The 45,677-nt window shown below is 54.4% G+C and carries 38 protein-coding genes, 10 tRNA genes, 2 rRNA genes and 1 pseudogene (2 of these 51 running past the window's edge); 7 read left to right on the forward strand and 44 right to left on the reverse strand.

What is annotated here, in order from left to right; genetic code table 11:
• On the forward strand, nt 1-964 hold the 3' portion of the coding sequence (locus NYE48_RS20205; protein WP_340999798.1) for an ABC transporter ATP-binding protein. 815 nt of this gene lie to the left of the window's left edge; 964 of the gene's 1,779 nt are visible here — the last part of the coding sequence; its start codon lies beyond the left edge, outside the window; the stop codon is at nt 962-964.
• Nucleotides 958-1,797: an energy-coupling factor transporter transmembrane component T family protein gene (locus NYE48_RS20210; protein WP_212951781.1), complete on the forward strand. Its 840-nt coding sequence runs from the start codon at nt 958-960 to the stop codon at nt 1,795-1,797. Before NYE48_RS20205 ends, NYE48_RS20210 begins: the two co-directional genes overlap by 7 nt.
• Before the next feature lie 143 nt (nt 1,798-1,940).
• On the opposite strand, the gene NYE48_RS20215 is transcribed toward NYE48_RS20210, so the two are convergent.
• The 12 genes and pseudogenes from NYE48_RS20215 to NYE48_RS20270 form a co-directional block, all read right to left on the reverse strand.
• The gene (locus tag NYE48_RS20215; RefSeq protein WP_212951783.1) at nt 1,941-3,476 is read right to left on the reverse strand and encodes an ABC-F family ATP-binding cassette domain-containing protein; all 1,536 of its coding nucleotides are present in this window, start codon (nt 3,474-3,476) and stop codon (nt 1,941-1,943) included.
• 483 nt (nt 3,477-3,959) lie between these two features.
• Entirely contained in the window at nt 3,960-4,790 is an 831-nt protein-coding gene (gene rpoD, locus NYE48_RS20220) for an RNA polymerase sigma factor RpoD (RefSeq protein WP_246537120.1), read from the reverse strand.
• A gap of 362 nt (nt 4,791-5,152) precedes the next feature.
• A complete protein-coding gene (locus NYE48_RS20225; RefSeq protein ID WP_340999800.1) occupies nt 5,153-5,950 on the reverse strand; it encodes an endonuclease/exonuclease/phosphatase family protein in 798 nt (265 codons plus the stop codon).
• Between the two features lie 17 nt (nt 5,951-5,967).
• The gene (locus NYE48_RS20230) at nt 5,968-6,930 is read right to left on the reverse strand and encodes a 3'-5' exoribonuclease YhaM family protein (protein WP_036711221.1); all 963 of its coding nucleotides are present in this window, start codon (nt 6,928-6,930) and stop codon (nt 5,968-5,970) included.
• Between the two features lie 95 nt (nt 6,931-7,025).
• A pseudogene (locus NYE48_RS20235) lies at nt 7,026-7,859 on the reverse strand (solute carrier family 23 protein); the annotation flags it as partial.
• Between the two features lie 137 nt (nt 7,860-7,996).
• A complete protein-coding gene (locus NYE48_RS20240) occupies nt 7,997-8,752 on the reverse strand; it encodes a tRNA threonylcarbamoyladenosine dehydratase (protein ID WP_036711218.1) in 756 nt (251 codons plus the stop codon).
• A 23-nt stretch (nt 8,753-8,775) separates the two neighbouring features.
• Complete coding sequence (gene aspS / locus NYE48_RS20245) at nt 8,776-10,560, reverse strand: aspartate--tRNA ligase (RefSeq protein WP_212951788.1); 1,785 nt, start codon at nt 10,558-10,560, stop codon at nt 8,776-8,778.
• Nucleotides 10,561-10,591: 31 nt separating this feature from the next.
• Complete coding sequence (hisS, locus tag NYE48_RS20250) at nt 10,592-11,848, reverse strand: histidine--tRNA ligase (RefSeq protein ID WP_036711216.1); 1,257 nt, start codon at nt 11,846-11,848, stop codon at nt 10,592-10,594.
• A 640-nt stretch (nt 11,849-12,488) separates the two neighbouring features.
• Nucleotides 12,489-12,962: a hypothetical protein gene (locus tag NYE48_RS20255; protein WP_340999801.1), complete on the reverse strand. Its 474-nt coding sequence runs from the start codon at nt 12,960-12,962 to the stop codon at nt 12,489-12,491.
• A 144-nt stretch (nt 12,963-13,106) separates the two neighbouring features.
• Nucleotides 13,107-13,268, reverse strand: a complete 162-nt coding sequence (locus tag NYE48_RS20260) for a hypothetical protein (protein ID WP_339323914.1) — start codon at nt 13,266-13,268, stop codon at nt 13,107-13,109.
• A gap of 67 nt (nt 13,269-13,335) precedes the next feature.
• Nucleotides 13,336-13,785, reverse strand: a complete 450-nt coding sequence (dtd, locus tag NYE48_RS20265) for a D-aminoacyl-tRNA deacylase (RefSeq protein WP_340999802.1) — start codon at nt 13,783-13,785, stop codon at nt 13,336-13,338.
• A gap of 34 nt (nt 13,786-13,819) precedes the next feature.
• A complete protein-coding gene (locus tag NYE48_RS20270; RefSeq protein WP_036711209.1) occupies nt 13,820-16,000 on the reverse strand; it encodes a RelA/SpoT family protein in 2,181 nt (726 codons plus the stop codon).
• Nucleotides 16,001-16,307: 307 nt separating this feature from the next.
• Here NYE48_RS20270 and uraA point away from each other — a divergent pair, with 307 nt between their 5' ends.
• Nucleotides 16,308-17,612 (forward strand): uracil permease, encoded by a 1,305-nt coding sequence (uraA, locus tag NYE48_RS20275; protein WP_340999803.1) that lies wholly within the window; start codon nt 16,308-16,310, stop codon nt 17,610-17,612.
• 111 nt (nt 17,613-17,723) lie between these two features.
• Here the strand turns inward: uraA and NYE48_RS20280 are convergent, their stop codons facing one another.
• The 10 genes from NYE48_RS20280 to NYE48_RS20325 all read right to left on the reverse strand — a co-directional run bounded on the left by NYE48_RS20280 (nt 17,724) and on the right by NYE48_RS20325 (nt 29,486).
• On the reverse strand, nt 17,724-19,265 hold the full coding sequence (locus tag NYE48_RS20280; RefSeq protein WP_340999804.1) for a DUF4127 family protein: 1,542 nt from the start codon (nt 19,263-19,265) through the stop codon (nt 17,724-17,726).
• A 46-nt stretch (nt 19,266-19,311) separates the two neighbouring features.
• The gene (locus NYE48_RS20285) at nt 19,312-20,157 is read right to left on the reverse strand and encodes a carbohydrate ABC transporter permease (RefSeq protein ID WP_212951813.1); all 846 of its coding nucleotides are present in this window, start codon (nt 20,155-20,157) and stop codon (nt 19,312-19,314) included.
• Nucleotides 20,157-21,038, reverse strand: a complete 882-nt coding sequence (locus tag NYE48_RS20290) for a carbohydrate ABC transporter permease (protein ID WP_340999805.1) — start codon at nt 21,036-21,038, stop codon at nt 20,157-20,159. The genes NYE48_RS20285 and NYE48_RS20290 overlap by 1 nt, the downstream gene beginning before the upstream one ends.
• Nucleotides 21,039-21,057: 19 nt before the next feature.
• Nucleotides 21,058-22,383, reverse strand: a complete 1,326-nt coding sequence (locus tag NYE48_RS20295) for an ABC transporter substrate-binding protein (protein WP_340999806.1) — start codon at nt 22,381-22,383, stop codon at nt 21,058-21,060.
• A gap of 375 nt (nt 22,384-22,758) precedes the next feature.
• Nucleotides 22,759-23,277, reverse strand: a complete 519-nt coding sequence (locus NYE48_RS20300; protein ID WP_036711201.1) for an adenine phosphoribosyltransferase — start codon at nt 23,275-23,277, stop codon at nt 22,759-22,761.
• A gap of 39 nt (nt 23,278-23,316) precedes the next feature.
• The gene (gene recJ / locus NYE48_RS20305) at nt 23,317-25,719 is read right to left on the reverse strand and encodes a single-stranded-DNA-specific exonuclease RecJ (RefSeq protein ID WP_340999807.1); all 2,403 of its coding nucleotides are present in this window, start codon (nt 25,717-25,719) and stop codon (nt 23,317-23,319) included.
• Between the two features lie 56 nt (nt 25,720-25,775).
• Nucleotides 25,776-26,732 (reverse strand): cation diffusion facilitator family transporter, encoded by a 957-nt coding sequence (locus NYE48_RS20310; RefSeq protein WP_036711304.1) that lies wholly within the window; start codon nt 26,730-26,732, stop codon nt 25,776-25,778.
• Between the two features lie 178 nt (nt 26,733-26,910).
• Nucleotides 26,911-27,819: a protein translocase subunit SecF gene (gene secF / locus NYE48_RS20315; RefSeq protein WP_036711197.1), complete on the reverse strand. Its 909-nt coding sequence runs from the start codon at nt 27,817-27,819 to the stop codon at nt 26,911-26,913.
• Entirely contained in the window at nt 27,809-29,080 is a 1,272-nt protein-coding gene (gene secD, locus NYE48_RS20320; RefSeq protein WP_212951805.1) for a protein translocase subunit SecD, read from the reverse strand. Before secD ends, secF begins: the two co-directional genes overlap by 11 nt.
• Before the next feature lie 163 nt (nt 29,081-29,243).
• A complete protein-coding gene (locus NYE48_RS20325; RefSeq protein ID WP_341000698.1) occupies nt 29,244-29,486 on the reverse strand; it encodes a post-transcriptional regulator in 243 nt (80 codons plus the stop codon).
• 319 nt (nt 29,487-29,805) lie between these two features.
• Here NYE48_RS20325 and spoVB point away from each other — a divergent pair, with 319 nt between their 5' ends.
• Nucleotides 29,806-31,359 (forward strand): stage V sporulation protein B, encoded by a 1,554-nt coding sequence (gene spoVB, locus NYE48_RS20330; protein ID WP_445324075.1) that lies wholly within the window; start codon nt 29,806-29,808, stop codon nt 31,357-31,359.
• A 3-nt stretch (nt 31,360-31,362) separates the two neighbouring features.
• Here spoVB and NYE48_RS20335 read toward each other — a convergent pair whose 3' ends face one another.
• Complete coding sequence (locus NYE48_RS20335; protein WP_341000699.1) at nt 31,363-32,142, reverse strand: DUF421 domain-containing protein; 780 nt, start codon at nt 32,140-32,142, stop codon at nt 31,363-31,365.
• Nucleotides 32,143-32,389: 247 nt separating this feature from the next.
• Here NYE48_RS20335 and NYE48_RS20340 point away from each other — a divergent pair, with 247 nt between their 5' ends.
• Together NYE48_RS20340 and NYE48_RS20345 are read left to right on the forward strand one after the other, a co-directional pair.
• A complete protein-coding gene (locus NYE48_RS20340) occupies nt 32,390-32,782 on the forward strand; it encodes a TIGR04086 family membrane protein (RefSeq protein ID WP_339323902.1) in 393 nt (130 codons plus the stop codon).
• A gap of 75 nt (nt 32,783-32,857) precedes the next feature.
• Nucleotides 32,858-33,700 carry a phosphatase PAP2 family protein gene (locus NYE48_RS20345; RefSeq protein ID WP_246537119.1) on the forward strand — a complete coding sequence of 281 codons (843 nt, stop codon included), beginning with the start codon at nt 32,858-32,860 and terminating at the stop codon, nt 33,698-33,700.
• Nucleotides 33,701-33,938: 238 nt separating this feature from the next.
• Here the strand turns inward: NYE48_RS20345 and yajC are convergent, their stop codons facing one another.
• From yajC to NYE48_RS20385, 8 genes are all read right to left on the reverse strand, one after another.
• Nucleotides 33,939-34,280 (reverse strand): preprotein translocase subunit YajC, encoded by a 342-nt coding sequence (yajC, locus tag NYE48_RS20350; RefSeq protein ID WP_036711185.1) that lies wholly within the window; start codon nt 34,278-34,280, stop codon nt 33,939-33,941.
• 67 nt (nt 34,281-34,347) lie between these two features.
• Complete coding sequence (gene tgt, locus NYE48_RS20355; protein ID WP_340999809.1) at nt 34,348-35,487, reverse strand: tRNA guanosine(34) transglycosylase Tgt; 1,140 nt, start codon at nt 35,485-35,487, stop codon at nt 34,348-34,350.
• Nucleotides 35,488-35,523: 36 nt separating this feature from the next.
• Nucleotides 35,524-36,552 (reverse strand): tRNA preQ1(34) S-adenosylmethionine ribosyltransferase-isomerase QueA, encoded by a 1,029-nt coding sequence (queA, locus tag NYE48_RS20360; protein WP_212951808.1) that lies wholly within the window; start codon nt 36,550-36,552, stop codon nt 35,524-35,526.
• Nucleotides 36,553-36,558: 6 nt separating this feature from the next.
• Nucleotides 36,559-38,661 (reverse strand): SpoIID/LytB domain-containing protein, encoded by a 2,103-nt coding sequence (locus NYE48_RS20365; protein ID WP_340999810.1) that lies wholly within the window; start codon nt 38,659-38,661, stop codon nt 36,559-36,561.
• A gap of 65 nt (nt 38,662-38,726) precedes the next feature.
• Complete coding sequence (gene ruvB / locus NYE48_RS20370) at nt 38,727-39,731, reverse strand: Holliday junction branch migration DNA helicase RuvB (RefSeq protein WP_212951810.1); 1,005 nt, start codon at nt 39,729-39,731, stop codon at nt 38,727-38,729.
• 36 nt (nt 39,732-39,767) lie between these two features.
• Nucleotides 39,768-40,382 carry a Holliday junction branch migration protein RuvA gene (ruvA, locus tag NYE48_RS20375; RefSeq protein WP_036711183.1) on the reverse strand — a complete coding sequence of 205 codons (615 nt, stop codon included), beginning with the start codon at nt 40,380-40,382 and terminating at the stop codon, nt 39,768-39,770.
• Nucleotides 40,379-40,882, reverse strand: coding sequence for a crossover junction endodeoxyribonuclease RuvC (gene ruvC, locus NYE48_RS20380; RefSeq protein ID WP_340999811.1), 504 nt, complete (start codon nt 40,880-40,882; stop codon nt 40,379-40,381). The genes ruvA and ruvC overlap by 4 nt, the downstream gene beginning before the upstream one ends.
• Nucleotides 40,883-41,100: 218 nt before the next feature.
• Nucleotides 41,101-41,997, reverse strand: a complete 897-nt coding sequence (locus NYE48_RS20385; protein WP_036711178.1) for a LysR family transcriptional regulator — start codon at nt 41,995-41,997, stop codon at nt 41,101-41,103.
• A gap of 119 nt (nt 41,998-42,116) precedes the next feature.
• Here NYE48_RS20385 and NYE48_RS20390 point away from each other — a divergent pair, with 119 nt between their 5' ends.
• Nucleotides 42,117-43,184, forward strand: a complete 1,068-nt coding sequence (locus tag NYE48_RS20390) for a branched-chain amino acid aminotransferase (protein ID WP_212951811.1) — start codon at nt 42,117-42,119, stop codon at nt 43,182-43,184.
• Nucleotides 43,185-43,259: 75 nt separating this feature from the next.
• On the opposite strand, the gene NYE48_RS20395 is transcribed toward NYE48_RS20390, so the two are convergent.
• The 13 genes from NYE48_RS20395 to NYE48_RS20455 form a co-directional block, all read right to left on the reverse strand.
• A complete protein-coding gene (locus NYE48_RS20395; protein ID WP_246537350.1) occupies nt 43,260-43,925 on the reverse strand; it encodes a BofC C-terminal domain-containing protein in 666 nt (221 codons plus the stop codon).
• A gap of 101 nt (nt 43,926-44,026) precedes the next feature.
• A tRNA-Pro gene (locus tag NYE48_RS20400) sits at nt 44,027-44,100 on the reverse strand.
• Nucleotides 44,101-44,113: 13 nt separating this feature from the next.
• Nucleotides 44,114-44,193 (reverse strand) — tRNA-Leu (locus tag NYE48_RS20405).
• A gap of 8 nt (nt 44,194-44,201) precedes the next feature.
• Nucleotides 44,202-44,275 (reverse strand) — tRNA-Arg (locus tag NYE48_RS20410).
• Between the two features lie 6 nt (nt 44,276-44,281).
• Nucleotides 44,282-44,356, reverse strand: a tRNA-Gly gene (locus tag NYE48_RS20415).
• Nucleotides 44,357-44,371: 15 nt separating this feature from the next.
• Nucleotides 44,372-44,447: transfer RNA gene (locus NYE48_RS20420), tRNA-Lys, on the reverse strand.
• Between the two features lie 48 nt (nt 44,448-44,495).
• Nucleotides 44,496-44,572: transfer RNA gene (locus tag NYE48_RS20425), tRNA-Asp, on the reverse strand.
• A gap of 73 nt (nt 44,573-44,645) precedes the next feature.
• Nucleotides 44,646-44,719 (reverse strand) — tRNA-Met (locus NYE48_RS20430).
• 31 nt (nt 44,720-44,750) lie between these two features.
• Nucleotides 44,751-44,826 (reverse strand) — tRNA-Val (locus tag NYE48_RS20435).
• Between the two features lie 52 nt (nt 44,827-44,878).
• A tRNA-Glu gene (locus NYE48_RS20440) sits at nt 44,879-44,953 on the reverse strand.
• 4 nt (nt 44,954-44,957) lie between these two features.
• Nucleotides 44,958-45,033, reverse strand: a tRNA-Asn gene (locus NYE48_RS20445).
• Nucleotides 45,034-45,041: 8 nt separating this feature from the next.
• A 5S ribosomal RNA gene (rrf, locus tag NYE48_RS20450) occupies nt 45,042-45,158 on the reverse strand.
• 262 nt (nt 45,159-45,420) lie between these two features.
• Nucleotides 45,421-45,677: ribosomal RNA gene (locus NYE48_RS20455) — 23S ribosomal RNA — on the reverse strand (it continues 2,791 nt past the right edge of the window).

The raw sequence follows: 45,677 nt of genomic DNA on the forward strand, positions 1-45,677 counted from the left end.
CGGCCAAGCGGATGCCGGGGACATCCCGGGCCCGCTGCCGCTTTCCGCCCGGGAGCTTATCGAGGAATGGACGGGCTATCCGGCCCAAATTCAAAAACAAGCGACCCGTTCGCTTCGGGCGCGGCTACAAAAAAACGCGGAACCTGCGCGCCGCGGCGCGGCCGTCTCCGAACACGCAGCCGGCCCCGGCGTTGCCGGACGCATCCTGCTTCGCGCAGAACGGTTGTCCTTCTTCCGGAGAAAACGGGCGGTGATCCAGGAGATCTCCCTGTCGGTCCGCGCGGGAGAGCTTCTGGCGGTTACCGGCAGGAACGGTGCGGGAAAATCGACGCTGTTCGCCGTGCTGTCCGGGCTTCTGGAGCCTTCGTCCGGCAGCGTCACGCTGGACGGCAAACCGCTGCCGGACTGGAAGGAAGCCGAGCTCCGGAGCCGGATCGGCTTTATTTTCCAGCATCCGGAACATCAACTCGTCGCCGATACGGTGTATGACGAGTTGGCTTATTCCTTTCGATTGCAGAACCGCAGCGAGACGGAAATCGGCGAGCGGGTAAACGGCCTTTTGCAACGATTCCGTCTGGAGGGCCGCGAATCCTTCAGCCCATTCTCGTTGAGCCAAGGACAGAAGCGGCGCCTGAGCGTGGCCGCCATGCTGTCGGACGAACAGCAAATTTTGCTGTGCGACGAACCGACCTACGGGCAGGACGCCCACGGGGCCAAGGAGCTGATGTCAGGCCTGCGGGCCCGCGCGGACCAGGGGTTGGCCGTCGTCGTCATCACGCATGACATGGAATTCGTGCAGGAATACGCCGACCGCGTAATCGTGATGAACAACGGTTCGATTCACTTCGAGGGGCCTCCGATCTCGCTCTGGTCCAAGCCCGCGCGATTTCTGGAAGATCAAGGCCTTATCCCTCCGATAGCCGCGCGGTTGCTGCAAGCCATGGAGGTGGGAGATCCATGCTGAACGTCCAGAGCGAAAAATCCGTCCCGGTCCCCCGGCCGCGGCTGCTTCGGCTTGAGGAGCTGAATCCGGTCATCAAAGGCGTGACCGTCGTATTGTGCGTGCTCCCGCTATCGCTGGTATTCGATCCGGTGACGACTTCGACGGCGCTGGTCATGACGCTGCTTGTCACATGGATATTCGGGAACGTCTCCTGGAGAAGATGGCTGCTTCTGTTTTCGCCGTTCCTTGTCCTGGCATGCGGTTATTTCTGGACCGCCGCTGTATTCCCGCGCGAGCAGCCGGAACCGGGCTCCGCGATCCTATGGTCCATCGGACCGGTTCGGGTGACGGCGGCCGCATTTCAGGTGGCCCTGTCGCTCGGATTGCGCACGCTGCTGTATTCCGCGCTATCGCTTCTGTTTATGCTGACGACCGACCCGGTCAAGCTGATGCTCAGCCTGATGCAGCAGTGCAAGCTGCCGCCCAAGCTCGCTTACGGCATTTTGGCGGGTTTTCGTTTTTTGCCCTTGTTCCGCGAGGAATTATCCATCATGCAACGAGCGCACCGGGTAAGGGGCGCCGGACGCATCCGCCGCACGCCCCGGTCGCTGCTGGAGGCGCTCAAGCGCTACGGCATTCCGCTGCTCGCCGGAGCGATCCGCAAATCGGAACGGGCCGCGGTGGCGATGGTATCGAGAGGGTTTACCGGAACGGGCCGCCGCGATTTTTATGACCGGATTCGGGTCACCTGGAGAGATTGGGCATTTATGGCCCTTATGCTGGCGATCGTCGCGTTCAGCTGCGGTTTTTCCTATGCCATGGGGACGCTGCGGTGGTATAACGGGGAACTTTGAGAGGCATTTAAAAAAAGGAAGCCGTCCAACCGGACAGCTTCCTTATCATGTTTGTTTTTGCCGTATGGGTTACGTTCAAATTCGTTGCAACGCTTTCGACCCGACGGCTCCCTTTCCGTTTCCGCTGCCAGGCCGGCGGCGCCTTATCTCCACTCCGCCACCTTCCACACATCGGTCACCCAGTCTTGGTAAAAGGCCGGCTCGTGGGAGACGAGCAAAACGGTGCCCTTGTAATCCATCAATCCTTTTTTGAGCGCTTCCTTCGCCCGGACGTCCAAGTGGTTCGTCGGCTCATCCAGCACCAGCAGATGGCTCGGCGTCAGCATCAGCTCCGCCAGGCGCACCTTGGCCTGCTCGCCGCCGCTCAGCGCCCGGATCGGCTTGCGGATATGCTCCGCCGTCAGACCGGCCATGGCCAGCACCTTCCGGATATCCTTTTGCGTCAGATCCGGCCGCAGCGCCCAAACCTTTTCCATCGGCGTTTCAACGGGCGCCGTATCTTCTTGGCGGTAATAGGCGGCTTTCACCTGTTCGGATGCAAGCAGTTTGCCGCCAAGCGGCCGGAGCTGGCCCAGCAGCGTGTTGACCAGCGTGGATTTGCCCGCTCCGTTTTCCCCGACGATCGCTATTTTATCGCCTTTGCGCACCTTCAGCGACACCGGTTTGAACAGCGGACTGTGATACCCGACCTCCAGCGCCTTCGTCTCTACGATGGTCGTGCCCGCCGTCGCGGCCGGGGTGGAAAACTCGAAACGGGGCGCGGGCCCTTCCACCGGCTTTTCGACCCGGACGATTCGGCTCAGCATTTTTTCCCGGCTTTTGGCCTGCTTGGCTTTACGGATCCGGTTTTTGTCGATAAAAGCCTCCAGCCTTTCGATTTCCTTGCTTTGCTTCTCGTAAGCGATTTGCTGCTGCACCTGCCCGAGCGCCAGCTCCTTTTGGAACTGCCTATAATTGCCCGTATACCGTTTCATATTTTGATGGGCCAGATGAAAGATGACCGTCGTGATTTCATTCAGGAAATGCTCGTCATGGGACACGACGATGTAGGCGTGTTTATAGCGCTTCAGGTAGCCCGTCAGCCATTCGATATGGACCTGGTCCAGATAGTTGGTCGGTTCGTCCAACAGAAGCACCTGGGGTTCTTCCAGCAGCAGCTTCGCCAGCAGCAGCTTTGTTTTTTGCCCGCCGCTCAGCAGGCTGACATCCCTTTCGAGCCCAAGCTCCGTAATGCCGAGCCCTGATGCGATGTCTTCGATTTTGGAGGAGATCTGGTAAAACTCGTGATGCTCAAGGGCCGCCTGAAGTTCTCCGTATTTGCGCAGCAACGCATCGAGCTCCTCGCCCGGATCCGCCAGCCGCTCGGCGATCGCGCCCATTTCCTTTTCCATGGCGAACAAGCCCGAAAACGCCCGCTCCAAATACTGCCGTATCGTCGTTCCTTCCTGCAGCTCGATATGCTGCTCCAGAAAACCGACCTGCACCTGCGGCGCCCATTCGATTTTGCCCGCATCCGGCAGCAGGCTGCCGGTCAGCAAGCGGAACAAGGTCGATTTCCCCGCGCCGTTGGCGCCGACCAAGCCGGCATGCTCTCCGGGCAGCAAGCGGAAATGAACGTCCCTGAACGTGATCTGATCGCCGTACATATGCGTTAAACCTTCGACATTTAAAATACTCATCGTGATCTCTCCTTCTGGTTTTCGTTGGATTCAAGCGAAAGCCATCCGGAGAAACAGCCATATGAAAATCGCAAACCGCGCTTGCCTTCAAGTTAGGCGGAAATATTCGAATTGTAGAAACGGCTCTTTTCCCTGACCATGAACCCGATGCCGGGATAAAAAAACGGGTAAGGCGAATACACCTTACCCGTCGTTCTATATCAGAGTAAGAAAGGATTCGGAATCATATCAACTGTTCTCGAGATGGCTTGTTAAAAAAGGGCAGACTTCTCCCGTCTTAAGCCAAATCTCTTACAAGAACAGTTGATCTTTCCATGCCTTTCCACCTCATATCGTCAAATTAAAAAGTTCCCCGCGTCCGTTTTTATCGACCGACGATTCGTCGAAAAAACTGCCGCTTCGTACCAAATTATAATGAATCGCCATTCCGGATGTCAACCATGCCGGCAAAGCCTGTTCCCCAAGGCTGACCGGACCGCCCGATTATTCGATATAGTCCTTCAGCCGTTTGCTTCGGCTGGGATGTCTCAGCTTGCGCAAGGCCTTGGCTTCGATTTGGCGAATCCGCTCGCGGGTGACGCCGAACACCTGGCCGACTTCCTCCAGGGTCCGCGTCCGTCCGTCTTCAAGCCCGAATCTGAGACGGAGCACGTTTTCCTCGCGTTCCGTGAGCGTATCCAGAACGTCGCCGAGCTGTTCCTTCAAAAACTTATGGGCGGCGGAGTCGACGGGAGCCATCGCATCATGGTCTTCGATAAAATCGCCGAGCTTCGAATCGTTTTCGTCCCCGATCGGCGTTTCAAGCGATACCGGTTCCTGGGAGATCTTCATGATTTCCCGTACCTTTTCAACGCTGAGCTCCATGGCGCGCGCAATTTCCTCTTCTTCGGGTTCGCGTCCCAATTCCTGCACCAGCTGTCTTGAAATGCGGGTAAATTTATTGATCGTTTCGATCATGTGAACCGGTATGCGGATCGTTCTGCCTTGATCGGCAATAGCCCGCGTAATCGCTTGACGGATCCACCAAGTCGCGTAGGTGCTGAATTTGAAACCTTTCGTATAATCGAATTTATCCACGGCCTTGATCAGGCCCATATTGCCTTCCTGAATCAGATCCAACAGCTGCATGCCGCGTCCCGCGTACCGTCTCGCGATGCTGACGACCAGCCGGAGATTGGCCTCGACCATCAGCTTTTTGGCTTCTTCGTCGCCGGCTGCGACGCGTTTGGCCAAACTCACTTCATCCTCGGCGCTAAGCAAACCGACCCGGCCGATCCCCTTCAAGTACATGCGCACCGAATCGTCGTTTTTCATTCCAGTCGGCAGAAGCTCCGCTTCGGCAAAATGGACGGCCTGCTCCTGATCGTTCGTATCGGCACGATTTGTCTCTAATTCATGTTCCTCGTTCGCCATACGTACGTCCTCCCCCTTTAAAGATCATTTCGACATATCCTGTATCTTCTTCGCTGCGGCCCTCAAATGAATATTGACGCGAATGAGAAAATATGCTATAATGTTAATGACTATATGGTATCAATTTAAGGGTACATTATATAGTATCATATACGTATGTCACATGCAACATGTTTCATTAAATTATGCAAATCATCATTCTTTTTTTCATATAACCGAAACGGACTCTTTCCGCAAGAGACCTGTTTCGGTTTTTTGCTGCGTCATGCCTTTACCGGATCCCACGCCAATACAGCGAGAACGGGAAGGTGATCCGACGCCGCATCCTCTTCGATCGCCTGGGCGCCAACCAGCCTCCACCCGCTGTTTTCATCGAACAGGATATAGTCGATTTTGCCGTCTTCGGCATGGGTAGGCCCGATGTGAGCCGTAGCGTCCGCCATGTTTTCCGCAAAAACGCGCATCGTCGCGGAATCCGGCAGCGCGTTCATATCCCCTGCCAGAATCAACGGCGTTTTGTCCTTGAGCTCATTTTGGATCGCGTTTGCTTGGGCCAACCGGATCTGTTCGGCCAGCTCGGCGTTTTCCTGCCATTCCAAATGCGTATCCGCAAACACGAATGACGGAAGGCCGTGTTCCGGAGCCAGCTGAACGGCCAGCAGCACGCGCTGCTCTCCTCCCGGTTCGTTCGGCAGCGTCAGCGTATGCGCCGAGGCAATCGGAAGTTTGGAGAGAACGGCTATTCCGTATTCGCCTCCGTCAAAAGCGACCGCCTTCGCGAACCGGTGATCCATGCCCGTCAGTCTTCCCAGTTCCGCGGCCTGGTCCACGCCGCCGCTTCTGGACAAATGGCGGTCCACCTCCTGCAGCGCCACAAGATCGGGACGGGTGCCGCGAATCACGGCGGCAATCCGCCTTAGGTCCACGATGCCGTCCATCCCTTCGCCATGATGAATGTTGTACGTCATGACCCGGAGCGCCGGCTTTTCCCCGCCGTCCGGATCTACGATGAACGCCTTTCCGGCGTGCCCTTCGGAAGCTGAATAGCCTGCTTTTTGCATCGGAAGTTCCCCCTCCATCATTCGTTTCCTTTGGCCCGGTAAAACGATTTGTTCTCAAGCGCCCTTACCGGCGCGGACCAGTCATCCGTGGACGGCATCATCGAGATCGCATCCTCCGCCGCCTGCAGCTTGGCATCCATCTGGTCGATCAAGTGCAGCGCAAGCGCCTCGGGAATTTGCGGCAGAACGGAGCTGCCCCATTCCGGCAAATTATGATGCGACAAAATCATATGCTGCAGCAACACGATTTTTTCCGAATTCACGTCCGCCCCGATCGTCATCGCGGCTTCCGTCACCCAACTGGCGGCAAGCGGAATATGTCCCAGCAGTTTGCCGGTGAAGCTGTATTCGCTGACGATGCCCAGCTCCGCCGTCAATTCCTCCGTTTTGGCGATATCGTGCAGGATGATGCCCGCCACAAGCAAATCCCGGTTGAGGAAAGGGCGCTGCTTGCAAATAAACTCGGCTAACTCCAGCATGCGCACGATGTGATAGGCCAGACCGGCGTAAAAAGCATGGTGCATGCCTTTGGCGGCCGGGTAATGCATCAATTTGTCCCCGATTTTGTTCAGGCAGTGGTCGATGATCATCTGGATTTCGGTGTCCTGAATCGTATATGCCGCCGTTTTGATCGCATAAACCAGATCATTGGGCGGAACCGGCGCGGACCGTACGAAATCGGTAATGTTGTAGCCGTCTTCATCCGTTGCCGGCCGGATTTTGTTCACCTTGAACTGCAGCCGCTCGCGGTACAACTGCACGACGCCGCGCACCTTCACGAGCATGGGAGCAAAAAAGGTTTCCTTGTCCGCCGCGGATGCATCCCAAAATTTAGCCGAAATTTCCCCGCTGGCGTCCGCAAGGACAAGATCCAAATAATCTTTGGGCGGCGTGGAATTCGTCTGTTTGACCATCGCCGTTTTTAATAAATAAAATCCCGTAACTTCCTGTCCTTCGGTAAATGATTGTATTAGCGTCATATGGCATCTCCTCCCCCGAATCTCGTTTGCTTGAAAAAGCAAGGAACCGCCTGCTGCAAGCAAGCGGCCCCGTTGCCTGTACCTTTGCTTCAGTATTACAGCAGGGCATGCACCACAAAGTTGACGACGAACAAAGCGGCGATGATATAAAGCACCGGAGAAACGTCCCTGCTTTTTCCCCGGGCGATTTTGACGAGCGGGTACGCGATGAATCCGAAAGCCATGCCATCCACAATACTGTATGTGAAAGGGATCATCACCATGATCAAAAAGGCCGGAAACGCTTCGGTCATGTCGCTGAAATCCATTTCCTTCACGCTCTGCACGATCAGTCCGCCAATCACGATCAGGACCGGGGCGATCGCGCTGTCCGGAATGTAGGCGAGCAGCGGAATAAAAAAGAACGTCGCCCCAAATAACGCGCCCGATACGAGCGCCGTAAGGCCTGTCCGGCCGCCGGCCGCGATTCCCGCGCTTATCTCCGCCGAAGCGACCATCGGGCTGCTGCCGAAAACGCCGGCAACGATATTCGTCAGCGCCAACGCCCGCAGGCTTCCCTTGAAATTGCCGGGACGGCCGATCATCCGGGTTTGGGCCGCGATCAGGCCGATGTTTTCGAACACGACGATCAAAAGCAGCAAAAATACCGCGATCCAAAACACGAGGCTGCCGATTCCCGACCAGGAAAGCTGCCCGAATAACGTCCCGTAGGATTCGAACAGGCGGCCAGGCTCCGTCTGCTGCACGGGTTGGACCGCTCCAAGCAGGTAAGCCAGCCCGGTGCCTGCCAGGATCGCGATCAAAAGGCCGCCTTGGACGTTGCGGATAAACAGGATCAGCGCCACCAGCAGCGTAATGCAGGATACGATGACCGAAGGATCGCTGAAATGGCCGATCGTAACAAACGTCGTTTGATGAGCAATGACGATTTTCTCTCTCTATGTCGAGCCCCCGGCAAATGACCCCTCATTGCCGGGCATGAAACAAAAAGGCGTGATTGTCGGTTTTTCTCGACTTTTCACGCATTTTTTTTGTACCACATTCTGGCTTCGGGAAGGGATTTTCTTTACACCCGGATCCCGGCCTTTTTCAGCAGATCCTTGACGGCCTCGCCGACCATGATAAGTCCGGCTACCGGCGGGACAAACGCGTTGCTGGCCGGCGGCTGCTTCGCTTTGCGGATTTCCGGAGCATTTTCGGGCACGATTTTTTCCGTCACGTCCACCCGCGGCTTCATTGGCTCTTCGGTCGAAAAGACGACCTTCACGCCTTTTTTGATGCCTTCCTTGCGCAGCTTGGTGCGGATGACGCGGGCGATCGGGTCGACCGTCGTCTTGGAAATGTCCGCGACCTGAAAGCGGCTCGGGTCCATTTTGTTGGCCGCGCCCATGCTGGAGATGATCGGAATTTTTCGCTTGAGGCATTCCTTGATCAGATGGATTTTGTACGAAACGGTATCGGACGCGTCAAGCACGTAATCCAGGTCGTATTTGAAAAGCTCCTCGCAGGTTTCCTCGGTATAAAACATATTCAAGGCGATCGCTTCGCATTCGGGGTTGATCAGCTTGATCCGTTCCACCATCAAATCCGCTTTTTTCTGGCCGATCGTTGTCGTGAGCGCATGGATTTGCCGGTTAATGTTGGTAATGTCCACGACGTCCTTGTCGATCAGGATCAGCTTGCCGACGCCCGTGCGGGCGAGGGCCTCCACCGCAATGGAGCCTACGCCGCCGATTCCGAGGACAGCCACCGTGCTGTTTTTCATCGCTTCCAGACCTTCCGGTCCTATGGCCAGTTCCGTCCGGGAAAATTGGTTGAGCATAGAGTATGGAGGCCTCCCTTTATTTAAGCATTCACTTTTTTCTCTGCAGGTTTTTTCGCCACTTTGATATGAAGCTGTTCAAGCTGCGACGCATCGACCGGCGATGGCGCGTCCATCAGCAGATCCGTGGCGCTTGCCGTTTTCGGGAACGCGATCGTTTCGCGCAGGTTGCTGCGGCCGGCCAAAAGCATGACGAGGCGGTCCAGGCCGAAGGCGATTCCGCCGTGCGGCGGCGTGCCGTATTCGAACGCTTCGAGCAGGTGGCCGAATTTGTCTTGGGCTTCTTCCGGGGACAATCCCAGTGCCGCAAACATTTTTTCCTGCATGTCGCGTTTGTAGATCCGCATGGAACCGCCGCCGACTTCATAACCGTTCAGCACGATATCGTACGCCTGGGCGAGAATTTGACCCGGGTTCGTTTCAAACAGATGCTGGTCTTCATCGCGCGGACGGGTGAACGGATGGTGGAGAGCGACGTAGCGTTTCTCTTCTTCATCCCACTCCAGCAGCGGGAAGTCGACTACCCAGGCGAATTTGAACTCGTTTTCGTTGATCAGGCCGAGTTGTTTGCCGATTTTCAGGCGGAGTGCGCCAAGCACGTCGGCAACGACCTTTTTATTGTCGGCGGAGAAGAGCAGCAGGTCGCCTTCCTCGGCTCCCGTGCGCTCTCTCAGCGCTTCGATCTCTTCAGGGGTAAAGAATTTGACGATCGGCCCTTTGAATTCGCCTTCCTTGACTTGAATCCATGCCAATCCTTTGGCGCCGTAACGGGCCGCGAACGGTCCCAGATCGTCGATTTCCTTCCGGCTCCACGTGCCGCAGCCTTTGGCGTTCAGCACTTTGACCTCTCCGCCTTTTTCGATGACCGAAGCAAACACCTTGACGCCGCTCGACGCAACCAGGTCGCTGACTTGAATCAGTTCCAGCCCGAAACGAAGGTCCGGTTTGTCGGAGCCGTATTTGTCCATCGCTTCGGCGTAGGTCAGGCGTTGGAAAGGCAAAGGAATGTCGACGTTAATCGTTTCCTTGAACAGGCGGGCCATCAGTTTTTCCATCATGCCCAGCAGCTCGTCCCGGCTCATGAAGGACGTTTCGATGTCGACCTGCGTGAATTCGGGCTGACGGTCTGCGCGCAAGTCTTCGTCCCGGAAGCAGCGGGCGATTTGGAAATAACGTTCGATGCCGCCCACCATCAGAAGCTGTTTATACTGCTGAGGGGATTGCGGCAAAGCGAAAAATTCGCCTTCATGCACCCGGCTTGGCACGAGATAATCGCGTGCGCCTTCCGGGGAGCTTTTGGTCAGGATCGGCGTTTCCACTTCGATAAACCCTTCGCCGTCCAGGAAGTCGCGGAAAATCTTCGAAGCTTTCGAGCGGAGCAGCAGCGTTTTCTGCATTTCCGGGCGGCGCAGGTCCAGGTAACGGTATTTCAGGCGAAGCGACTCGTCGACTTCTACGCCGTCTTCGATGAAAAACGGAGGCGTCTTGGCGCCGTTCAGCACTTCGATCTCGGTGATTTGAACTTCGATTTCGCCTGTGGCCAGGTTCGGGTTGATCGTTTCCGGATCGCGTTTGACGACTTTACCGGTAACCGCCAGCACGTATTCGCTGCGCACCTTGTCGGCAATCGCCAGCGCTTCCCCGGAATACGCGGGGTTGAATACGATTTGCACGATGCCGCTGCGGTCGCGCAGGTCGATGAACAATACGCCCCCGAGGTCGCGGCGGGTTTGCACCCAGCCGTTCAGTGTTACGGTTTCTCCGATGTGGCCTGTCGTCAGGCTTCCGCATTGATGGGTCCTAAGCATGATTCTCAAACTCCTTTTATATTTGGTATGCCTATTCGGCGATTTCCTTTAGTTTCGTTGCAAGCTCGCTCAGCTTTACCGTCTGCTGTTCGCCGGTCGCCATCGATTTCAGCGCGATTTCGCCCCGCTGCAGCTCGTCGTCGCCGAGGATCGCCGTCACTTTGGCGTTAAAACGGTCCGCGGATTTCATTTGAGCCTTCATTTTTCTTCCCAGGTAATCGCGTTCGGCCGACAATCCTTCCTTGCGGACGAGATACAGCAGCTTCGTGATTTCCCGGTCGGCCGCTTCGCCAAGCGCGACGAAATAAACGTCCAGCGGTTTAACGGCGTTCAGGTCGATTTCCTGCTTCTCGACGATCAGCAAGATGCGCTCGAGCCCGAGCCCGAATCCGATCCCAGGCTGATCCGGCCCGCCGATTTCGCCCACGAGGCCGTTGTAGCGGCCGCCGCCGCCGATCGTGTCGATCGCGCCGATGCCCTGCGCTTTATATTCGAAAGCCGTATGCGTGTAATAGTCAAGGCCGCGAACCATGCGGTGGTTCACCTCGAAATCCACGTCCATATCCGTCAAATACCGTTTGACCTGTTCAAAGTGGGTCGTGCATTCCTCGTCCAAACTGTCGAGAATCGAAGGCGCGTCGACGAATTTGTCCTGATCGACCTTGCAGTCCAGCACGCGCAACGGATTTCGCTCCATCCGCGATTGGCAGTCCTTGCACAAACGGTCCTTCATCGGAGTGAGGAATTCCAGCAGCTTTTCGCGGTATGCCGCGCGGCTCGCCGGGTTGCCGACCGAGTTGATCTCTACCTTAACGCCCTGCAGCCCTAGTTCCTTGCAGAACTGGTAGCCAAGCGACACCACTTCCGCATCGATCGCCGGATCGATCGCGCCGAAGGCTTCGACGCCAAACTGGTGGAACTGCCGATAACGGCCGGCCTGCGGACGTTCGTAGCGGAACATCGGTCCGATGTAATACAGCTTGCTGACGTCCGGTTCCCCGTAAAGCTTGTTCTCCACGTAAGAACGGACGACCCCCGCCGTTCCCTCCGGACGAAGCGTCATGCTGCGGTCGCCCTTGTCCTTGAACGTGTACATTTCTTTTTCGACGATATCCGTCGTTTCGCCGACGCCGCGTTCAAACAATTCGGTCTGCTCGAACATCGGCGTGCGGATTTCGCGGTAATTGAACCGCCGGCACAAGTCTCTGGCTTTTTCCTCGACGGACTGCCATTTTTCCACGGTTCCAGGCAAAAAATCCTGCGTGCCTGTCGGTTTTTGGTAAGCCATCGTTCTACCTCCTGCTCCATGTATTTTCCGCAAATTTCGCAGCAAAGCTCAACATTTGCCAAAATACGTTTTTGAATGTTTCTTTTCGTATTTCATATCGCTTATCAAAGTACGGGCCAAAAGCCGCCGGGTATGCAAAAAATCCCTCGCCCTGCCGCTTCAATAAGCAAACAGGGACGAGGGATTGGATCGATCAATCTCCCGTGGTGCCACCCACATTCCGGACCCGCTGATATAGCGTATCCGCTCATACGTTTAACGCCCGTTACGCGCAGCACGTCTACTGGCAAGGATCCACAGATCCCTCGGTTTTCGACGCGTGTTCTCGGGGAAGTCATTCATCCGGTCATCCATAGAATCCTTCCAGCCTAAGGGATTCCTCTCTGCATGGTGGGGCGCGGACTACTTGGTCCCGTCATCGAATCGGTTTTTGGATTATTTTTAGATTGTAATGAACTGCTTTACTAAAGTCAAGGGGCAGGCAAAAGAAAAACCTACAATCCGATTGTAGGTCCAAAAGACTTTATATTAAAAAAGGGGGTCATGCTGTTATTATAAGCAGGCTATATTAAGGGATGATGAAGCTTATATTACAGTTATATTACAAATAAGAAACCGCTTTAAAAAGCCCGGCTTTTACTCATTCCTCAAAGATTTCGACGTGACCTCCGTGATTGCGCAGCGTGTTGACGACTTTTGCATAATCCTCATCCCGCACTTTGCAGGAAAGCACGTATTCAAGATCATCATATCGATCCGTGTACAAATCCATGGAATCCGGCAGTAACACGTCTTCCGCGGTCCGGTTTTCCACCGGTGATTCCCCGGCTGCATCGCCATCCCGGTCTCGCGCGCCCTCGTCATCATCGACCGACATCACCACCGGAGGAGTATAAGCCGCCCCGGAAACGCCGGCAGCCGATGCGGAACCGGTCGATACACCATTGCCCGTCATCCCCGCCGGGGCAAACGGGAGCAGAATCCGCCTGTTACCCTCCAGCGCAGTCCCGAGCCGGCCGACCTCCAAATGCTCCGTCTCGATGCCGATCAATTTCGTTCTCGCTTGCTCGGCGTCGTCTTCCGTTTTGAAGTATGCCTGAATTTGTTTCGACATGATCATTGCCTCCTTTTTCTCGAAGGATTCTGGTGTACCTTTATGCTCTGTAATTACCCCAAAGAAAACCGGTGTAACCATCATTTAAAAAAGCAGGGTTCCGATATGCTGGAAGCCCTGCTTTGCATGGGTACTGTTCGATTGTTAGCGCTGGCGGTAAGGCAGCGATCCTTTTCCCTTGTCGTATCCATGCCATAAAGGAAAAGGAATTTTCCTTGCCTGCTCCAGCTTGACCGCTTCTTTCACGGATTCAAGCGGGATAAGCGGCAGCTGCTTTAGGGCAGATCCTTGGAAAGATTGGCGCATAAATAGGACGGCTCCTTCGGATAATTGCTGATGTTCTATATTTCAGCATTCCCTTTGGGACGCCGGTTTATGCCGTCGTTTTGCTGTCGATGATGAGCGTGACGGGACCCCAGTTCGTAAACGCGACATCCATCATCTCGCCGAAAATGCCGGTTTCGACCTGCAGCCCTTTGGCGGACAGCTCGCGGTTAAAACGTTCGTACAGCTCAAGCGCCCGATCGGGTTTGGCCGCAGCCATAAAATTCGGACGTTTGCCTTTGCGGCAATCGCCGTAGAGCGTAAACTGCGAGACGGACAAAATCCCCCCGCCCACATCGGTGACGCTGTAATTCATTTTGCCTTCCCCGTCCTCGAAAATGCGCAGGCCCGCGACCTTGTCGGCCAAATATTGCGCATCCTTTTCCGTATCTTCATGGGTAACCCCTACGAGGACCATCAAACCTTGGCCGATCCGGCCGGTAATTTCTCCGTTCACGGTAACCTGCGCTTCCTTGCAGCGCTGAACGACGACTCTCATGCTGCGATTCCCTCCGCTTGCTGAATGATGAATGTTATTGAATGATCCGGTGCACGGTATAAACGTCTTTGACGCGTTTGATCCGCTCCACGACCGAATGGAGATGATCCGTGTTGCGGATCAGGATGGTCATGTGGATCAGCGCCATCTTGTTTTTGTCCGAACGTCCGGTGACGGCGGAAATGTTCGTTTTGCTTTCGGATACCGCCTGAAGCACCTCGTTCAGCAGGCCGTTGCGGTCATGGCCCGTAATTTCGATGTCGACGCTGTAATTCGCTTCGATTTCGGTCTCCCATTCGACCTCGATCACGCGGGCTGCATCCTCGCTTTCCTCCGACGCCTGAATGTTCGGGCAATCCGAGCGGTGTACGGAAACGCCCCGTCCGCGGGTAACGTAACCGACGATATCGTCCCCCGGCACAGGGTTGCAGCAGCGCGCAAAACGGACCAGCAAATTGTCGATTCCTTTGACGCGCACGCCGTTGGTCGGGCGGGATCGTTTTTCCGAAGGGGCCTTGATTTCCTTTTTCTCCGTCGTCAGCTCCAGCAGATTGGCTTCTTCCTGCTCTTTGCGGAGGCGTTCCGTCAAGCGGGTGCAAATTTGGGCGGCCGTGATGCCCCCGAATCCGATGCCTGAAAGCATATCCTCCACGTCGTTGAAGGCAAACTTTTTGGCGACTTCCAGCAGCTTGTCGTCCGTGGTCCATTCGGCAGGATCGAGCCCGCGGTTTTTCAGCTCTCGTTCGATCATGTCGCGGCCTTTTTCGACGTTTTCTTCGCGTTTTTCCTTTTTGAACCACTGCTTGATTTTGCTTCTGGCGTGGGAAGACTGGGCAATCTTCAGCCAGTCCCCGCTTGGTCCGTAGGAGTGCTTGGACGTCAGGATTTCGACGATATCTCCGGTTTTCAAGCGATGGTCCAGCGGCACGATCCGCCCGTTCACCTTCGCTCCGATCGTACGGTTTCCGACCTCCGTATGGATCCGGTAAGCAAAATCCAGAGGCACGGATCCTGAAGGCAGCTCAATAACCTCGCCCTTCGGAGTGAACACGAATACGAGGTCCGAAAAGAAATCCATCTTAAGGGATTCCACGAACTCGGAAGCATCCTTCGCTTCATGCTGAAGCTCCAAAATTTCCCGGAAGAAAGTCATTTTATTTTCAAAATTGCCTCCGGCCGGCGTCGTCCCTTCCTTATACGCCCAGTGAGCCGCGATCCCGTATTCGGCCGTCCGGTGCATATCCCACGTCCGGATCTGCACTTCCGTCGGTTCCCCGTTGGGGCCGACCACCGTCGTATGAAGCGATTGGTACATGTTCGCCTTCGGCATGGCGATGTAATCTTTGAACCGTCCGGGCATCGGCTTCCATAACGTATGAATGATGCCGAGCGTGGCATAACAATCCTTGATGTTGTCGACGATGACCCGGATCGCGATCAGGTCGTAAATTTCGTTAAACTGCTTGTTTTTGGACGTCATTTTGTTAAAAACGCTGTATATATGCTTCGGCCGGCCGGACAGATCGCCTTCGATCCCCATTTCGTCCAGCTTTTCGCGGATTTTGGCGATGACGTTTTCGACAAACTGTTCCCGTTCGGCACGTTTTTTATGAATCAGGTTGGCGATCCGGTAATATTGCTGAGGGTTGAGATAGCGAAGCGACAGGTCTTCCATTTCGCTTTTGATCGCCGAAATACCGAGCCGGTCCGCGATCGGGCAAAAAATTTCGAGCGTTTCGTACGCGATCCGCCGCTGGCTCTCTTCCGACTGGTATTTTAAAGTACGCATATTATGAAGCCGGTCCGCAAGCTTAATCACGATGACCCGGATATCCTGCGCCATGGCGATAAACATTTTGCGGTAATTTTCGTTCTGCTGCTCTTCTTTGGAACGGAACTGGATACGCTCCAGTTTGGTCAATCCGTCAACCAGCATCGCGCAGGCGTCGCCGAACTTGTCCCGGATTTCTTCCAGCGATACAGTCGTATCCTCAACGACATCATGCAGCAGCGCAGCGACGATGGAGGTCGTATCCATCATCAAGCCCACGACAATTTCTGCAACCGCAAGCGGATGCAGAATATAGGGTTCGCCGGATTTGCGCACCTGTCCGTGATGAGCTTGCTCCGCAAATTCATAGGCTTCGCGGATGCGGCTCAAATCCGGTTCTTTGATATAGGCTCCTGCCTTTTCAAGTAATCGCTCTATGCCCATTCTAGTCGTTTCCGTTTCCCTTCTATATGAAATAGAACCCGCAAACGTTTATCCTAAGCAGGTTCCCTGGTCAAATAAGATTTCCTATAATTATGACGCTTGAAAGGCTCCGCGTCAATATTTCTTGCCAGGAACAGGGAGGTTTGGACGGAACATGCCGGTGTTTTTGGTTTTTCGTCAATTTTTATCATCGAATTTGGCCATAATCACATAAAAAATGATTGAAAAATGTCGGCATCTTAGCTAATCTAGTTCATTGAATGCAATTCGAGATACGAAAATATTTCATATTTAGGAGTGAAGAACCTTGCAACGCGAAATTCAAGTCCATGAAAGGCTTCCGCTTGGCCCGGGATTCCTTCTCAGCCTGCAGCACCTGTTCGCCATGTTCGGCAGCACGGTCCTCGTGCCTAACCTGTTCGGCGTCGACCCCGGCATGATTTTGCTGATGAACGGCATCGGCACCCTGCTGTACATTTTGATCTGCAGCGGAAAAATCCCCGCCTACCTCGGCTCCAGCTTCGCGTTTATTTCGCCTGTGCAAGCCGTACTGCTGAAAGATACGGACAACTATCCGCTCGCGCTCGGGGCGTTTATCGTTACCGGCATCATCTTCATCATCGTCGGACTGATCGTGCAATACGCCGGAACGAAATGGATCGACGTCGTTTTCCCTCCCGCGGCCATGGGCGCCATCGTCGCCACGATCGGCCTTGAACTCGTGCCTACCGCAGCCGGCATGGCCGGCCTGATCCCGAAGGACGGCGCTTCAGCAGATTGGTTTAATCCGAACGCCGTCATCCTGTCCATGACGACGCTTGGCGTCACCGTCATCGGCGCCGTGCTGTTCCGCGGTTTTCCGAAAATCATCCACATCCTGATCGGGATCGTCACCGGATACGTGGTTGCTTACTTTATGCCAGGCATGATCAACAAAGGGGCCATCGCAAGCGCACATCTCATTTCGATGCCGACGATCACCACTCCTAAATTCGATATGAATGCGATCCTTACTATCATTCCTGTATCGCTGGTCGTCATCGTCGAGCATATCGGGCATTTGCTGGTCACAAGCAACATCGTCGGCAAAGACTTGTCCAAAGATCCCGGCCTGAACCGCTCTTTGCTCGGTAACGGCATTTCGACCGTCCTGTCCGGATTCGTCGGCTCTACCCCGAACACGACGTACGGCGAAAACATCGGGGTGATGGCGCTGACCAAGGTCTACTCGGTGTTCGTGATCGGCGGGGCCGCCGTCATCGCCATCGTGCTGTCCTTCTCGGGCACGTTTTCTTCGGTCATCGCAAACATCCCGGAACCCGTCATGGGCGGCGTGTCGCTGCTGCTCTTCGGGGTCATCGCCGCTTCGGGCCTGCGTATTTTCGTCGAGCAAAAGGTCGATTTTTCGAAACCGACGAACATGATCCTTGCCACGCTCGTGCTGGTCGTCGGCATCAGCGGCGTGCAGCTCGATATCGGCAACGTCCATTTGAAAGGGATGGCGCTGGCAACGATCGTGGGCATGTTGCTGAGCTTGTTCTTCAAGCTGATTGACGTGCTTGGCCTTTCCAACGAAAAAAACGACGAACTTGTTGAAGTGACTCCAGACTGATCCCAAATAAACAGAGCCGGACAAGCCCTTGTAAGGGGCGCTGCCGGCTCTGTTTTTTATGCTTTTGCCAAATCCGAATGAAACATGCCGGGGCTGGAACCCGATGCAGTCTTAGCCTTCCTCATCCGGCGGATAATAACGAACGCTTAGCCCCGCTTCAAAGGTCCTGTTCCACGGCAGGAAGCAATCCGTTATTTCGACGCGTCCCCCGCTTCCGTCAATGCGCTGCCGGAGCTCATCCGCCAGACGCTCCCGCACCAGCCGGGCAACTTTTCCCCGCGGTCCGTCCAGCTGAAATCGGCTGAGCCCCATCGCTTCGACTTCGCCTTGATTCAGTTTCGTGCGGACGACGGTGCAGTAACACAAATCCTCCGCGTAGCGCAGACCCAAAAAATCCAGATGCTGCGGCGTCCGGCCGAAACGAAGATACAAAAACGACTGCGCGATGACCGTTCCCAGCGTATTTCCGCTCGTGTTCCAGCCGGCATAACCCGCCAATTCGAAGAGAAGACCTTTGTGCTTCAGCAGCTTCAGCAGTTTGCGATCCGCGCAGTTTGCGTAAGCCACATCGGCTACGGCCACCGGTTTTCCTTTGCGGCGAAGCATGTAATCCCCGTATTCGGCCAGTTCGACGATGTTCCGGGATACCTCGTCACTCCAATCGGGCTCCTCTTGAACGGATGCTTCCGCCATCGTTTCCCCGGGCGTGTTCACGAGCAGCACGAGATCCGCCTCGTCTGCCGAGGACGCCATCAAACCGCCTGCGGCCATGATTTGGCATTTCAGGCTTTCGTGGAGAACGCGGTCCTCGTACAGCGGGGTTACCCAAGCTCCCCGGGCGGCGGCCAGCCTCGCATACACGAGCGGAACTGCGTTCAGGCTTTCGTTGACCATTCTGGCCAGCAGCGTGCAGCCGACTTCGTCCGCTCCGGGGTACATGTACGTTTTCAGCTCCAAATCGAGCTCCGAGATCAGGGCCCGCACCTTCTGCTGGTCCTTTGCCGTGTACCCGTAAAGCGCCGCATCGTCCTGCGGGATAACCATAAAATCGATGACGCCTTCGGCAGCGAGCCGAAGCGCGTAGCCGATCGCCCCGATGTTGACGGATCTGCGGCGCAAATAATCCTCCAGAACGCCGGCGGGAAGACGGCTGTCGATCTTCGCCAGCTCCTCCAGTTCCCCGGGGGCAGCGAGCCCCAGCTCCGACCGGTGGCCGTTGTATCCTTTCCGGAAAATATCCCGCCCCCAATCGGCGTAATAATCCGGTTCCTCGTCGGAGGACGAATATTGGGGACAGCGCATGATCAGCTGAAAGGCGAATATGTTCAGACCCGGATTGCGCTCCTTCAGCCCCCGCAGTTTTTGCAGACGTTCCCTGAGCTGCGGTTCTTCCATAGGATGCAGCCTGGATGGGACGATGCCGCCGTACAGCAGCGCATCCAGCGCTATGACGGCGCCGTCCGCATCCGCAGTCTGTTCCTCAAGCCAGGCCCATAACCGGTCCGTGTCCCCCGGCCTTTTTTTCAGTCCCATCATCTCCATGGGCGGGCGCGCCATGCGGACGCCGGTTCCCTGCGCCAGCAGGTAAGGAAATTGGTAGTTGCAAGGCCGTTCATCCAGCGGCATATAGACGATTTTGTGCAGCTTCCCCATCGGTTAACAAGCTCCCTTTTTCATATAAAAGTCCATCCCCCGCCGCCTAGCCTTTGATCGCTCCCGCGATGCCCTCCATATAATACCGCTGCGTAAACAGGAATACGATGATGATCGGCAGCACCGAAATCATCGTTCCCGCCGCGATCCAGCCGAAATTATAGGAAAACTGTCCGTTCAGGAACGTCAGCGCCGCGGCAAGCGGATACTTCTGCGGATCGTCCAGCACGACGATCGGCCACAAAAAGTTGTTCCAAAACGCCATCATCTCCAGCAATGAGATCACCGCGATCGCCGGTTTGACGAGCGGCAGCACGAGCTGCCACCATATCCGGTATTCGGAGGCGCCGTCCATTTTGCCCGAATCGCGGATGTCCGTCGGAACGCTCAGAAAGGTCTGCCGCATCAGGAAAATGTTGAACACCGAAACGGCCGAAGGCAGCACCACCCCGAGAAAAGAACCTGTAAGATGCAGCCACTGAATGGTCAAATAGTGTACGATCATGGCCGTCGAAGACGGAATGATCATCGTCGCCACCAGCAGCCCGAAAACGAAATTTCTGCCTTTGAAGCGGAAGGTCGCAAGCGGGTAAGCCGTCAATGCGGATAAAACGACATTGCTGACCACCCCGAGCGCCGCAATGACCACCGTGTTGTAAATGTATTTCGGAAAACTCATGAACTGCCATACTTTCACGTAGTTATCGAAATCGATAAACGTCGGCAAAATGGCCGGAGGATTGGCAAACACGTTTTTGCCGGGCATCAGCGACACGCTGAGCAGCCACAGAAAAGGTCCCATCATAAATAAGGCCAGTGCCAGCAGCAGGACGTACACGACCGCAAGCCGCACGCCCGTCAACCATTTTTTCGCATAAGTCGTCGTCGCCATCAATAGGGATGTACACCCCCTCTGCGGTTAAAGCGGAAGACAAGCACGCTGAGCGCGCCGATCAGGACGCTGACGATCAGCCCCAGCGCCGACGCATAACCGAAGTTGAACTGCTCCAGGCCTTTTTGGAAAATGTAAACGCTGGAGGTTAACGTCGAGTTCCCCGGACCGCCTTTGGTCAAAATGTAGACCTCGTCGAATACCCGGATGGCGCCCATGAGCGAAATCAGCGTGCAAAACAGGATATGCGGCCGAAGCAGCGGCACGGTGATGCTCCAAATCGAACGCCAGCGGCTCGCGCCGTCCACCCGGGCGGCCTCGTACAGATCCGAGGGGATGCCCTGCAGTCCCGCCAAATAAAGCATCATGTAGTATCCGAGCCCTTTCCACATCGTAATGAACATGAGCACGAACAACGCGGTGCTGCTGGTCGACAGCCAGGCAACCTGTTCATGGATAAGCCCGATTTTCATCAGCAGGAAATTGACGACGCCGTTGCTGCTGAGCAGCCAGCTCCAGATCAGGGCGACGGCCACCATCGAAGTCACGACCGGGATGTAATAGGCCGTACGGAATATTTTGACGCCGGGTATGTTCCCGTTCACCAAAATCGCCATCAAAATCGATAAAACCTGGATCACCGGCACGACGATGACGTACAAAAGCGAATTCCACAGCGAAATCAAAAAGTTATGATCCTGAAAAGCCTTCACGAAATTATCCAAGCCAACATAGTGGGTTTCGGAAATGACGGAATAATCGGTAAAGGACAGCGGAATCCCGTATATGATCGGCCAAAATACAAACACCGCTATTAGAGCCAGCCCGGGCGCCATAAACGCCCAAGCTGAGAAGGCTTCCGAACGCACCCATCTGCGCATGCCGCATTCACCGTCCCGTTTACTTTTTCAACACCTGATTGACCTCCTGCTCCATGGCGTTCAGCGTGGAAGCGATGTCGGCGTCGTTCAGCATGATTTTTTGCAGGCCTCTGGCGATCGCCCCGTTGATATCCGACGCGTTCGGGACGCCGACCATATAATCGACCGCTTTATCCAGGCTGTTGGCCGAAGCGATTTTGGCCTGGGCTTCCAGCGTATTGTCCGACTGCGTAAAAAACGGATCCTTGATGGACTCCTTCGTGGACGGAAGCGTATTGGCCGCTTTGGCAAACGCCGTCTGGTTATCCGCATTCGTAATGAACGCCGCAAACTCCACCGCTTCCTTCGGGTGCTTCGACTTGGCGGGCACGACGACGTTCATGCTGTTCGACAAGCGCACATCGGCTTTGCCTGTCGGAAGCGGAACCGCAACCGTATTTTTGTAAACGTCCGGTGCCGAGGTTTTCAGGAAGTTGATGAACGTCGGGCCTGCGATTTCGAAAGCCACCTGTTCGCTGGAATAATATTGGATCTGCTTCGTGAACGGAACATCCTCCTTCATGATGACGCCGTCGGTGATTTTCTGTTTTGTTTTTTCGAGGATCGCTTTCGTTTCCGGCGTATTAAATGCGGCTGCGCTTTTGTCCTCGTTCAGGATCTTGATGCCTTCTTTCGGGAACAGGTTCGAAACCCACTGCGTCGCATATCCCGTTTTCCCCGTTTTTTCCTTGATCTGTTTGGCCCAGGCGATCAGCTCATCCTGCGATTTCGGCGGATTTGCCGGATCCAGGCCGGCCGCCTTGACGATTTTGGTGTTCATAAAAAGAACTTCGGTGCCGGTGTACCAAGGGAGGGCATAGGCTTTTCCGTCGATCACGGTAGAATTGAAGATGCCGTCAAAATATGATTTCTTCTGTTCATCGGTCAAAAAGGAGTTCAGGTCGGTTACGGCGCCTTTGGAACCCATTTGGCTCGCGAATTCCGTGTTCAAATTGACCACGTCCGGACTGGATCCGCTGGCAATGCTGGTAAGCAGCTTGTTGGTAACGGCATCGTAAGGATAGTCCTTCCAGTCGATGGTCACGCCCTCATGGCTTTTTTCATATTCCGAGATCAGGTTATTGAAATAATCCGTAAAGGTCGGCTGCAGCGAGATCGTCCAAAATTCCAATTTCACCGGCTCGGCTTTGCTGACGTTTTCTTGCGTTTTTCCGTCGCCGTTTTCCTTCGTCGTTCCGCTGCTTTCTTTCGGGCTTGCTCCACTTCCGCCGCAGGCGCTCAGCATAAACGACAACAATAACACGGACAACACAATGACAGACATTCCCTTTTTGTTCATTTTCATGTTTTCGGCTCCCTTTCCATGATTGTCGGCAGACATTCCTTTGGCTTGAGGATAAAAACGGCGGAACGGCATCAGCTTTGGGGTAGGAGAAGAAAATCGGGATGTTAAGAGAATTTCTTCTGTTTATTATAAAAATATGAAGTTTTTATCCTCTCTTATAACACTATTTCGTATCGCCGCCGAGCATTCCAACAATCTGCGTACAACCCGGGGAAAATTCGTCATGCCCGCGAGTGGACAACACCCCTACTCCATGTATATTTGCGGCACAAAGCAAAAAATACCTTCAGGTCTGAATCGACCCGAAGGTATTCCTAATATTTCCCGGGAAAACGTGAGTCCCGGACAATCCTTATAAGAATTCGCTATTGGCGATTAATCTTCGTATTCCATGAGGGAGAACACTTCGATCCCCGGCAGCTTCTCGCGTCCGTTCAGAGCCGAAAGCTCGATCAGGAACGCTGCGCCGACGACATTCCCTCCCAGCTGCCGCACGAGGTTGACGGAAGTCGAAATCGTGCCTCCGGTCGCCAGCAGGTCGTCCGCAATCAGCACGTTTTGTCCTTTGCGGATCGCATCCGTATGCATCGCAAGACGGTCTTTGCCGTATTCCAAATCATAACCGACCTCGATCGTCTCGTATGGAAGCTTCCCGCTTTTACGGATCGGCGCAAAACCGACGCCAAGCGCATAGGCCAGAGGAGCGCCTACCACGAATCCGCGCGCTTCGGGACCTGCAATCACATCGATGTTCAGAGCGGAAACCATTTGTTTAAGGTCGTCGATGGCTTTTTTGTACAGCTCTCCGTTCTGAAGCAATGTGGTAATATCCTTGAAGCTGATCCCCGGCTGCGGGAAATCGGGAATGACCCGAATATGTTTCTTGTAATCCAAATAAATCTCCTCCTAAGTGTTATACGAAAGGTCATGCGTTTAGCTGGCGCCTTCCAAACGGGATATCATCCAGCTCGTGCATTGGGATGTGCCCGCATACAGCAAATGTTGCTCCATTTCGGCCAGGCTGCCCAATGCGGAGAAATGCGCTGAACTGCTCAGTTCGCGTTTCGGCGGTTTCGGAATGACCACGATATGGCCGTCACGGCGTTCAATAAACGAAAGCTCCTCAAATACGTCCATCATCATCGAGACCATACGCAATGTCGCGGAGGACTGCTGACTTAGACGGAGAAGCGCTTCCTTCTCCCTGATCGGCTCCGCAGCCATCCGCATCAGCAATACATACAGCAGTTTGAATTGGTCCCGGCTCGGCACGGTCAGCTTCTCCGCCTGATTCCGTCCCGAGTGGAGCAGGAACAGGTTGGAGAGGTTTTTGAACGTGGCAAGCAGCGTATCGAGCTGATCCGCGGAGTCGGGCACGTGTATCATAAACAAAGTCGTAATCTGGTCAGCGTCATAGGTATGGGCTGCGTCGTTATATGCCGAAATTCCAGCATTCTTATCATATACCCAAAGGGTGCAATCATTCAAATGCAATTTCGGGGAACCTTCGAGGCGCGGATTAAATACGGCCGCGATCTGTTTGCGGTCCAGCCGCATATGCGGCGATATCCGGTCGTAGATTTGCCGGACGAGCCTCCATGGCTCTTTGGCATCCCTCAAATCGAACACCTGCGGTCCCACGATCCGCATATCCTGCAGCATAAGCTGCGGCTTCCGCGACCCGTTCCATTCGTTGACCGAAACCTCGGCCAGAATGTCCAGGGTCATTCCCTCTTCCAGCACGTCCGCCAAATCTCCCCTGCCGAAAGCCACGGCTTCCATCCGCGCACCGTCCTGTCGGACGACCAGCTTCAGATGTTTGCCGTCTTTCCCCATCTTTCTCGTTTCGACGAGCTGGGTTCCGCGGAAAATGAGCTTCGGCACCGGATTGGCCATGCCAAACGGCGCCAGCATCTCCATTTCGTCGATAACGTCCAGCGGAACGTCGGATAATCTCCATTCGCCGTCCGCAGCCGTGACGGGAATATAATCTTCTTCCGTCATCGCTGCGGCGGCAAACCGGTTCAAAGCTTCTTCAAACGCTTGAAGCTGATCCTTGTGCAGGCTCATGCCGGCTGCCGACGGGTGCCCGCCGTAATGGTCCATCAGCTCTTTGCAGGAGGTCAGCGCCTCGTAAATGTCAAGCCCCGGGATGGATCTCGCCGAACCTTTGCACATCCCGGTTTCGGGATCGATGCCGAGAATAATGACCGGGCGGTAATAACGTTCCAAAATTTTCGAAGCGACGATGCCCACGACGCCGACGTTCCAGCCTTCGCCTGCCAGAACGATCACGTCCGGAACGCTGCCGTCCGTACATTTATGCTGCAGCTGCCCAAGCGCCTCTTCGACGATCGATTCGACGACCTGCTGGCGTTCCTTGTTCAGATCGTCCAAGGCATGGGACAGCCGCTGCGCTTCGTCCGCATCATCGGACGTCAGCAAAGCCACGGCGGAACCGGCATGGTCCAGCCGGCCGCTGGCATTGATTCTTGGCGCCATCCCGAATGCCACGTTCGTGGCCGTAACCGATCCCATCGTAATCCCGCTGACCTCCATCAGGGCGCGAATTCCCGGAAACGAGGTGCGACGCATGGATTCCAGTCCGCGGCTGACCAAAATGCGGTTTTCCCCGGTTAACGGCATCAGATCGGCGATCGTGCCGATCGCGACGATTTCGGTCCATTCCACCGGGGGTTCCCCGAGTATGGCCTGTGCCAGTTTATAAGCTACGCCGACGCCCGCCAATCCTTTGAACGGATAAGGGCAACCCGGCTGCTTCGGGTTGATGAGGGCATACGCCTCAGGAAGCACTTCGGGCGCTTCGTGGTGATCCGTCACGATCACGTCGATGCCAAGCGCGTTGGCATAGGCGATTTGCTCTACCGCGCTTATGCCCGTGTCCACCGTTATAATCAGGCTGACGCCTTGCTGATGGGCCCAATCCAGCGCATGGTTATGTAACCCGTAGCCTTCATTGGAACGATGCGGAATGTAAATATCGAAAGAGGCCTTCAAATGCCGCATGAAAAAAATCATTAATGAAGTGCTGGAAACGCCGTCCGCATCGTAGTCCCCGTATATGAGTATATGTTCCCCCTGTTCAACCGCCTGCCGAATCCGCGGTACGGCTTTATCCATGCCGAGGAGCAGATACGGATCATGCAAAGCGTCAAGGCTGCCCCCGAGAAACATTTCGGCATCGTCCAGGCTGGTGATGCCTCTGGAGGCCAGCAGCGAAGCGGTCAATGGGGATACCGAAAGCTGCTTAGCCAAAGTTCGTGCGGTCTCTTCATGTCCGGAAGGAATCTGCCACGAATATTTTGATTCAAACAATCGTCTTCACCTTTCTTTCCCTGCCGGCTTGCGCCTTCGATGCGCGATTCAACGCGTTATTGAAGCAGCGTCGGCATGTCATTATCCGTAAGCTGATGATTGGATTTGTACGGATAGCCGGGATCATAAGGAACGACTTGGATATTCACGTCACTGATATGCACGAAGCGGTTCATCAGCAGTTTTTTGGCCCGCTCCGCGATTTCGTTTGCTTCCAGCACCGTAATGCGGGGATTGACGCTGATTTTCAGATCAACGGTTACGTAATGTCCTTGCTCCCTTGCCTTCAAATCGTCGACGGTGATGATGCCGTGTACCCGCTGCACGGTCTCGATGAAATTCAGAGAGTCCTCCTGCTGGGTTTCCTCCACAAGCGAACCGTAAACGGATGTCACGATCATCAGGTACCCTTTGCGGAGCACCAAAGCCGCCACGATCAGAGCCGCAACCGGATCCATGTACATCAGCGCTTTCACCTGCAAACCGTCGCCTGCCAAGGACAAAAAGACGCCGATGCAGACGGTCAATGAAGTATACAAGCTAAAGCGATGTTCTTCGGCATAAGCGGTATGATTCCCGTCGCCTTGCTTTTTCGAATAGCGGTATTGGAATTGAAAAATGGCTTCCTTTACGGCCAACGACACAAAAATGGCGATGAGCGTAAACGATTCCGGTATCTCGATGGTTCCCGAAGCGATTTCCCGAATGGAAGCGATCGCGATCTGCAGCCCTCCCATCAGAACAAGCACCGCAAAAATGATCGCAAACAAAGGCTCCGTTCGGTGCGAGCGTTTCGGCTGCTTGCCTGCGCCCCAAGCTTTGGCGGACATGCGGCGCGGAATGAGCCGGTTCAACGCGGTCACCGCATCGGAAGCGGAATACAACGCATCGCCAAGCAATGCCTTGCTTCCCCCGAAATAACCTAATGTCCCTTTGAGAACGGCCAGCGACAAATCGCCGATCATTCCCGCCCAAGTGACCGTATCGGAAGAATGTGAACGCCCTGTGCTCATGTTTGCCTCCTCTCCGGCAGTCCCAACATGCCGATTCTTTTCTTTGAAATGGATGTCATCCGTACGGTTATGACGCACCTGCATCCGTTTCTTCGAGGTGAATAAGCCATTGATGAGTTCCACATGGAAGATCGAAAGCCGCGTCGCATGGGACGCGGCTTTCACCTGTACAAGAACCTTACGCTTTGGAAGGCTTGACCGCTTTCCGGTTAGGTTTTTGCTTGTACTTAAAGAGCAGCCACAGCGGGCTTGCGATGAAGATCGAAGAGTATGCCCCGAAGATCAGGCCGATGACCATGGCCAGCGAGAACATTTTGATCGATTCTCCGCCGAACAGGAACAGGAAAAACGCGGCGATAAATACCGTAAACGCTGTATACAAGGAACGCATCAGCATTTGGTTGACGCTGTGGTTCAGCAGTTTGGCCAAATCCTCGCGCGTCTTCTGCTTGCCGAAACGCAGGTTTTCGCGGATCCGGTCGAAAATAACGATCGTATCGTTGATCGAGTAACCGATGATCGTCAGCACCGCGACGATGAACGTCAGGCTGACCTCCAGCCGGAAGATGGAGAAGATCGCTACGACCATAAACGCGTCATGCAAAAGCGCGACGATGGCCGCTAACGCGAACCGCCATTCAAACCGGATACTTACGTATATGATGATCCCGATACAGGATATGAGTACGGCATAGATCGCATTCCGGCCGAGCTCCTTGGCCATTTCCGGATCAACGGTGTTGATTTCGAAGGATGCAGACTTGTCCAGCTTCTGAATTTCCGCTTTCAGCTTTTCGTCCTGATCCTCCTGGAGCACTTTCGTGAAACGGATGTTCACCCGCTGATCCCCCGGCGTGATATGCGCGTCTTCTTTGGCGACTCCGATGGCGCTGAGCACCGGCTGTATCTCTTCAGCCGTCACGTTTTTGGACAGCTTCACGTCCACGTTCGAACCCGCGCGGAAATCAACGCCGTAGTTCAAACCGAAAGCGGAAAGCGCGATAATGCCGGCGATCGTCAGCACGATCGAAAAGATAAAGGCCGGCTTGCTGAGCTTCACGAAGTCGAATTCTCTCTTAAAGTGCATTGATCTCACTCTCCTTTACCCCGAACTGCTTCGGTTTTTTGAGCAGCTCGCCCTTGACGAGCAAACTAAGCAGGAAGTGGGTCAAATACACGTTCGTCAAAATGCTCAGCACGATTTCGACGATCAGGACGAGGGCGAAACCTTTAACGGCGCCTGTCCCAAACGCGAACATCACCGCACCGACGATAATCGTCGTAATGTTCGAGTCCAAAATCGTGCGGAAGGAGGATTTGTTCCCCGCTTTGACCGCCGAGGTGATGCTGCGGCCGTTGCGGATTTCTTCCCGAATCCGTTCGTTTGTGATGATGTTCGCGTCGACGGCCATCCCGATCCCGAGAATAAACGCCGCTACGCCCGGAAGGGTCAGCGTAAAGTCGGCCCAGACGAACACCAGGATGAGCAGCCAGGTATGCACGATCAGCCCGAAGCTGGCGATGATGCCCGGCAAACGGTACATCGCGATCATAAAGAGCAGAATGACGATGGAACCGATGATGCCTGCTTCGATCGTTTTTTGCAGCGATTGTTTGCCCAGCGTCGCGCCTACGCTTTGAGAATATTTTTCGGTCAGTTTCAAAGGCAGGGCGCCCAGATTGATCGTGTCGCGGATTTGTTTGGCTTCTTCGATGGAATAACTGCCGGAAATTTGGGCTTTGCCGTCGGTCAGCTCTTGACGGACCGTCGGGTCGGACAGCATGTTGTCATCGAGGAAGATCGCCAGGTTTTTGCCGATCAAACGTTTGGTGACATCCGCGAATTTCTTTTTGTCCTTCACCTTGATATCGATGACGGGCTGGTTGAGTTGGTCGTAGCCTACGGAAGCTCCGTTTTCGACAAAATCGCTGCCGACCAGCTCGACCTTACAATATATATCCTTCGGTTGCGCGTTTTCCGCAGGCGCCTTGCAGCCTTCCGCGCTGCGGAATGTCAGCGAGGCCGGCTCCTTCATTTTCTTTCTGACTTCGGCTTCGTTGGTTACGCCTGCGATTTTAAGGCGAATCCGGTTCGTACCTTCGGTGGTTACTTCGGGTTCGCTGGTACCAAGCGCATTGGCGCGCTTCTCCAGGCTTTCCGCCGTACGCGTGAGGGACTGTTTCGTAATCTTTTGTCCGGCTTCGAGCGGCGAAGCTTCGTACAAAATCTCGAAGCCCCCTTTAAGATCAAGACCGAGCCGGACGCCGTTCAGCAATCCCGGAGTCGACCAGGCCATGATTCCCGCAGCAACGAGCACGACGATGATGAAAGTAGCAATTCTTTTCATGCCGTTCCTAGTTCCCCTTTCGTTCTCAATATTCCTATTATAGCCATGCGTCAAAAAGCAGTCAATTTATCAATATTTGTCGTTTCCGCCCGCCGGGAGGTTTTCCGGAGCTTGAGGAGAGGCCTTATCCGCTTAGCCGCCAACCTGAAAAAGTTCCTCTCCCTTAATCGAAAGAGGAACCTTTATATGCAGATATGGTCATAAAGTTCATAAATGCCATGACTTTCAGAGAGAGAATATCGTTGGTCAGCTTATACAAAGGAGGAATGCCTTCCTTTTCGTATTTGCTGCTGATGCAGTTCCAGATGTCTTTGCTGGTCACATGTTCATAACCGATAAGCCTGAATTCCTCCGCCTTGCTCCGGCACAACGCCTCAATGGCGGCATCCATCTCGCTTTCGCTCATATATTCCGGGCTCACTGGCGCACCCTCCTCCCCGTCTCCCTGGTGTCTTCCTGCCAAGTTATACTTTTATACTACCACATTCGACTCCGCATGGCCCCATTCCTTCTTTTGGATTGCAAGACTTTTTACGGTTTTCGCCAAACCTTCGCGCAAAAATGTCTTGGTATGAATGGACGAGTCCGGCATATCCATATACAAAAGGTCTGTCGCAACGAAGGCAGCAGCAAAAGAGCTGGCACGGAAAAAGGGAGTGGCGCATTTGAACAAGCTAACACCTCGCACGGGGACATCGAAAAAGCAGACGTTTATCCAAGGCACGATGATTTTGCTCGCCGCCGGGATCGTCAACAGGATTTTGGGATTTATTCCCCGCATCGCTCTGCCCCGCATCATCGGGGCCGAAGGCGTCGGCATTTACCAGCTCGGATATCCTTTTTTCCTGGTGCTGGTCACCATCATCACCGGCGGGATTCCGCTTGCGGTGGCCAAGCTGATATCCGAAGCGGAAACGGAGAACAAACCGCAAAATTCCGAATTCGTTCTCCGCGTCAGCCTGATGCTGACCGTCGGTTTGGGCATTCTGTTCATGGCGCTTTCCGTCTGGCTTGCGCCCTGGGTGACGAGCCATATCCTGACGGATTCGCGCGTCTACTACACGTTTATCAGCATGAGCCCGATGCTGGTCATCGTTGCTGTATCATCCGTTTACAGAGGCTATTTTCAAGGCAAGCAAAACATGATCCCTTCCGCCGCCTCAAGCATCATCGAAACCGTGGCCAGAATCGGCTGCACGTTATGGTTCGCTTACCTGCTGTTGCCCAAGGGGATTGCTTATGCCGCGGCAGGAGCGATGCTTGGGGTTACGGCCGGCGAATTTTTCGGGCTGCTCGCCCTGTTATGGCAGTTCCGCAAGGAGCGGCCAAAGCTGGCCAAAACCGAAAAAGGCTCGCGCCATCAAGCGTCAAGCCCGGGTTTGTTTTCTCGTTTGATGGGCATCAACATTCCGGTGACGGCAGGCAAGCTGGTCGGTTCCTTTTCTTACCTGTTCGAATCGATTATCACCGCGCAAAGCCTTGCCATCGCAGGCATCGCCACGTCCGTCGCCACCGCGCAATACGGCGCGCTGCAGGGCATGATCATTCCCGTCCTGCTCCTGCCCGGCGCGTTGACCTCTTCCCTGGCCGTATCGCTGGTTCCATCCCTTTCCGAAGCGGCTGCCCGCAAAGACAGGCTGACGATCCATAAGCGGCTCAACCAAACGATCCGGCTCGCCTTGGTTACGGGCGCTCCTTTCTCCGTGATCATGTACGTGCTCGCCGAACCGCTTTGCCGCTTGTTGTACAACAGCACGGACATCGCGGGGATGCTGCGGATGCTGGCCCCTTTTGCGCTTTTCGTCTATGTACAGGCCCCGCTGCAAGCCACGCTGCAAGCATTGGACCGCCCCGGAAGGGCGTTGTTCAACACGCTGGTCAGCGCTTCGATCAAGCTGTTCCTGATCTGGTATTTGTCTTCCCAGCCGGAATACGGCATTTACGGCGCCGTCATCGCGATCATCATCAACAGCATCGTCGTCACCATCCTTCACGGGTTTAGCATCAGCCGGCTGCTCGCGTACCGCTTCAAGCTTTTCGACATGGTGAAACTGCTTTGCGCCATGCTCATCATGGCTGCCCTAACGACGTATGCCTTCCGCCATTTTCCGTTTGCCGGCTTCGGATGGATTCAGCTTTTTGCATCGGCGCTCGTTGGCGCGGCTGCGTTCCTGGTCACGGTTTTTGCCGTGAAGCTGGTCTCGCCGCGCGACGTGAGAAGAATGCCGGTCATCGGCAAATGGTTCGGCTCGGACGAGCCGGGGAAACCTGCGGCATAAGGTTTATTTCGGATCGACGTACACCTTGCCGTTCGGGTCGATCGAGCATAAAAATACGTCCTTGAACTCTTTGACGCCATGCTGCTGAATTTGATGTTTAAGCCAAAACCGGTTTTTTCTCAGCTTCCGCAAATTGTCGTCCTGCACTTTTCCGTCCATGATCAGCGGAACGGGAAGCACGCCGAAAGTGAAGGTTCCGGCCGGGGCAAAAAAGAGCTTTTTCGACCTGGATCCGCCGTTTGCCGCAATCTTCCCCGTCTGCCGCGGATTTGCGGGTCGTTTTGTTTCGGGCTGCGCCCAAGCCGTGCCGCCGCTTGTTTGGGGATCGTTCCCGCCAAACGGCTGCCGGGTTTCCTCGCGCGAAGCGGAAGGAGATTTGGGAATGACCGTCAGCTGCCCGGAGTTTTCCAGAATGGCAAATTCGACGTCCGCGATGTTTTGGATGTTTTTCCCGCGCAGCTGGAGCAGCAAATCGTCCAGGTTGTACCGCTGTTTCCGCATCTCCTCCCGGTTGAGCTTGCCCTTGGCCACAAGAATGCTCGGCTCGCCTTCGAACCATAAACGCACTTTCCTGCTCTTCAGGCTGACGATGGCAATGATCAATTGGATGATGACCAGCGTGATCATCGGAACGATCCCGTCGAAAACCGGGCGCTTGATATCTTCCAGCACAAAAACGCCGATTTCGGCGATCATGATGGAAATGACGAGATCGAAAATCGAAAGCTTTCCGATTTCCCGTTTTCCCATAATCCTTAAAGTCAGATAGATGACAAAATACATGAGTACCGTCCGAAATACGGTGACCAAAATGTGAGCAGCCACACCCAAGCCCTCCCTTTGATGCGATATTGTTGGAAGAATATAAGGGTATTTTGGCCTTCGTCCATTTCAGGCATGCACTGCCGCGCGGATTAATAATTGGAAAATTACTTGTACTACCCCGGGAGGCTTGGACATAGATTTACATTAACTTATGGTTAGGGGATTGAAGAAAAAATTCCTAGTAATGATGAAGGGGGTTCCTGTTATGCACATGATCCGGCGCGTGCTTTCTTTTCGGATCGCAAATCCGATTCTGTCCGGGCTCTACTATTCTTTTTTCTGGATGATGCTTGGCGCGCTTGTCCTTTCCCTCCTGCTGTGGTCCAGCGGCATGGACGAACAAAGCCTTTCCCGCTACATTTATGTGGTCCATGCGGTTGCATCGTTGTTCGGGGGGATTGTCGCAGGCAAGCGGGCAGGAAAAAGAGGCTGGTACCAAGGCGGCCTGACGGGCATTTTGTACGGCGCGCTGATCATCATGATCGGTTTTCTCGCGCTCGACAGCCATTTGCAGACGGGGGATCTGCTGCTGCTTGCCGCGGCGTTTGCCTCGGCGGCCATCGGCGGCATGTTCGGCGTGAACCTTAAAAATAAGTGAATCGATAAGGCCTCTCCTCTTGAAATATGGTACACTAGGTTCACTTGATTCTTACAAGAGGAGGCTTTTTCTGATTTGATCTACCAATCCATGCAGGGAATATCCATCGCCTCGGCAGTCGCCGTGATTCTGCTGATCTGGCTGGGTACGCTCCGCAACCCGTTCAAAGCGGCCTACCTGTTTATGAAAGAGCTGCTAACTTCGCGCAAGTTTTTGCTGCTGTTCTGCATCATGGTAGGGATTCTTCTGCTGAACAAATACGAGCTGCAGATCGAAGAAAACATGAATTACCATAAAGATTTCACGCCTTGGGTATTCGGCTTGGAAGGACATTTCGTGCAACATTTTCAGGACTTTTTCCACAGCCCGTACCTTACGCCCGTCCTCGTTTTTTTCTACGTGGTGGTTTTTCAATCGCTGCTTGTCGCGTCGCTCGGCGTTTATGTTTCCGATCAAAATAGAGTGTTCGTGCTGGCCACTTGCTTCGCGATTATCATCAACTATACGGTCGCGATTCCGTTTTACCTGTTTTTCCCGGTCAATGAGGTGTGGTCTTACCCGCCATCCGGAGCATCATTCCTCATGCTGGAGGTCTTTCCGAACTTCGAGCAGGAGTACAGGCCTTTATCCGGCATCAACAACTGCTTCCCAAGCCTCCATACGTCCATTTCGGTGACGATGATGGTTTTGGGATTGCGTTCCGGCAACCGACGCTTCGGCATCATGACGACGGTCAGCGCCATCATCGTGATTTTCAGCATCTTCTATCTGGGCATTCATTGGCTCACGGATATGATCGCCGGCACCATTCTGGGTCTCATCGCTTCCAATGCGGGCATCCTGTTCGCCAAGCTTTCCTTGCGAAGCCAAAACGAATCCCTGCTTCACCGGCAGCGCAAAATGTTTGGCGGATTATAATATCGAGAGCTATACGCTTACACATGATCAAAGAGGCGGCTCCCTGAACGGGAACCGCCTCTTTGGTTCGGCTAACGATGTTGCATCTTCGCTGCAATAACCGATTTCATCCATGCCGTTGGACGCTTCAAAGAAAGCGATCATAGGAATTTTCCCCGTATACCCGCTCCATTGTCGCTTATCGGTCATGATGAAATGAATCCATAAGTAATCTTGTGATTCGTTATGTCGCTGCAGCTTATTTTTCGCCTTCGGCTGCCGTGCTGATCGCATGGCTGATCGAGTTGCGGTCGAACGTAAGCTTCGTAACGTCATTGACGCGCAATACGACCGTGTCGTCCGTAATTTCCATGATCGTCCCGTGAAGGCCCCCGATCGTAACGACCTTATCCCCTTTTTTCAATGCGCTGAGCATCGAGTTCCGGGTTTTCTGTTTCTTTTGCTGCGGACGAATAAGCAGGAAATAAAAAATCGCAAACATCAGCACGAGAGGCAAAATCAAGCTGAGGAAGTTGCTTCCGCCGCCTGCCGCGCCGCCTGCGCCTGCCGCAATTTCAAAACTTTCGAATTTTTCGAACATCCCTTTCCCCCCTTTCATGGATTAACCCCGTCGTTTCAGTTTCAGCTGCTTCCGAAAAACCTTCGGATTAAAAACCTTTATCATTGTCATGAAGACCGTACTGCTCAAAAAACTCATCGCGGAAATCAAGCAGCCTGTCTTCCATGATGCTTTGCCGCACTTGCTTCATCAGGTTGATAAGGAAATGCAGGTTGTGGTACGTCGTCAGCCTGAGGCCAAAGGTTTCGTCGGCTTTGATCAAATGACGAAGGTAGGCTCTTGAATAGTTCCGGCAAGTATAACAATCGCATGCAGGATCAAGAGGGCCAAAATCTCTGGCGTATTGGGCGTTTCGCACGACGAGCCGTCCTTGGCTGGTCATCGTCGTTCCGTTGCGGGCAATCCGCGTCGGCAGGACGCAGTCAAACATGTCCACGCCCCGGATCGAACCTTCGATCAAGGCATCCGGAGAACCGACGCCCATCAAATAACGGGGTTTGTTGTCCGGAAGGAGCGGAACGGTATAATCCAGCACTTCATACATCAGCTGCTTGGACTCTCCAACGCTGAGTCCACCAATAGCATACCCCGGGAAATCCATGGAAGTCAAATCCCGCGCGCTTTGTTTGCGCAAATCCTCGTACATGCCTCCCTGCACGATGCCGAACAACGCCTGGTCATGCGGGCGCGCGTGGCTTTTCAGGCAGCGCTCGGCCCATCTCGACGTCCGTTCCAGCGATTTTTTGACGTAATCGTATTCGGCCGGATAAGGCGGGCACTCATCGAATGCCATCATGATATCGGAGCCGAGCGCGTTCTGGATTTCCATCGCCACTTCAGGAGAAATGAATAACTTGTCCCCGTTCAGGTGGGAACGGAAATGCACGCCTTCCTCGGTGATTTTGCGCATTTCGCTCAAGCTGAACACCTGGAAGCCGCCGCTGTCGGTCAAAATCGGGCGGTCCCAATTCATGAATTGATGCAGCCCGCCCGCTTCCCGGACGATATCGTGGCCCGGGCGCAGGAAAAGGTGATAGGTGTTGCTCAAGATGATTTGCGCGTCCATCGACTTCAGCTCTTCCGGGCTCATCGTTTTGACGGTGGCCAGCGTCCCGACCGGCATGAAGGTCGGCGTTTCGATCACCCCGTGGGGGGTATGGACGCGGCCGAGGCGCGCTCCGGATTGTTTGCATGTTTTAATGTGTTCGTAATAAACTGCTGCAGTCATATAGATACCATCCTCTTAGATTCCGCTCGATCGGACTTAATAAATAAACATGGCGTCGCCGAAGCTGAAAAAGCGGTATTTCTCTTGGATCGCTTCTTCGTACGCATGCAAAATATGCTCTCTGCCTGCCAGCGCGCTCACCAGCATCACCAGCGTGGACTTGGGCAGATGGAAGTTGGTGATCAGGGCATCCACGACCTTGAATTCATAACCCGGATAAATGAAAATATCCGTCCAGCCGCTGCAAGCCTCGAGCTGCCCGCCCGCAAACCGGGTGCCAAGCGTTTCAAGCGTCCGGCACGAAGTCGTGCCGACGGCAATGATGCGTCCGCCCCGGCTGCGCGCAGCGTTTAAGACGTCGACCGTTTCCTGCGAAACGGAATAATACTCCGCATGCATCACATGGTCTTCGACTTTGTCGACGGACATCGGACGGAAGGTGCCCAACCCGACATGAAGCGTCAAATAGGCGATCGTGACGCCCTTGCGCTCGATTTCCTCGAGAAGTTCTTTCGTGAAATGAAGCCCGGCTGTCGGCGCGGCCGCAGAGCCCTCATGGCGGGAATATACGGTCTGATACCGTTCCCGGTCATCCAGCTTCTCCTTGATATACGGAGGCAGGGGCATTTGGCCGAGCCGGTCCAAAATCTCCTGGAAAATCCCTTTATAATAAAACTTCAGCACGCGTTCGCCCATGTCGGCTTCATCTTCGATGACGGCTTTCAGCTCGTCCCCGAAAACGATCGACGTGCCCGGCTTCAGCTTTTTGCCCGGTTTGACGAGCGCTTCCCAGCGGTCTTCGCCGAGGTTTTTCAGCAGGAGCACCTCCGCTTTGGCGCCCGTATCTTCCTTGGTTCCGAACAATCTCGCGGGAATGACCCGCGTATCGTTCAGCACAAGCGTATCGCCGGGATGCAGCTGGTCCACGATATCCTTGAATGTATGATGGGCAATCGCCCCGTTTTGCTTGTTCAGCGTCAATAGACGCGATGCCGTCCGCTCCTTGAGCGGCGTCTGTGCAATCAATTCTTCCGGTAGGTTAAAATCGTACAAGTCTACGTTCATATTGCGTCATTCCTTAGTAATAGTTACGTTCTGGTAATAGTGTTTCAATATATCCTGATAACCATACCCTTCGTCAGCCATCCCTTTCGCTCCCCATTGCGAGAGTCCGAGGCCATGCCCGTTGCCGCGGCCGACGAACATAAAACCTTCGTTTTTGTCGACGCTGCGGGCGCTGCCGTCCCCGCTCAGGATGACCGTTCCGCCGCCCGCAAGGGTGCTTTGGCCGGAAGCCGAGACGACGGCGGCGCCGGACGAACCGGTCTTTTTGGCCGTCGTGCCGTCGGCACTCCGTACAGTATAGCTCCCGGTTTGGACAATATCAAATAAGGTGCTTGGAAGGCTTCCCAGCGCCGAGCGGAACAGGTCCGGGTATTTTACGTCGAGAACCTGGCCGTTGGCCTTGATTTCCGTCGCCCGGCCGGACGGCCCGCGTTTCGTGACGTCCAGCGTCACGATCGGGGAAGGAGGCGGCGTCTGGGTTTTGCCCTGCAGGCTTTTAAGCAGCTCGGCCGACGTGAACGGCCCGCGAACCCAGGAGTACGTGCCGGATTCGTTCACTTTTTCCAGCAAGACTGCCGTATCGCCGGGATTCATTTTGGCGACAGGGCTTTTATCGGACTGAATCAGCGGCAGCGGGCGAACGTTCGTATCTTTCGCCGTCACGGTCACTTTGGCGAGTCCGCCGCCGGTAAACGTGCCGGTCTCTTTTACGTTGTCTTCGCGCACATAGCCGCTGACGCCGGAAGGGAGCAGCACATGGTACCACATTTTTTGGCCCTTCGTCGCGGCAGTGTCCCCCTCGCTTGGCACGCTGGCGAACGCATCCCCGCCGCTGTTCCACACTTCGGAAGGATCGGCCGACGCGCCGCCGGCGTTGGAGGAAAACACCGCCTCGACCACTTTCCCGTCTTTCCGGATCACTTCGCCGCGGGTTGCGTCGACCGCTTCGACCACGCTCGGGGATTCGGAGGCGACCCCATTGTAAGCCTGGCTCAGCGTCGTGTCGACGACGTCCGCGATTTTAAACTTGCTGCTTTGCCCCACTTGAAACTCCGCATAGCTGCGCGCCGCAACCGCTTGGGCTTTCAGTGCTTCCGCAGGCCACGAGGACGGCACCTCGCCGCCGACGACCGAATAGAGGTACTCTTCAAACGGCAGCTCATTGACAAGCGCAAGTTGCCCGTTCAAAACGCTGATCTCCATCGCCCCGCGGTAAGAACGGTTTGATCTTTCCTTAACCTTCAGTTCCGAGCCGCTGCTCGAAGCCCATGCTTTGGCGTCTTTGCCGCTGACCTGAAAATGCTTGACGGCTTGCCCTTGGCCTACATCCTGCCGGATGATCAAACCCGGAAGGCCGGCATCGGCGTTCGAGAGCGCAAATTGCGGCAATTGCGCCGCCGCGGAGCTTGACAGGGCGGCCAAATCCTGATCGTTTGCCGCTTCCCCGACCCAAACCGCGTAGCGGCTGCCGCCGTCGGCCGTCTGCTCCAGCGCGACCACCGCATCAAACCCGGCATCCTTGATGGAGCTTGCGGCTGCCGCCGCTTGCGCTTCCGTATCGTAAGAACCGGCGGTCAAATGCTTCGGGCCCTTCACCGCGGGAACCTGCCCCTCCAGATAAGCGGCCGCGGTTTTGGCCGTGCGGGCTGCTCCTGTAGCGGCCGCCTGCTCGCTTGCATAAGGCCCGGCATAGAGCTGGTACACTTGTCCTGCGGAGGTCTGGGCCGCAAACAGAAACGGCTTGTCCGCCGTGGCCGCCAGTTTTTTGTAGGCCGCGGAGGCGGCCGAAAAATCCCTCGTTTCCAGCACCTTCACGCGAAAGCCGTCGATGCTGAAGCGCGCTTCTTCTCCGGCGGCAAGCGCAAAGGCGGAGGATGGCCCTCCGGCCGCTTTGAATCCTACGGACCAAGCTTGTCCGGAGGAAAGCGTCACTGCCGCCTGCGTGGATTTATACGTGCTGCCTAAATCCATAAACAAACCGACCCGGATCTGGTCGGCCGAAAGAGCCGATGCCTTGCCGGACAGCTGCAAGCCGCCGGCGGCCAGCAATACGGCCAAAAGACCTTTGCCACACCATGTAACTACCTTCGGTACCGTCGATTTTCGCACTCGTTATGTTCCTCCTTGCATCCCATGAAGTCTATATCAAAATGAATGTTAACATCGCGATTGATTTAACGGGGATCGGGCATCGGCAGTCCTAAGTGCTGATAGGCCGCAGCCGTCACGATCCTGCCCCGGGGCGTCCGCTGCAGGAAGCCGATCTGGAGCAGGTACGGCTCGTACACATCCTCGATCGTTTGGCTTTCTTCGCCGATGGTGGCCGCTATCGTATCGAGGCCGACCGGCCCGCCCTTGAAGCTCGTAATCATCGAAGTAAGCATTTTGTAGTCGATTTGGTCCAAGCCGCGCGGGTCGACTTGAAGCATTTTCAGCGATTCTTCCGCGATTTTCGGCGTAATCATGCCGTCCCCCCGCACCTGGGCGTAGTCCCGGACTCTTTTCAGGAGGCGGTTCGCGATCCGCGGCGTGCCCCTGGAACGCAGAGCGATTTCCTCGGCCGCGTCCCCCACGATTTCAATGCCGAAGATATCGGCCCCGCGGGACACGATGTAGCTGAGTTCATCCACGTTGTAAAATTCGAGCCGGCTGACGACGCCGAAGCGGTCGCGCAGCGGAGCGGACAACAGACCCGCCCGGGTCGTCGCCCCGATCAGCGTAAACGGCGGGAGGTCCAATCGGACGGAGCGCGCGCTCGGGCCTTTGCCGATCATAATGTCGAGCGCAAAATCCTCCATCGCCGGATACAGCACCTCTTCCACCGTACGGTGCAGCCGGTGGATCTCGTCGATGAACAGCACGTCCCCTTCCTGCAGGTTGGTCAGCAGCGCCGCCAAATCGCCGGGACGCTCGATCGCAGGCCCGGAGGTGGTGCGCAAATTGACGCCGAGCTCGTTGGCGATAATGTTGGCCAAAGTCGTTTTGCCGAGCCCCGGAGGCCCGTACAGCAGCACGTGATCCAATGCCTCGTTGCGCATCTTGGCGGCTTCGATGTAAATTTTCAGGTTTTCCTTTACTTGGTTCTGTCCGATATATTCGTTCAAATACCGGGGGCGAAGGCTCAGCTCCACCGCCTGGTCTTCCATCATTAAATTTGCCGATATGATCCGGTCATCCATTCCTGTCGCCCCTCTCCCAGCAGCCGAATGCTTCGATTACCCCGCATAAAGCAGCTTCAGCGCTTTTTTCATCAATACGTCCACCGAATCTCCGAACGCCGTTTCATCCTTGATTTTGAGCCATACCCGATCCAGCTCCGCATCCGTGTATCCCAGCGCCTTGAGGCCTTCCCGCGCCTCGGACCAGGCCGATCCGTCACCTTCCTCGGGCTCGGGCACCGCAAACAGTCCGGTCGCCAGCGAAGCCGTGCCGAAGCCGTCAAGCTTGTCCTTGAGGTCCAGAACCATGCGCTGCGCCGTTTTTTTGCCGATCCCCGGCATTTTCGTCAGGAACGTAATGTTCTCTTGGTAAATGGCCGTAACCAGCTGCTCCGGCGTGCCTCCGGCCAAAATGCCCAATGCGACCTTCGGACCGATTCCCGAGACGTCGATCAGCTTGCGGAACAGCCTCTGCTCCTCCCGGGTCGGGAAACCGAACAACAGGATCGCGTCCTCCCGGACATGATGATGGGTGTACACCGTCACGGGTCCTTCCGTTTTGGCGAATACAAAAGGATTAGGGCAGAATACGCGGTATCCTACCCCTTGAACGTCCAGCACGATATATTCATTTTCCAGATGGACCATCGGCCCTCTTAAAAAATCGATCATTTTCGCAATACCTCGTTTATTTTCGAATTTAACGCGTGCGAATGGGCGTGGCAAACCGCCACGGCCAAGGCATCCGCCACGTCATCGGGCTTCGGCACGGCCTGCAGCCTCAAAAACATCCGGACCATTTCCTGAACCTGCTTTTTCTCCGCCTTGCCGTAACCGACTATGGCCTGCTTCACCTGCATCGGCGTATATTCCGCGATGGGCAAGCCGCGCTGGGTGGCCGCCAAGATCAAAACTCCGCGCGCCTGGCTGACGAGCATCGCATTCGTGACGTTCCGGTTGAAAAACAGCTTTTCAAAAGCAACGCATTCCGGTTGATATTTATCGATCAGTTGAATCATGGCTTCGTACACATGCAGCAGCCGCTCTTCGTCGGGCGTGTGAGCCTGGGTCTGAATGCAGCCGTATTGCACCGGGGTCAGCTTGCTTCCGGCTTGATCGATGAAACCAAAGCCTACGATGGCGATCCCCGGGTCGATCCCTAATATGCGCAAATGAATTCTCTCCCCTAAATTGAAAGCGAACATATGTATTCGTTCTATTCATTATAATGTAAAACTTCGTATCAAGTCTATGACCCTAGCAGAAAAACGTCTATCGGCTGGCATTCGGCCGCCGCCAATCATATTTTCATAAAGCAGAAATTCGTCGGACTTTGCGCGGCTTGTCATTTAAAGCGATGCTCTCCGATGTGTTGTACCCCGACAATCGATTACATCTTTTGCAGCGTATGGGCAGAATTGTAGGTTTGCGTCAGTTCGTGGATGAAAGCGACCATTGCGGCGTTCAAAAATTTTTGCTTGCGGTATACGATGCCCACCTTTTTCTGTGGAACGGGATGGACGATCGGGATGATGGCAATATCCGAGTGAAGGATCATGTTCAAATACGATTTCGGCAAAATCGTGCAGCTAACGTTCAGCTTGACCAATTGCAGCATCGAATCCATGGTAGAAAGCTCGATGATCGGATGCAGCCGATGTCCGGCCTCTTTGCTGTAAGCGTCCACCATTTGGCGCACCAGAAATTTTTCCGGGAACAGCACCAGCGACTCCAGCGTAAGATCCTCCAGCTTGACGGCAGCCTGGCGGCTCAGCCGGTGTTTGGCGGAAACCGCAAGGCAAAGCTCCTCGGTATAAAGCTCCATGCTGATCAATTGTTCGTCGTCCAATGGCAGAAACACCACCCCAAGATCCAGCTTGTTGTCGATCAGTCCCTTCTTGGTTTCTTCGGTCGCAAGCTCGTGCACGGAAATCGAGATGCCCGGCATTTTTTGATGGAAGGAAATGAGCGTTTCCGTCAGCAAATGGTTGCCCGAGCATCCGATGGTAAGTTTTCCCCTTTGCATCCCCTTGAGTTCGTTAATTTCGGTTTGGGCTTGTTCCAATTCGTGAAAAATGTTTAATGCGTGCTCTTTTAACGTCATGCCGGCTTCCGTCAAATAATTTTTTTTGCCGATCCGTTGGAATAACGGCGTTCCGACCCTTTCCTCCAACAACCGGATTTGCTGGCTAAGCGTAGGCTGGCTGATGCCCAACTTTACGGCGGCCTTGGTAAAATGCAGCTCTTCGCAAACCGCCAGAAAATACTCAAGCAGACGAAAATCCATGGACCGACCCTCCACCATAGTTGATAACTATTATTTTAATTGATAACATTGAATTGACCAATCATTTTTTGTTATCTATAGTAGACATTATTATAAATGTACGATAGGAGCGCATGACTATGAGCGATGAGATCAAAATCCAATTAACCACCACGCCGGGGAACAAGCCGGACAGCAGCAATTTGAGTTTCGGGAAATATTTTACCGACCACATGTTTATCATGGATTACCATACGGAAAAGGGCTGGCATGATCCAAGGATCGTTCCTTACGCCCCGATCGCGTTGGACCCTGCGGCCATGGTGTTTCATTATGGGCAGGCCGTTTTCGAGGGGCTGAAAGCCTACATGACCGACTCCGGCAAGGTGCTGCTGTTCAGACCGGATAAAAACATGGAACGCTTGAACCGTTCGAACGACCGGCTGGGGATCCCTGAAGTCGACGGGGAGTTCGTCATCCAAGCGATCAAAACCTTGATCGAGATCGATAAAAGCTGGATTCCTACCGAGAAGGGCACGTCCTTGTACGTCCGCCCATTTATCATCGCCACGGAGCCGTGCTTGGGGGTACGGTCCTCGTACACGTATCAGCTCATCGTCATCCTGTCGCCGGTAGGCGCTTATTACTCGGGTGGCCTGGAACCGGTCAAAATCAACGTGGAAAGCTCCTATACCCGTGCGGTTCGCGGCGGGATCGGGTATGCCAAGGCCGCAGGCAACTATGCGGCAAGCATCAAAGCCCAGGAAAACGCCAAAAAAGAAGGCTTCTCGCAGGTGCTCTGGCTGGATGCCATCGAAAAGAAATATATCGAAGAAGTGGGCAGCATGAACATTTTCTTCAAAATCGCGGGCACGGTCATCACGCCGGAAATTAACGGCAGCATCCTGGAAGGCGTGACGCGCGACTCCGTCATTACGCTGCTGAAGGATTGGGGAGTTCCGGTCGAAGAACGGAAACTATCCATCGAGGAAATTTACGAAGCCTACAAGCAAGGACAACTGGAAGAGGTGTTCGGTACCGGTACGGCAGCGGTCATTTCGCCGGTCGGCGAGCTCCACTGGAACGAGCATACGATGGCTATCAACGACAAAAAGATCGGCGAGTTGTCCCAGAAGCTGTATGACACCATCACCGGCCTGCAGGCCGGTCAGCTCCCGGATACGCGGAATTGGACCATCACGTTTTAACTTCAAACCGGATACGACAAAAGGATCCCGAATGTCATCCTGACATAAGGGATCCTTTTCTTTTAGCATCGGCCGTCATCCTTCACGCGCGTAATCGCTGAACGTGGACAGGACGCTGTTATATTCGTCGATGTCTTGAATGCGAATGCCGTCATACAAATGTCTTAACGCATCGTCCGGCAAGGAAGACTCCATGGAGTTGATATCCAGCTGAAAAAACGTCTTAATGACTTTCTCCTGTTCGGGCGGACCGTCAAACAAAGACAAATTGCCGTCCTTGTCCAAACTCATGTAGGCCCGTTGTTTGCAGGCCGGCGAAAGATCATGAATCGTTTCGTTCAAAACGACTTTGCCCTGCCCCTCAAATTGTCCCTTCCAGGACGGGTGTTCATTCAGCAAATTATATATTTCATCCACGTTCAGCTTGCCTAACGACCGTTCCTCTTCGCCGCAAACATAACTGTGGCGGACGACCACCTCATTAATTTGCTTGGATTTGTTAAGCAGTTTCCAAAAGTTCGAATCCTCCGGATCGCTCATCCCTTCGGATTGCTGATAATATTGAAGCGTTTCTATGGCCACTGGCGGTTTGGAGCTTAGCAAGCTTTGTACCTTGTCCGGCAAATACATGCTGACCCACACGATCGCGATCAACAGCGAAGATAACCCTAACGTTAACGACCGGCGTTTCAAACGACGCCACTGCTTTTGCAGTTGTTTCTTGATCCGAGTTGCATTCACGATAATCCCCTTCTATTCCCTGTCTTTTTCTTTTATTGTGACCTGGGGATTACATATTTATACAGCAAAAAAGCCACCGAAAATTTCGATGGCTTCCGTGATCGGGATGACACGATTCGAACATGCGACCCCCTGGTCCCAAACCAGGTGCTCTACCAAGCTGAGCTACATCCCGTTATGAAATTGAATGCCGGTGAAGGGACTCGAACCCCCACGGTTTCCCTCACGATTTTGAGTCGCGCGCGTCTGCCAATTCCGCCACACCGGCTTATAAAACGCGCCCTAAGAGATTCGAACTCCTGACCTTTTGATTCGTAGTCAAACGCTCTATCCAGCTGAGCTAAGGGCGCAAATATTGGAGCGGACGACGGGAATCGAACCCGCGACCCTCGCCTTGGCAAGGCGATGCTCTACCGCTGAGCCACGTCCGCAAGTGAAAGTAAAACTGGTGAGCCATGAAGGACTCGAACCTTCGACACCCTGATTAAAAGTCAGGTGCTCTACCAACTGAGCTAATGGCTCTCACTTTGTTTGAATCGTTCCAAGAATCATTCCTGAAGCGAAGTAAAATGGCGGAACCGACGGGATTCGAACCCGCGATCTCCTGCGTGACAGGCAGGCATGTTAGGCCTCTACACCACGGTTCCACGGCCTTGAATAATTCTCCTGCAAAGGATCTGCAATATGTTACGAAACATATGTAGACTTTTTGGAGATAAATTGCGGGGGCAGGATTTGAACCTGCGGCCTTCGGGTTATGAGCCCGACGAGCTACCGGACTGCTCCACCCCGCGTCATTATGAATCCTCGTTAATGAGGATGATATGGTGGAGACTGAGGGGATCGAACCCCCGACCCTCTGCTTGTAAGGCAGATGCTCTCCCAGCTGAGCTAAGTCTCCTTAAATTTTCTATGAACCCGACTGGATTCTCGTCCCAATCAAGGGAAAGTAATGGTGACCCGTAGGGGATTCGAACCCCTGTTACCTCCGTGAAAGGGAGGTGTCTTAACCCCTTGACCAACGGGCCTTAATGGCTCCCCGAACAGGACTCGAACCTGTGACAACTCGATTAACAGTCGAGTGCTCTACCAACTGAGCTATCAGGGAATATGTACGCTTGGCAACGTCCTACTCTCCCAGGACCCTTCGGTCCAAGTACCATCGGCGCTGGAGGGCTTAACGGTCGTGTTCGGGATGGGTACGCGTGGAACCCCTCCGCTATCGCCACCAAACAGGATTTTTGCGCTCTTTTTCTTCGGAGATCACTCACCAGCAAAATATCCATCCTCTAAAAGGACTTGCAGCTTCAAAATCATTCAGATGTTTGATCACCTGAAAACTAGATACGAAACGTTTTGCGTTTTAATGTTTCCGTAGCATTTCCCGGTTTTTGTTCCGGCCCCCGCCAAAATACTCGGAATCAGCTACGAGGCTGCTCTTCACTTTGGTGGGTTTGTTCATGCTTCCGTAGCGAGCTTTCTTTCAGAAAGCTTTTAGGATAAGCCCTCGACCGATTAGTATTGGTCAGCTCCATGCATTGCTGCACTTCCACCTCCAACCTATCTACCTCGTCGTCTTCAAGGGGTCTTACATACTGGGAAATCTCATCTTGAGGGGGGCTTCACGCTTAGATGCTTTCAGCGCTTATCCCGTCCGTACGTAGCTACCCAGCCATGCTCCTGGCGGAACAACTGGTGCACCAGCGGTACGTCCATCCCGGTCCTCTCGTACTAAGGACAGCTCCTCTCAAA

The sequence above is a fragment of the Paenibacillus sp. FSL M7-1455 genome (assembly GCF_038004655.1).
Taxonomy (GTDB): Bacteria; Bacillota; Bacilli; order Paenibacillales; family Paenibacillaceae; genus Paenibacillus_AQ; species Paenibacillus_AQ cookii.

Excerpts from the sequence above, each read along its gene's own strand:
- NYE48_RS20210 (WP_212951781.1), top strand. The coding sequence starts at position 958 with ATGCTGAACGTCCAGAGCGAAAAATCCGTCCCGGTCCCCCGGCCGCGG.
- NYE48_RS20215 (WP_212951783.1), bottom strand. The coding sequence starts at position 3,476 with ATGAGTATTTTAAATGTCGAAGGTTTAACGCATATGTACGGCGATCAG.
- rpoD (WP_246537120.1), bottom strand. The coding sequence starts at position 4,790 with ATGAAAAACGACGATTCGGTGCGCATGTACTTGAAGGGGATCGGCCGG.
- NYE48_RS20225 (WP_340999800.1), bottom strand. The coding sequence starts at position 5,950 with ATGCAAAAAGCAGGCTATTCAGCTTCCGAAGGGCACGCCGGAAAGGCG.
- NYE48_RS20230 (WP_036711221.1), bottom strand. The coding sequence starts at position 6,930 with ATGACGCTAATACAATCATTTACCGAAGGACAGGAAGTTACGGGATTT.
- NYE48_RS20240 (WP_036711218.1), bottom strand. The coding sequence starts at position 8,752 with ATGCTCAACCAATTTTCCCGGACGGAACTGGCCATAGGACCGGAAGGT.
- aspS (WP_212951788.1), bottom strand. The coding sequence starts at position 10,560 with ATGCTTAGGACCCATCAATGCGGAAGCCTGACGACAGGCCACATCGGA.
- hisS (WP_036711216.1), bottom strand. The coding sequence starts at position 11,848 with ATGGCTTACCAAAAACCGACAGGCACGCAGGATTTTTTGCCTGGAACC.
- NYE48_RS20255 (WP_340999801.1), bottom strand. The coding sequence starts at position 12,962 with ATGTCGAAACAAATTCAGGCATACTTCAAAACGGAAGACGACGCCGAG.
- NYE48_RS20260 (WP_339323914.1), bottom strand. The coding sequence starts at position 13,268 with ATGCGCCAATCTTTCCAAGGATCTGCCCTAAAGCAGCTGCCGCTTATC.
- dtd (WP_340999802.1), bottom strand. The coding sequence starts at position 13,785 with ATGAGAGTCGTCGTTCAGCGCTGCAAGGAAGCGCAGGTTACCGTGAAC.
- NYE48_RS20270 (WP_036711209.1), bottom strand. The coding sequence starts at position 16,000 with ATGGGCATAGAGCGATTACTTGAAAAGGCAGGAGCCTATATCAAAGAA.
- NYE48_RS20280 (WP_340999804.1), bottom strand. The coding sequence starts at position 19,265 with ATGGGGAAGCTGCACAAAATCGTCTATATGCCGCTGGATGAACGGCCT.
- NYE48_RS20285 (WP_212951813.1), bottom strand. The coding sequence starts at position 20,157 with ATGGCGACGACGACTTATGCGAAAAAATGGTTGACGGGCGTGCGGCTT.
- NYE48_RS20290 (WP_340999805.1), bottom strand. The coding sequence starts at position 21,038 with ATGCGCAGATGGGTGCGTTCGGAAGCCTTCTCAGCTTGGGCGTTTATG.
- NYE48_RS20295 (WP_340999806.1), bottom strand. The coding sequence starts at position 22,383 with ATGAAAATGAACAAAAAGGGAATGTCTGTCATTGTGTTGTCCGTGTTA.
- NYE48_RS20310 (WP_036711304.1), bottom strand. The coding sequence starts at position 26,732 with ATGAGCACAGGGCGTTCACATTCTTCCGATACGGTCACTTGGGCGGGA.
- secF (WP_036711197.1), bottom strand. The coding sequence starts at position 27,819 with ATGCACTTTAAGAGAGAATTCGACTTCGTGAAGCTCAGCAAGCCGGCC.
- secD (WP_212951805.1), bottom strand. The coding sequence starts at position 29,080 with ATGAAAAGAATTGCTACTTTCATCATCGTCGTGCTCGTTGCTGCGGGA.
- NYE48_RS20325 (WP_341000698.1), bottom strand. The coding sequence starts at position 29,486 with ATGAGCGAAAGCGAGATGGATGCCGCCATTGAGGCGTTGTGCCGGAGC.
- spoVB (WP_445324075.1), top strand. The coding sequence starts at position 29,806 with ATGATTTTGCTCGCCGCCGGGATCGTCAACAGGATTTTGGGATTTATT.
- NYE48_RS20335 (WP_341000699.1), bottom strand. The coding sequence starts at position 32,142 with ATGTATTTTGTCATCTATCTGACTTTAAGGATTATGGGAAAACGGGAA.
- NYE48_RS20340 (WP_339323902.1), top strand. The coding sequence starts at position 32,390 with ATGCACATGATCCGGCGCGTGCTTTCTTTTCGGATCGCAAATCCGATT.
- yajC (WP_036711185.1), bottom strand. The coding sequence starts at position 34,280 with ATGTTCGAAAAATTCGAAAGTTTTGAAATTGCGGCAGGCGCAGGCGGC.
- tgt (WP_340999809.1), bottom strand. The coding sequence starts at position 35,487 with ATGACTGCAGCAGTTTATTACGAACACATTAAAACATGCAAACAATCC.
- queA (WP_212951808.1), bottom strand. The coding sequence starts at position 36,552 with ATGAACGTAGACTTGTACGATTTTAACCTACCGGAAGAATTGATTGCA.
- ruvB (WP_212951810.1), bottom strand. The coding sequence starts at position 39,731 with ATGGATGACCGGATCATATCGGCAAATTTAATGATGGAAGACCAGGCG.
- ruvA (WP_036711183.1), bottom strand. The coding sequence starts at position 40,382 with ATGATCGATTTTTTAAGAGGGCCGATGGTCCATCTGGAAAATGAATAT.
- NYE48_RS20385 (WP_036711178.1), bottom strand. The coding sequence starts at position 41,997 with ATGGATTTTCGTCTGCTTGAGTATTTTCTGGCGGTTTGCGAAGAGCTG.
- NYE48_RS20390 (WP_212951811.1), top strand. The coding sequence starts at position 42,117 with ATGAGCGATGAGATCAAAATCCAATTAACCACCACGCCGGGGAACAAG.